The 53,434-nt window shown below is 31.5% G+C and carries 49 protein-coding genes, 2 tRNA genes and 1 riboswitch; of the genes, 22 read left to right on the top strand and 29 right to left on the bottom strand.

Going from position 1 to position 53,434, the window contains the following annotated elements:
- The first annotated feature begins 58 nt into the window (after nt 1-58).
- The 4 genes from IF125_RS10885 (at nt 59) to IF125_RS10870 (ending at nt 3,083) form a co-directional block, all read left to right on the top strand.
- Nucleotides 59-1,078, top strand: coding sequence for an ATP-dependent nuclease (locus IF125_RS10885; RefSeq protein ID WP_225542490.1), 1,020 nt, complete (start codon nt 59-61; stop codon nt 1,076-1,078).
- Between the two features lie 179 nt (nt 1,079-1,257).
- On the top strand, nt 1,258-2,097 hold the full coding sequence (locus tag IF125_RS10880) for a hypothetical protein (protein ID WP_225542489.1): 840 nt from the start codon (nt 1,258-1,260) through the stop codon (nt 2,095-2,097).
- Between the two features lie 41 nt (nt 2,098-2,138).
- Nucleotides 2,139-2,459: an STAS-like domain-containing protein gene (locus IF125_RS10875; RefSeq protein WP_225542488.1), complete on the top strand. Its 321-nt coding sequence runs from the start codon at nt 2,139-2,141 to the stop codon at nt 2,457-2,459.
- Between the two features lie 18 nt (nt 2,460-2,477).
- Nucleotides 2,478-3,083: a PIN domain-containing protein gene (locus IF125_RS10870; protein WP_225542487.1), complete on the top strand. Its 606-nt coding sequence runs from the start codon at nt 2,478-2,480 to the stop codon at nt 3,081-3,083.
- Between the two features lie 361 nt (nt 3,084-3,444).
- Here the strand turns inward: IF125_RS10870 and IF125_RS10865 are convergent, their stop codons facing one another.
- Nucleotides 3,445-3,990, bottom strand: coding sequence for an FISUMP domain-containing protein (locus IF125_RS10865; RefSeq protein WP_225542491.1), 546 nt, complete (start codon nt 3,988-3,990; stop codon nt 3,445-3,447).
- Between the two features lie 521 nt (nt 3,991-4,511).
- Here IF125_RS10865 and IF125_RS10860 point away from each other — a divergent pair.
- The 3 genes from IF125_RS10860 (at nt 4,512) to IF125_RS10850 (ending at nt 6,879) form a co-directional block, all read left to right on the top strand.
- Nucleotides 4,512-4,946 (top strand): JAB domain-containing protein, encoded by a 435-nt coding sequence (locus tag IF125_RS10860; RefSeq protein WP_225542486.1) that lies wholly within the window; start codon nt 4,512-4,514, stop codon nt 4,944-4,946.
- 429 nt (nt 4,947-5,375) lie between these two features.
- Nucleotides 5,376-6,491: a Fic family protein gene (locus IF125_RS10855; RefSeq protein WP_225542485.1), complete on the top strand. Its 1,116-nt coding sequence runs from the start codon at nt 5,376-5,378 to the stop codon at nt 6,489-6,491.
- Nucleotides 6,492-6,519: 28 nt separating this feature from the next.
- Nucleotides 6,520-6,879 carry a hypothetical protein gene (locus IF125_RS10850; RefSeq protein WP_225542484.1) on the top strand — a complete coding sequence of 120 codons (360 nt, stop codon included), beginning with the start codon at nt 6,520-6,522 and terminating at the stop codon, nt 6,877-6,879.
- A gap of 332 nt (nt 6,880-7,211) precedes the next feature.
- Here IF125_RS10850 and IF125_RS14260 read toward each other — a convergent pair whose 3' ends face one another.
- Together IF125_RS14260 and IF125_RS10845 are read right to left on the bottom strand one after the other, a co-directional pair.
- Nucleotides 7,212-7,346 (bottom strand): hypothetical protein, encoded by a 135-nt coding sequence (locus tag IF125_RS14260; RefSeq protein ID WP_262903674.1) that lies wholly within the window; start codon nt 7,344-7,346, stop codon nt 7,212-7,214.
- A 321-nt stretch (nt 7,347-7,667) separates the two neighbouring features.
- Nucleotides 7,668-8,735, bottom strand: coding sequence for an ABC transporter substrate-binding protein (locus tag IF125_RS10845; protein WP_225542483.1), 1,068 nt, complete (start codon nt 8,733-8,735; stop codon nt 7,668-7,670).
- 189 nt (nt 8,736-8,924) lie between these two features.
- Between IF125_RS10845 and IF125_RS10840 the strand changes: the two genes are divergently transcribed.
- Nucleotides 8,925-8,998: transfer RNA gene (locus tag IF125_RS10840), tRNA-Arg, on the top strand.
- A gap of 108 nt (nt 8,999-9,106) precedes the next feature.
- On the opposite strand, the gene der is transcribed toward IF125_RS10840, so the two are convergent.
- The 4 genes from der to IF125_RS10820 form a co-directional block, all read right to left on the bottom strand.
- Complete coding sequence (gene der, locus IF125_RS10835; RefSeq protein ID WP_171623781.1) at nt 9,107-10,414, bottom strand: ribosome biogenesis GTPase Der; 1,308 nt, start codon at nt 10,412-10,414, stop codon at nt 9,107-9,109.
- Nucleotides 10,415-10,518: 104 nt separating this feature from the next.
- Nucleotides 10,519-10,947: an adenylyltransferase/cytidyltransferase family protein gene (locus tag IF125_RS10830; RefSeq protein WP_171623780.1), complete on the bottom strand. Its 429-nt coding sequence runs from the start codon at nt 10,945-10,947 to the stop codon at nt 10,519-10,521.
- Between the two features lie 34 nt (nt 10,948-10,981).
- Entirely contained in the window at nt 10,982-11,332 is a 351-nt protein-coding gene (locus IF125_RS10825) for a phosphomannose isomerase type II C-terminal cupin domain (protein ID WP_171623779.1), read from the bottom strand.
- A gap of 112 nt (nt 11,333-11,444) precedes the next feature.
- A tRNA-Phe gene (locus IF125_RS10820) sits at nt 11,445-11,517 on the bottom strand.
- A gap of 134 nt (nt 11,518-11,651) precedes the next feature.
- Between IF125_RS10820 and cls the strand changes: the two genes are divergently transcribed.
- Nucleotides 11,652-13,148 carry a cardiolipin synthase gene (gene cls / locus IF125_RS10815; protein WP_225542482.1) on the top strand — a complete coding sequence of 499 codons (1,497 nt, stop codon included), beginning with the start codon at nt 11,652-11,654 and terminating at the stop codon, nt 13,146-13,148.
- 38 nt (nt 13,149-13,186) lie between these two features.
- The gene (locus IF125_RS14255; RefSeq protein WP_262903673.1) at nt 13,187-13,315 is read left to right on the top strand and encodes a hypothetical protein; all 129 of its coding nucleotides are present in this window, start codon (nt 13,187-13,189) and stop codon (nt 13,313-13,315) included.
- A 51-nt stretch (nt 13,316-13,366) separates the two neighbouring features.
- Here IF125_RS14255 and IF125_RS10810 read toward each other — a convergent pair whose 3' ends face one another.
- Entirely contained in the window at nt 13,367-14,005 is a 639-nt protein-coding gene (locus IF125_RS10810) for an HdeD family acid-resistance protein (RefSeq protein WP_225542481.1), read from the bottom strand.
- 173 nt (nt 14,006-14,178) lie between these two features.
- Here IF125_RS10810 and IF125_RS10805 point away from each other — a divergent pair, with 173 nt between their 5' ends.
- The gene (locus tag IF125_RS10805; RefSeq protein ID WP_225542480.1) at nt 14,179-15,504 is read left to right on the top strand and encodes a hydroxymethylglutaryl-CoA synthase family protein; all 1,326 of its coding nucleotides are present in this window, start codon (nt 14,179-14,181) and stop codon (nt 15,502-15,504) included.
- Between the two features lie 37 nt (nt 15,505-15,541).
- Here IF125_RS10805 and IF125_RS10800 read toward each other — a convergent pair whose 3' ends face one another.
- Nucleotides 15,542-16,966 (bottom strand): MATE family efflux transporter, encoded by a 1,425-nt coding sequence (locus tag IF125_RS10800; RefSeq protein WP_225542479.1) that lies wholly within the window; start codon nt 16,964-16,966, stop codon nt 15,542-15,544.
- 199 nt (nt 16,967-17,165) lie between these two features.
- Here IF125_RS10800 and IF125_RS10795 point away from each other — a divergent pair, with 199 nt between their 5' ends.
- From IF125_RS10795 to IF125_RS10785, 3 genes are all read left to right on the top strand, one after another.
- Entirely contained in the window at nt 17,166-19,280 is a 2,115-nt protein-coding gene (locus tag IF125_RS10795; protein WP_225542478.1) for a prolyl oligopeptidase family serine peptidase, read from the top strand.
- A gap of 76 nt (nt 19,281-19,356) precedes the next feature.
- Entirely contained in the window at nt 19,357-20,280 is a 924-nt protein-coding gene (locus IF125_RS10790; protein WP_225542477.1) for a hypothetical protein, read from the top strand.
- A 10-nt stretch (nt 20,281-20,290) separates the two neighbouring features.
- Nucleotides 20,291-21,340: an NAD(P)-dependent alcohol dehydrogenase gene (locus IF125_RS10785; protein ID WP_171623975.1), complete on the top strand. Its 1,050-nt coding sequence runs from the start codon at nt 20,291-20,293 to the stop codon at nt 21,338-21,340.
- Between the two features lie 65 nt (nt 21,341-21,405).
- Here the strand turns inward: IF125_RS10785 and IF125_RS10780 are convergent, their stop codons facing one another.
- The gene (locus tag IF125_RS10780) at nt 21,406-21,618 is read right to left on the bottom strand and encodes a hypothetical protein (RefSeq protein ID WP_225542476.1); all 213 of its coding nucleotides are present in this window, start codon (nt 21,616-21,618) and stop codon (nt 21,406-21,408) included.
- Nucleotides 21,619-21,646: 28 nt separating this feature from the next.
- Nucleotides 21,647-21,883, bottom strand: coding sequence for a hypothetical protein (locus IF125_RS10775; protein WP_171623906.1), 237 nt, complete (start codon nt 21,881-21,883; stop codon nt 21,647-21,649).
- Between the two features lie 309 nt (nt 21,884-22,192).
- Between IF125_RS10775 and IF125_RS10770 the strand changes: the two genes are divergently transcribed.
- Together IF125_RS10770 and IF125_RS10765 are read left to right on the top strand one after the other, a co-directional pair.
- Nucleotides 22,193-23,269, top strand: coding sequence for a flagellar basal body-associated FliL family protein (locus IF125_RS10770; protein ID WP_225542475.1), 1,077 nt, complete (start codon nt 22,193-22,195; stop codon nt 23,267-23,269).
- Entirely contained in the window at nt 23,253-23,882 is a 630-nt protein-coding gene (locus IF125_RS10765; protein ID WP_225542474.1) for a hypothetical protein, read from the top strand. Before IF125_RS10770 ends, IF125_RS10765 begins: the two co-directional genes overlap by 17 nt.
- On the opposite strand, the gene IF125_RS10760 is transcribed toward IF125_RS10765, so the two are convergent.
- The 5 genes from IF125_RS10760 to IF125_RS10740 form a co-directional block, all read right to left on the bottom strand.
- Nucleotides 23,822-24,379, bottom strand: coding sequence for a 5-formyltetrahydrofolate cyclo-ligase (locus IF125_RS10760; protein ID WP_225542473.1), 558 nt, complete (start codon nt 24,377-24,379; stop codon nt 23,822-23,824). The two genes, IF125_RS10765 and IF125_RS10760, sit on opposite strands and share 61 nt — an antisense overlap.
- Before the next feature lie 348 nt (nt 24,380-24,727).
- Nucleotides 24,728-25,558, bottom strand: coding sequence for a hypothetical protein (locus IF125_RS10755; protein WP_225542472.1), 831 nt, complete (start codon nt 25,556-25,558; stop codon nt 24,728-24,730).
- A gap of 113 nt (nt 25,559-25,671) precedes the next feature.
- A complete protein-coding gene (locus tag IF125_RS10750; protein ID WP_225542471.1) occupies nt 25,672-26,145 on the bottom strand; it encodes a ribonuclease H family protein in 474 nt (157 codons plus the stop codon).
- Between the two features lie 3 nt (nt 26,146-26,148).
- Nucleotides 26,149-27,999: a M1 family metallopeptidase gene (locus IF125_RS10745; protein WP_225542469.1), complete on the bottom strand. Its 1,851-nt coding sequence runs from the start codon at nt 27,997-27,999 to the stop codon at nt 26,149-26,151.
- On the bottom strand, nt 27,987-28,742 hold the full coding sequence (locus tag IF125_RS10740; protein ID WP_225532423.1) for a lysophospholipid acyltransferase family protein: 756 nt from the start codon (nt 28,740-28,742) through the stop codon (nt 27,987-27,989). The genes IF125_RS10745 and IF125_RS10740 overlap by 13 nt, the downstream gene beginning before the upstream one ends.
- Before the next feature lie 180 nt (nt 28,743-28,922).
- On the opposite strand from IF125_RS10740, the gene pgi reads away from it, so the two are divergent.
- Nucleotides 28,923-30,575, top strand: coding sequence for a glucose-6-phosphate isomerase (pgi, locus tag IF125_RS10735; RefSeq protein WP_225542468.1), 1,653 nt, complete (start codon nt 28,923-28,925; stop codon nt 30,573-30,575).
- A gap of 142 nt (nt 30,576-30,717) precedes the next feature.
- Here the strand turns inward: pgi and IF125_RS10730 are convergent, their stop codons facing one another.
- From IF125_RS10730 to IF125_RS10700, 7 genes are all read right to left on the bottom strand, one after another.
- Nucleotides 30,718-31,242: a plastocyanin/azurin family copper-binding protein gene (locus IF125_RS10730; RefSeq protein WP_171623899.1), complete on the bottom strand. Its 525-nt coding sequence runs from the start codon at nt 31,240-31,242 to the stop codon at nt 30,718-30,720.
- Between the two features lie 95 nt (nt 31,243-31,337).
- Nucleotides 31,338-31,985, bottom strand: coding sequence for a 7-carboxy-7-deazaguanine synthase QueE (locus IF125_RS10725; RefSeq protein ID WP_225542467.1), 648 nt, complete (start codon nt 31,983-31,985; stop codon nt 31,338-31,340).
- A gap of 4 nt (nt 31,986-31,989) precedes the next feature.
- Nucleotides 31,990-32,865: a bifunctional 5,10-methylenetetrahydrofolate dehydrogenase/5,10-methenyltetrahydrofolate cyclohydrolase gene (locus IF125_RS10720; protein ID WP_225542466.1), complete on the bottom strand. Its 876-nt coding sequence runs from the start codon at nt 32,863-32,865 to the stop codon at nt 31,990-31,992.
- A 126-nt stretch (nt 32,866-32,991) separates the two neighbouring features.
- The gene (locus IF125_RS10715; RefSeq protein WP_225542465.1) at nt 32,992-33,966 is read right to left on the bottom strand and encodes an SPFH domain-containing protein; all 975 of its coding nucleotides are present in this window, start codon (nt 33,964-33,966) and stop codon (nt 32,992-32,994) included.
- Nucleotides 33,967-34,078: 112 nt separating this feature from the next.
- Nucleotides 34,079-34,405, bottom strand: a complete 327-nt coding sequence (locus IF125_RS10710) for an iron-sulfur cluster assembly protein (RefSeq protein ID WP_171623559.1) — start codon at nt 34,403-34,405, stop codon at nt 34,079-34,081.
- A gap of 198 nt (nt 34,406-34,603) precedes the next feature.
- Nucleotides 34,604-35,803: a hypothetical protein gene (locus IF125_RS10705; RefSeq protein WP_225542464.1), complete on the bottom strand. Its 1,200-nt coding sequence runs from the start codon at nt 35,801-35,803 to the stop codon at nt 34,604-34,606.
- A gap of 31 nt (nt 35,804-35,834) precedes the next feature.
- On the bottom strand, nt 35,835-38,621 hold the full coding sequence (locus tag IF125_RS10700) for a TonB-dependent receptor domain-containing protein (protein ID WP_225542463.1): 2,787 nt from the start codon (nt 38,619-38,621) through the stop codon (nt 35,835-35,837).
- A gap of 158 nt (nt 38,622-38,779) precedes the next feature.
- On the opposite strand from IF125_RS10700, the gene IF125_RS10695 reads away from it, so the two are divergent.
- Both IF125_RS10695 and IF125_RS10690 read left to right on the top strand, forming a co-directional pair.
- A complete protein-coding gene (locus tag IF125_RS10695; RefSeq protein ID WP_171623557.1) occupies nt 38,780-39,460 on the top strand; it encodes a response regulator transcription factor in 681 nt (226 codons plus the stop codon).
- 9 nt (nt 39,461-39,469) lie between these two features.
- The gene (locus tag IF125_RS10690; protein ID WP_225542462.1) at nt 39,470-40,498 is read left to right on the top strand and encodes a sensor histidine kinase; all 1,029 of its coding nucleotides are present in this window, start codon (nt 39,470-39,472) and stop codon (nt 40,496-40,498) included.
- Here IF125_RS10690 and IF125_RS10685 read toward each other — a convergent pair.
- Nucleotides 40,495-40,905, bottom strand: coding sequence for a hypothetical protein (locus IF125_RS10685; protein ID WP_225542461.1), 411 nt, complete (start codon nt 40,903-40,905; stop codon nt 40,495-40,497). The two genes, IF125_RS10690 and IF125_RS10685, sit on opposite strands and share 4 nt — an antisense overlap.
- A 110-nt stretch (nt 40,906-41,015) precedes the next feature.
- On the opposite strand from IF125_RS10685, the gene leuS reads away from it, so the two are divergent.
- Both leuS and IF125_RS10675 read left to right on the top strand, forming a co-directional pair.
- Nucleotides 41,016-43,871 carry a leucine--tRNA ligase gene (gene leuS / locus IF125_RS10680; RefSeq protein ID WP_225542460.1) on the top strand — a complete coding sequence of 952 codons (2,856 nt, stop codon included), beginning with the start codon at nt 41,016-41,018 and terminating at the stop codon, nt 43,869-43,871.
- Between the two features lie 242 nt (nt 43,872-44,113).
- Nucleotides 44,114-44,656, top strand: coding sequence for a GNAT family N-acetyltransferase (locus IF125_RS10675; protein ID WP_225542459.1), 543 nt, complete (start codon nt 44,114-44,116; stop codon nt 44,654-44,656).
- 70 nt (nt 44,657-44,726) lie between these two features.
- On the opposite strand, the gene IF125_RS10670 is transcribed toward IF125_RS10675, so the two are convergent.
- Nucleotides 44,727-45,803 carry a baeRF3 domain-containing protein gene (locus tag IF125_RS10670; protein ID WP_225542458.1) on the bottom strand — a complete coding sequence of 359 codons (1,077 nt, stop codon included), beginning with the start codon at nt 45,801-45,803 and terminating at the stop codon, nt 44,727-44,729.
- Nucleotides 45,804-45,970: 167 nt separating this feature from the next.
- Here IF125_RS10670 and IF125_RS10665 point away from each other — a divergent pair, with 167 nt between their 5' ends.
- Nucleotides 45,971-46,912 (top strand): hypothetical protein, encoded by a 942-nt coding sequence (locus tag IF125_RS10665; protein WP_225542457.1) that lies wholly within the window; start codon nt 45,971-45,973, stop codon nt 46,910-46,912.
- A gap of 51 nt (nt 46,913-46,963) precedes the next feature.
- Here the strand turns inward: IF125_RS10665 and IF125_RS10660 are convergent, their stop codons facing one another.
- From IF125_RS10660 to IF125_RS10645, 4 genes are all read right to left on the bottom strand, one after another.
- On the bottom strand, nt 46,964-48,538 hold the full coding sequence (locus IF125_RS10660; protein WP_225542456.1) for a DUF5074 domain-containing protein: 1,575 nt from the start codon (nt 48,536-48,538) through the stop codon (nt 46,964-46,966).
- Between the two features lie 76 nt (nt 48,539-48,614).
- On the bottom strand, nt 48,615-49,754 hold the full coding sequence (locus tag IF125_RS10655) for a PKD-like domain-containing protein (RefSeq protein WP_225542455.1): 1,140 nt from the start codon (nt 49,752-49,754) through the stop codon (nt 48,615-48,617).
- A gap of 9 nt (nt 49,755-49,763) precedes the next feature.
- A complete protein-coding gene (locus IF125_RS10650) occupies nt 49,764-50,900 on the bottom strand; it encodes a YncE family protein (protein WP_225542454.1) in 1,137 nt (378 codons plus the stop codon).
- A complete protein-coding gene (locus IF125_RS10645; protein WP_225542453.1) occupies nt 50,897-52,894 on the bottom strand; it encodes a TonB-dependent receptor in 1,998 nt (665 codons plus the stop codon). Before IF125_RS10645 ends, IF125_RS10650 begins: the two co-directional genes overlap by 4 nt.
- A 96-nt stretch (nt 52,895-52,990) precedes the next feature.
- Nucleotides 52,991-53,180: riboswitch (cobalamin riboswitch) on the bottom strand.
- Nucleotides 53,181-53,434: the final 254 nt, after the last annotated feature.

Genomic DNA, 53,434 nt, shown 5'->3' with positions numbered 1-53,434 from the left:
TTAAAGTTAATGATTTTTAAAACACTACCTTAAATTTTAGGTCTTAGATGTCCACTTTTTGCTGACGATTTACAATGCCAAGGATGTAAGTTCACTAGGTCACGGAGCTCAAAGATCTATCCAAATGACATTAATTCGTCATTTAGCTGATTTAAAACTAAATCAACAAGAAAATGCTACTACAACATTGTTATTAATTGATGAACCAGAATTGTATTTACATCCTCAAGCAATAGAAATATTAAGAAAGTCATTAAATATTCTTGCTGAACAAGGTTATCAAGTTATTTTCACTACTCATTCACCATTTATGATAACTCATAAAGATGTAGGTAATGCAGTACTTGTTAGAAAAAATAATATACAAGGAACTTTTAAAAGAGTAACTTTAAGAAGTGCCGTACCTACAATTGAAACAGAAGCAGAATCTCAACTTACTATATTATATTCTTTAAGTAATTCAAGTAATATTTTATTTTCGGAAAGAGTAATACTAACTGAAGGTAAAACAGAAAATGTTTTAATTCCATTTCTTATTGAAAACATTACCAATAAAGCTATATTACATCATAAAGCTGCTTTAGTAAAATTAGATGGTTCTGGGAGTACAAAAAAAGCAATGCAAGTATTAGATGTTATGGATTTACCTACTAAAGCTATTGTAGACTTAGATTATGCTTTAAAATATGGTATAAAGAATGGCTATCTAGTTGAAGGTGATTTAGATATTCAGGCTTGTTTAAATTGTTTAACAAATATTGCTGATACTGAAAATATATCATTAGCTCCAGATGGTTGGCCACAAAAGGGAAATTCTAAAACAGCAGCAGAAGGATTCGCTATACTTGCAAAATATGAATCTGTTAAAGATAATATTGTAAATATATGTGAGAAAATGAAAGAACATAATATTTGGGTATGGAAAAAAGGGACTATTGAAGATCATTTGCATTTAAATGGGAAGAGTAACCAAATATGGGCATCATTTTGTGCTAGTTTAGATAGCAGTGATTTAGAAACTTTATTGCCTGATGATTATGAAGAAATTCAAAACTGTATTAATTGGATCTTATCTTAAATATTCTTATAATTTACTTTAATATACTATTATCCCCTCTATTTAGTTGGGAATTATTTTCATAAATAGGCAGAGATAACATATTTAATTTGTGTTAATTAACAACCTGTTAATAACCTTTTTATAAATTACCAAACAAAATTATAGCAGAAATAGGGGAAAACATAGATTTGCAAAATATGGAGAATACGATAGTTGTTAAAATTGGAGGTGATCTAACTACAAATTTTGTAGGTATCAATGAATTATTTAAATTTTATAATGAAGCGAAAGATTATTTTGATTGTATAATATCTATCGATTTCTATCATCTAAGATGGTTTGATGCGAATTTAAGCGCCATATTTGGAGCGATGATTCAATTATTAATAGATAATAATAATCTAAAGTTTACTACAGATTTAGCATTTTTAGAAAATAGATTTGATGTACTCTTTCGTAATGGATTTTTAAATTCAGAGAATTATAAATCGGACGAAAGAAATTCTACAATCGCTTTCCAAAATTTTGATCAGAAAGATAAAGAGGGTTTCAATCATTATATAGAAAATAATTTGATGCAACATAGAGGTATGCCGAATTTATCTGATGAACAGAGTGATTGTATACTAGATGCATTAAATGAAATTTTTTGTAATATCCAACTTCATGCTCAAACCGAAAACGATTTCTTTGTATGTGGTCAATATTACCCTAGACAATCTAAACTTATTTTTACGATGGTAGATTTAGGGATAGGTTTTCTTCCTGCAATCGCTGAAAAAACAAAGAATGAAGTACAGTCAAACTATCAAGCAATCAAGTGGGCATTAGAAAAAAGAAATACAACTAAAAAAAATACACCAGGTGGGCTTGGTTTATATGATTTAAATAATTATTTTAGTTCAAGTAATGGAGATTTTCAAATTATAACAGGTGATACATTTTGGAGTAAAAATCTTGAAAATTCTCCTTTGAAAAAACAGATTTTTAATAAACCATTCATAGGTACAATAGTAAATTTGGTATTTGAAATTTAGTGTTGTACCTTTGCAAACACAAACCGTTTAAAAGCAAAATTATGAAAATCAATATTTTAGATATTATAAATTCTAATTTAGCTACAAATATTGAAGATGGTATTAATGTTTTTAATGCAATTAAAGAGATTAATCCTGATTCTTTAATTCTTTCATTTGAAGGGATTAAGCGTATTTCTACAGCTTTTTTAAATGAATCAATAGGGCAATATGCTTTAATTTATAACAATGTGAATACTAATAACTTTGTATTTCCAGAAGATAAACCAATGTTTAAATTCAAAGTTGAAGACATCATTGAAAACGCTCTTTTAGGAGACCAATACGATGAATTAGTAGATAATATGATTGTTTCTTTATAAAAAAAGAAAAGGTTAATTATGCCTTATAAATATTCAAAAACGCAAAATGCACGTCCAAAAGATGGTGCATTTTATTTTTTAGATGCTAACATTTGGATTAAAATTCTAGCTCCTAAATCTAAACCTTCTTTCAAGGACAAAAATTACATCACATTTGTAGAGAAAATTCAAGATAATAGTAAATGTAAAATTGTTGTTACTGCATTAGTTTTATCAGAAGTAATTAATCGTATTCTTAGAGATGTACACATGGAAAAGTTTTTATTAAAAATGCAAAAACAAGATCCTAATTACACACCTCCTAAAGATTTTTATAAAGCTGTTTTTAGAAAATCAAATGATTTTAAAATTGCATATACATTACTATGCGATGAAATCAGAGACATGCATGATACTTTACACTTAGTATCAGATGAATTAGGAGAAAAATTTAAATTAAAACATATTCTTAAAGATTTACCGATTCATTTAGATTTTAATGATCATTACTATTACCAGATCTGTAAAGCAAATAATTATATATTAGTTACAGATGATAAAGATTTTTGGGTAGAGGATGTAGAGGTTATGACAGAAAGCGATACATTGTTTAATAGATTCTTACAACTAAATATTCCTAAATAATTTAATAATGTAGTTATTTAAATAGATAAAAATAATAAATGCGAGATTCCACCAGATTCTCGCATATTTGTTATATCCTATTTATAAAAACTATTAACGAAAAGTCAATATATTCACCGCTCCAGTCACCCTGAATTCATTTCAGGGGCACATTTCGCTTATTCCAATCGCCAACAAAAGCAAAATCACTCAAAACTCATCACTCAAAACCCACAACTCGAAGCCTAGCTAAGTTACATAACGTGGCATTATAGTCGCCTACGGGCTATCGCGGACAAGCCCACTATAACCAAATTATATTAAATATATTTTTGTTTTATTTAATAATTATACTAATCTGAATTTAAATACAAAATTACTATTAATTTTTATCTTTTACGCATCTTATACAATGACCAAAAGAACGTAAACCACTTAAACGTATAACACCTCTTTCTTCAACAATCATATAGCGAGCGTCTTTTAAATCTTGAAAATGCGATTCACTGCTCCAATAAGCACCAATTTTATCTTTAAAATAATAAACTCCATTAGATGAAATCATACCTGTAGTAGGCAAAAATATTTGGTTACCTTTTTTTCCAAAATAATAACCTGATTTACCATTCAATTTACCGTATGTGCTTTTAGAAGATATTAATGATTCAAATTCATCAGTACTTGGAACATGCCATCCAACAGGACATACGTTATTACTCCAAAAATTCAAAGAAATAAAAGGTGATGAGCCTATCCACTTACCATTCTTTATTGAATCCCAATCTTTTATTGAATCGTTATTATTTAAATTCAAAACTTCAAACCCCTCTATACTATTCCACTGGTATAACATACCAATATCTTCTGGACTCTTAGTAAATGTACCATTATAACCCACATTGGAAATAGCCCATGTTACTCCATTAATAGTAACACCTAGTTCTTTTTCGTTGTCAACTTTAGAAGTTACTTTTGTAAAGTATACTACACCTATACATTAAAATAAAAAATATATTTTTATATTTCATATTGAATTAGTTAATTTAAATACGCAATATAGCAATTTCGACATGAATGTTTACATCATTATAAATATTTGTAAAACATGGTATAAAATATCTCTTTTGTATCTTTCTGAAAGTTGAAAACTTCAAAGGAAAAAAATGTAAATAGTATTCCCTCAATTATTACAAACCTTACAATTCTTACAAAAAAAAATTTATAAAATTTTCGAATACGTAAACTACCTTCAAATAACCCCCGTCTATTTTTGGAGAATTTAGAATCCCCCGTACCTCTTTATTGAAATACGGTTTTTTCTGGTGGAATTATTCATCCTCCTGTGATTCTAAATTAATGTTTAACAACGTAGAGGTAAACGAAAAAGCTTGTTTTGAGCACGAAATCAGTACACAATTTTATCTCTACACTAAAATAATATAGCCAAAAATGAAGGTATCAGAAATTAAAATCTCATATACTAATGAAGTTGATGAGGTAATCAAAGTATTGGGAAGTAGTGAAGTTTACCAAGTCTTAAAATCGAATTGGGATATGGATACAATAGAGCTACAAGAAGAATTCAAGTTGTTGCTTTTAAATCAAGCAAATCAAGTATTGGGTATAAAAAGCCTATTCAAAGGAGGGGTAATTAATTGTAGTGTTGATGTTATATTAATTATGAGTTTGGTGCTTAAAACGAATGCTTCTGGACTTATTATATCCCACAACCATCCAAGTGGTAATCTAAAAGCAAGCGAAAGTGACAAACGCATAACCTCTAAAATAAAAGAATGTTGCGAGTTATTTGATGTTAGATTATTAGACCATATTATTATGGCTAAAAATTCTTACCTTAGTTTTGCAGACGAAGGAATTCTTTGATTTAGAGAAAATATACGAGTAGAATTAGAGATTAGATTTGAAAGAATCATCCCCGATTTCATCCCCTCATATATCAGCTTTATCGTTTAGCACCTTTCCATTCAGACGAAGAGCGATTAGAATATCTGTTCAAACTCTATGACGAAATGACAACAAAAGAAACGTTGTTTGCGAAAGAGAAAAAAGGGAAGAAGAAATAATTTATTTTATTTACAAAATGAGTCGCATTTTTGTAAATAAAATATTTTGATAACAGAAATTGTAAGCTAAATTTGTTGTTTACATTTTCTAAGCAAAAGTTGTAAGCAAACTTTTTTGTTTACAACTTTTGTAATCAAATCTATTTGATTGTTGTTTTTTGCTGTTTTTTGTAATCAAACACACTTGTTTACATAATTTTATTTATATTTGGATACAATATAATGTGAAATGGATTTTAATATAGATAATGCTGTAAAATATCACTACAATAATTTTCCTCCTCAAAATATTAACTACGCAGATTTTATTCAGGAACTTGTGAAAGCAACGGACGCTCTTGCACGATTTGATCAAATGCTAAAAAATTTACATAACACAGAAATTCTTTTAGCTCCATTAAGAAATCAAGAAGCCGTAATTTCATCTCGTATAGAGGGAACTATTAGTACAATGGACGAGATTATGTTATATGAAGCTGATAATGAAGGTCAAGATAATCCTAATGCTAAAGCTGATGTTATAGAGACTATTTTATATCAACGTGCTTTAAAGAATGCGCAAAATGCTTTAGAAAGCGGTTATGGCTTTTCAATAAGTTTTATTAAACAAATGCATCAACAACTTCTGTACTTAGGAAGAGGAGCAAACAAATCACCTGGTGAATTTAAAAAAGAGCAAAATTATTTAGCTGATACCCGTAAAAAAGAAATTCAGTTTATACCAATTAATCCAGAAAACTTAGATCAAGGTTTAGAAAATCTTTTTGATTATATCAAATCTTGCGATTTACCGCCTTTAATTAAAACAGCAATCATGCATTTAGAGTTTGAGGCATTACATCCATTTAAAGATGGAAATGGTCGAATTGGTCGTATGTTAATAACACTTAATTTATGGCAAGAAAAAATTCTTTCTCAACCTCATTTTTATATCAGTGGATATTTCGAAGAAAATAAAGACGAATACATCGAGCAAATGAGAGAGGTTTCACGTTCTAATGATTGGAACCAATGGATAAAATTTTTCTTGAAAGCAGTAGAAAGTCAAGCAATACGTAATTTAGAAATTGCAGAAAATATCAAAAACTTATACGAAACAACAAAAACAGAATTTTCAGATATATTGTCTTCCAAATGGAATATGGAAATTTTAGATTTTATTTTTACTTATCCTGTATTTAGAAATAATAAGTTTGTGAATACAACGAAAATCCCAAATGCTACTGCTGTTCTGATTATTAAAAAATTAGAAGAAAATGGATATTTGGTTTTAAGAGAAAAAGCAGCTGGTAGAAGAGCAGCCCTTTATTCTTTCGAACCTTTAATGCAATTAGTACGCGTGTAAAACAAAATAATAACTCTATTCAATAAACATGAAAACCAATACAACAAACGACTATAAACAACCAATTAATCTGGTTAATGTAAATTATAAACAGACTGGACAAAGTAAATCTACAAATGAATATGGAATACGTGAAATGCAAGAAAAAGCATTTGAAGCGCGTTCTGCACAATATTTATTATTAAAAGCTCCTCCAGCTTCGGGAAAATCAAGAGCTTTAATGTTTTTAGCCTTAGACAAATTAATTAATCAAGGAATAAAAAAAGTAATAGTCGCTGTTCCTGAAAATTCCATCAACCTACCGTTTATCAAGGAACTATTAGTATCATTAGGAATATCTATAGCTACTATTCGAAATTTGTCAGGACCAAGCGCTATCCCATTATAGGCAGGCAGATTATTAATATAAAATTTTTCTTTCACGTAGACATCACCTTTATTTACTTCAAGCATTTGAACAGGATTAGGAACACCAATACCCATTTGAGCATATACGGTGCTATAAACTGTTAATAACAACAGTATAAATGATAGATTGTATTTCATAGAAAAGTTTAGGTTGGTTAATAATTAATTACAGCAGCAGTTGCAGAAGAGGTAGATTTGTTGTTCATCTTTATATCTTGTAAAGGAAATATTTTAGCATAATTTTTAGGATACACAACACATGTTATATGCCAAGTACCGTTGTTTTCAGAAGCACTGCAGAATAATCTGCTTCTAAATGCCAAGTTCCATTTCTTTCGTTCTGGCCACTGGTGGTGCTCGATTATTTCCTAATAAATTTTGATCAAACCATGCCGATAAAATTACCAAAGCATAATCTGTAGAATTAATTTTAGTATTAAAATCCAAAACCCAATCTTTATTTATATTTTTTAATTGATAAGTTAAAATATAAAACCCCAAATCAATAAGACACTCAATAAAGGGGGACAAGTTGAGGACAAATTGCAAAATGCTAATTTTAAATACAATTATTAAACAGATAACTAATTAATAATTCATTATTTAAATTCTAAAATTTCAATCTATATCAAATTTATAACAATACACTTTACATTTCGACAAATAAACGCCTAATCTACTTGAATTAGGTTAACGTTAAGCTCAAAGAACACATAAAAAAAGGAAGAAATTAGTATTTCTTCCTTTTTTTGATTGAATATATAACGTCTATTTTAATTGTTGATAAAAGTATAAATCATAGGTAGGAAATAAATTTGGATAGAAAATTTTACCCAAGTCATTTAGAATTATATCGGGACGAACAATTCCTTGTTCAAAATAATCGTTTGAACCTTTTTCGTTCATACGTTTATTGTAAGCATATACATTTCCTTTATTAAATGCATCAAACCAAGTATAATTCGGATAAGATGCTTTCATTTCTGCCAAGGAATTAACATTTGTCACATTAATCCAATAAGTTGCCGATTTACCTTTGGTATAGACTTCTTCAAAGGTTAAACTCAAACTATTTTCTCCAATTTTATCATCAAAAATATAATTACCTTTTGCATCATCAATCAATTTTGCTTGCAACAAATCTCTCGTTGGCAAATACCAAACATCACCATACATCGTATTTACAATTGTCGAAATATTTCCATTTGCTTTGGTTTGAATGATATTTTTAATCGAATCGTAATTATTTTTAACTGTTTCTATACGTTTTTCGGCATCTATTTCTTTTCCTACAAGCTTTCCGAAAATCTTCAAATATTCAACCTGTCCTAATGGATTTTGTTCTTTATATTCATCTAAATACAAGATTTTTATTCCATTTTGTTCCAATTGTTGATGAAATTTTGCCAAAACAGGATTAGAACTAGCAATAATTAATTGAGGTTTATTTTTGAGAATAATTTCTGTGAACAATTCATTGGTGTTACCGACTTTCAAGATCGTCTTATTTGATATTCCTTCACCAATTTTCGGATTAAAGATAAAATCGGCATCGCAAACACCTTTTATTATATCAATACTTCCTAATTCATCTAAAAATGTAACTGCAGCCGATGTTTCGACCATTACAGATTTGATTGGTAACTCTTTTTTATCAAAGGAGACGAAATTACCCGAAGACTTAATTGTGATTGTTTCATCACTTTCTTCTATTGAAATATTTTTTGCAAACTGAAATTTCTGTTGGTTTTGATGAGATTGAACTACTTCTTTTGGTTGTTTACAACTGCTAATGGCAAGAAGTATGAATGAACTTAGAATTATTTTTTTTAGCATTTCTTTTCAAAATTGAAGGAGCAAGTTAAGAAATATGACAAAATCATAAAAAATATTTTTGTAAGCAATTGATTCGTTGCAGATTAAATTATAGTTAAAATTTTTTGTCTAAAACCTTAGGTTTTTCTAATAAAAGTGCTGTATATTTGCAATCGAAAATAAGGGAAATTAGTTTTCAATATTTCAAATGGCCGAGTGGCGCAACTGAATAGCGCACTTGATTACGGCTCAAGAGGTTACAGGTTTGAATCCTGTCTCGGTCACAAAAATGCTCAGCGGCAAACGTTGAGCTTTTTTTATGAATGTTAAATTCTATTGTTATCAATAAGAAAGTCCATTTACAAATTGTAAATGGACTTTTTGGATTTTTATTATTTCTTTCTGAAGTAAACTTCGATCGGAACACCTTCAAAATTAAATTCTCTTCTCAATTGATTTTCGATAAATCGTTTGTAAGGATCTCTAATATATTGTGGCAAGTTACAGAAAAACGCAAATTGAGGCGTTTTTGTAGGCAATTGCGTTACATATTTAATTTTGATGTATTTTCCTTTTACTGCAGGTGGAGGTGTAATCTCGATAATCGGTAACAATGTTTCGTTTAACTTACTTGTTTTAATACGGCGACTACGGTTCTCATAAACTTCGACAAATGTATCTACAGCTTTTAAAACACGTTGCTTTGTTAAAGCTGAGATAAACAATACAGGAACATCTGTAAATGGTGCAATACGTCTTAGAATAGCTTCTTTGTATTCTTTCATGGTATTGGTTTCTTTTTCTAACAAATCCCATTTGTTAATCAAAATAACGACACCTTTTCTATTACGTTCTGCTAAATAAAGAATATTTAAATCTTGTGCTTCAATCCCACGTTCTGCATCAATTACTAATACACAAACATCACATTCTTCGATTGCACGAACCGAACGCATCACAGAATAAAATTCTAAATCTTCGCTAACTTTTCCTTTTTTACGCATCCCTGCAGTATCCACCAAAACAAATTCATGTCCAAATTTATTGTACAATGTTTCGATAGAATCACGTGTTGTTCCTGCGATATCAGTTACAATATTACGTTCTTCACCTAATAATGCATTGATTAATGTAGATTTCCCAGCATTTGGACGACCTACGATTGTAATTTTAGGTAAACCTTCAAATGGATCTACGTGTACTTCTTCTTTAAAAGTATCCACTACATCATCTAACAATTCACCTGTTCCACTACCAGTCATGGCAGCGATTGTGTACATTTTTTCGAATCCTAAGTTATAAAACTCATAAGAATCGTCTAAATTTTTGTTGGTATCGACCTTATTCACAACTAAGAATGTAGGCTTCTTAGTGCGTCTTAAAAGGTTGCCAACTTCCTTATCCATATCCGTTAATCCAACTTGATTGTCTACCATGAACAAAATTACATTTGCTTCATCAATAGCTAATTCAACTTGCTTGCGGATCTCTTCTTCAAAGGTATCATCCGAACCAACGACATACCCTCCGGTATCGATTACGGTAAACTCTTTCCCATTCCAATCCGATTTTCCATAATGACGATCACGAGTAACACCAGAAGTGTCATCCACGATAGCTTGTCTTTTTTGGATCAATCGATTGAAGAATGTAGATTTACCAACGTTTGGTCTTCCTACAATTGCAACTATATTTGACATTCTGCAAAGGTATAATTTTTCATTTTATTTTTTGTATTAATTTTTTGATTGATAAAGTTTTGTACAAAAAAAAGGTTAGATAAACTCTAACCCTACTAATTTTCTTACTTTACAACTTTTAAAAGCTCTTTTTCCGCCACTACTTTTCTTAATCCAGAACTTGAGAAACGGTGATCTCTTGAGTTATAATACAATTCAATTCCTTTTTCTTCACAATATTTTCTTCCTGTGAAGTTTTTATCTTGATACTCTACTCCCAAAATACGAACATCAATCTTGAAAGAACGTAAAACATCTTCCAAATCTTGTTCTGTCGCATAAGGCACAATTTCATCTACGAATTTGCATCCTTTTAATTGAATGTAGCGTTCTACAACAGTTTGTGTTGGTTTGTTTTTTTCAGGACGATCCAATGTCGGATCCGTCTGTAAACCTACAATCAAATAATCACAATGTTGTTTTGCATCTTCTAACATTTTGATATGCCCAGCATGGAGCAAATCAAATGCGCTAAATGTAATTCCTATTTTCATAGTATGTTTTTAGTTTAGTTTCTTAAGTTATTGTTTAGTCTTCGCTGGAACGATTATAATCATCTTCAATTCGAATTATGTCCTCTTCACCAAAATATGTACCATGTTGTACTTCGATGAAAATCAAGACCTCATTTCCGATGTTTTGAATACGATGCTTTGCTTTCAATGGAATAACCACCACTTCGCCAGCATTATATTCATATTCTTTATCATCAAGTGTCACCAAAGCTTTTCCTTGAACAATTGTCCAAACTTCGGCACGATGATTATGGTATTGGTAAGACAAACGTCCACCAACATTTACTTCTATGCGTTTTAATTTATATATCTCGGTATCTTCTAATACATAGTAAGTACCCCAAGGTCTTTTTCCTATTTCCATCTTTTATGCAATTTACTGAATATTTCGATATACATATTCAAAATATTCCATTAATAAATTGTTTCCTTTGTCAAAAAAAAAACCCCAAACATACGCTTGAGGTTTTAAAATGTGGTGCCTCCAGGAATCGAACCAGGGACACAAGGATTTTCAGTCCTTTGCTCTACCAACTGAGCTAAGGCACCGCTCATTTTGGAATGCAAATATAAGAAGGTTTATTTCTTATTTCCAAAATAAATTTATTTATTTTTTTAAATTTATTCAAAACAATTGATTTTTATTGAGTTATTTTTATAAAAAATTTCTAACTGCTAATAAAATGGATTGGTCAACAACTCTTTTTCAAGTTTGGAGCTTTATCAAAGATTGGTATTGGATTCCATTATCTTTTTTATATGTCATAGTTATTATTACCATTTTAATTGAAAACAGAAATCCAACAAAAACAATTGCTTGGATATTAGTGATTGTTTTTCTTCCCGTAATTGGATTCATCATTTACTTTTTCTTTGGTCAAAAATTTAAAAAAGATTTATATTTTAAACGTATAGATAAAAGTCATCAAAAAATTATTGGGGAAAAATGGCAAGAAATGGATAAAATTATCCAAGAAGATTTGATACGAGTTAAAGACAAAATAGGTTCTCTTTCTCAGGTTTATCGTTATCTAAACAATGCGCGAGTTGCTCCTCCATCAACCAAAAATAAAGTGAAATTATTGATAAACGGAGAAGAAAAATTTCCTTTATTTATTGAAGCACTAAAATCTGCAAAGCATCATATTCATCTCGAATATTATATTTTTGATGAAGATAAAATTGGTAATGAAATTATCTCCATTTTAGAAAAAAAAGCAAAAGAAGGTGTTGAAATACGTCTAACGACAGATGATTTTGGTTCTCCAAAATTAAATAAACATCAAAAAAGATTTGAAGGAACTGGAATTGAATATCAAACGTTTCTTCCTGTTCGTTTTTCGTCTTTAGCCAATTCAAACTATCGTAATCATAGAAAAATTTTGATTGTAGATGGTCAAAAAGCGTTTGTTGGAGGCATTAATATTAGTGATAAATACATCAATCAGGATGGAGAAAAAAGTCCGAATAACGAAGTTTATTGGCGTGACACATCCGTTATGATAGAAGGTGAAGCGATTAATAATTTGCAATTGCATTTTTACTTAAATTGGATGATGACAGAAGGAAATAAATTTAATATTTCTGACCCCAATTATTTTTTCGATTCAAAAAACACGAATTTTAACAATATGGCGACCGTAAGTTATGGTCTTTCTTCGCCAGGTAGTGATGTACATTCGGCAATGGAAGCCATGATTTTGGCGATTACCTTAGCACAAAAGAAAGTACAATTGTGCACGCCTTATTTTATTCCAAGCGATGAATTTAAAACAGCCTTGATGATTGCGGTTTCTGCTGGTGTAGAAGTCGAATTGATTATTCCTAAAAAAGGCGATTCTATCATCGTACAACAAGCTTCATTGTCGTTCCTAAAACCTCTAATGAAGAGAGGTGTAAAAGTTTATCTTTATGAAAAAGGGTTTATTCACTCAAAAACGATTACTGTTGATGATAAATTGGCTTTTATTGGAACTGTAAATTTAGATTTTAGAAGTTTTATGATCAACTTTGAAATTACTTCAGTTATTGAGAACGATATTTTATTGAATGAAATGAATACGAATTTTGAAATAGATCGAAATAATTCAGAATTATTAAACATCGAAAAATGGGAAAACAAACCATGGTATAATCGTGCATTTGCTTCGGTTTGTAGGTTATTAGCACCGATATTGTAATCGTTTATTATATTTACTTTAATAAGAAAAAAAATGCTTTGCTATCAATAGGAAAAATTGCTTTAGGATTTATTTTATCCTCTATTTTGATTAATCTTTTTGATCATTCTGATCTGATAATAGAATCGTTCAAAACAGGATTTATAGAAGGATTCAGAGGAAAATAAAAAAACTCCACTTAAAAAAGTGGAGTTTTTTTATTTTCGTAAGTTTCGATTTTAATGATTTCTGAAATCTTCGATTTCCTTTCTGATATCTTCATATCGTCTTCTCAAATCATCTGAAATTGTATTTGGTAAATTTTTAACTCTTTTCAATTGAAATGAAATAAAAATTGCAAATATACCTGATGAAATGATAGCTAAACCAAGCCACATAACAGCTGTTAATCCTGCTAATTGTGGATTTGAAATTAATATAATCGAAATAATTAATCCAATAATTGCGAAAAATAAAGAGAATCCCCAATCTTTAACACCATAGTTTTTAAGTTCAAAAGCATAACTAATTCCCGAAATTGAACGGAATAGCACTAAGAATCCAACATAAAATGCAAAAACTTCTAAACTTAGAATAGGATTAATCACTAACATAAATCCTATAATAGCAGTGATAATTCCAAAAGCTAATGTCCAACCCCAACTATCTATTTCATCCTTATTAGAAAGTGAAAAAACAATTTCAGAAATTCCAGAGAATAAAAATGATACAGCAAAAAACACTGAAAGTGCAACATAAGAAGCTACAGGAGAGACAAAAGTGTAAATTCCTAATCCAACAAATAATAATCCTATGATTAATAAAATCCACCAATATTTGACAGAATTTTTGATTGATTTGTAAAAAGTACGAGCCATTTTGAAAAAAAATATTTAAAATTATAGACTTAAAATTAAGAAATATTCTAATTAAACCTCTATTTTTTTGTTTTTTTATAATGATTATTGATTTCTTAAAATTCAGGATTTATTTCATGCTTACTAAAAATTAAATACTCTTAACTTTGAAGTTCGCTTAAAAATCAACGAAAATGAAGTATGGAATAGAGGCGGCTTCTATCTACGTTCCGCATATATATTTACCAATAAAAGATTTAGCAATTCAACGCAATATTGATCCTGATAAACTTGAAATAGGATTAGGATTAAAAAAAATGTCTGTTTTAGATGTTCATGAAGATACAGCAACTATCGCTGCGAATGCTTTGTTGAAATTAATCACAGATTTTGATATAAATCCAACTGAAATCGGACGAATTTATTTAGGAACAGAAAGCGCTTTAGATGGCGCAAAACCAACGGCAACTTACGCGGTTCAGTTAGTGGAATCTGTTTTGGCAAATCAATTTGGAGAACGACCTTTTAAACACACAGATGTTGTGGATATGACGTTTGCGTGTGTGGGTGGAGTAGATGCGATGCACAATTCTATTGATTATGTTCGTGTAAATCCAGCTAAAAAGGCGATTGTAATTGCAGCAGATTATGCAAAATATGGTTTAGAATCGACGGGAGAATATACGCAAGGAGCTGGTGCAGTAGCGATGTTAATCTCGAATCAACCAGATTTGATTGCGTTTGATAATAATTGGGGAATTGGAATGGAATCTGTTTTTGATTTCTTTAAACCACATCAATCAACTTCTGATGAAGCGATTTTGAATGCTTTAGGAACAACAAAATCTGAAATCGAAATTTTTTCAGATGAACCAGTTTTCGAAGGGCAATATTCTAACGAATGTTATAAGAATAGAGTAAGAGAAGCTTATTTTAATTTTAAAGAAAAAGCAGGTGTTGAAGGAAAATTGTACGAAAATTGGCGATATATTGCTTTTCACTTACCTTATGCATTTCAAGGAAAAAGAATGTTTTCGGATGTTTTTGCGTTAGAAAATGGTCAAGATAATTCGAATGATAACTTGAAAGTTGTTGCGAAATCGGATGAATATAAAGCGTTAATCAAAGAAAAAGTAGAACCAACTCAACGTGCTTCTTCTGAGATCGGAAATATGTATACTGCTTCAATTTTCACTGCATTTTTATCGGCTTTACAAGTAAGTGCAGATAGCAATGAAGAATTAAATGGAAAAACAGTTGGTTTTATTGCGTATGGTTCTGGATCTAAATCGAAAGTTTTTCAAGGACAAATTGGTGAAGGTTGGAAGAATGTGATGAATAAAATGGATTTGTTCAATTATTTGAATCAAAGAGAAGCAATTTCTTTTGAACAATACCAAGATTTACACAATAAAAATCTGAAAACATCTATTAATGATTCGAAAGGTTTTGCCTTAGATCGCATTGAAACTGAAAATCCAGATTTGAAAGGTGCTAGATATTATACTTTTAAAGGATAAAACATATAAAAAAATCGCTCATATGAGCGATTTTTTTTTATACTATTTTCAATTTCCATTTCCCTCGTTTAAAAAGTATAAATGCTAAAATTGCAATAAATGTTTCAGCAACAGGAATTGCTATAAAAACACCTTCTTCTCTCAATTCGAAATGGTAAGACAATATATACGCTAATGGAATTTGAAACAACCAAAATCCAACAAAATTAATAATGGTTGGCGTCATCGTATCACCAGCACCGTTAAACGCATTCATCATCACCATTCCAATTCCATACAAAAGAAAACCACTTGCCAAAATATACATTCCTTCCTTTGCAACAAGTTTAATAGACTCTTCTGTTGTAAATATTGAAACTAAATAATTGCTCAAACCATAAAAAACTATGCTTATTATTAGCATATAAATAATATTAAATTTCATAGTCATTAAAACCGATTTTTCTGCTTTTTCGGGGTCTCTATTTCCTAAATTTTGTCCTACCAACGTTGCTGCTGCATTACTTAATCCCCAAGCAGGCAACATAAAAAACATCATTAATCGCAATGCAGTTTGATAACCTGACGAAGCTATTTCTCCTCCTGTTTGTGCAACAATCCGTGCTAAAATTATCCAACTACAACTTGCTATAACATATTGAACAATTGCAGGAATAGCAATTCGTAAAATATTGAGAATTAAATTAGATTTTGGCACAAAATAAGACCATTTGATTTGAATTAATGAGTCTTTTTTCTTTAAATAATACAGTTGATAGACAACCCCACAACTTCTACCGATTGCTGTTGATAATGCTGCTCCTTCTAATCCCATTTCTGGAAAAAAGAACCAACCACGAACAAGAATTGGACACAAAATAATATTGATCCCGTTTGCTAACCATAAACTTTTCATGGCAATTGCGGCATTTCCTGCACCACGAAAAATTCCATTTATTAAGAATAGAAGGACAATACTTAAACAACTCACCATCATAATCTTGGTAAAGTTTTTACCATATTCGGCTGCTTCTTCAGAAGAGCCCATCCAAATCAATAAATCTTTAGAATAAATAAATCCGAAAACACTTAATAAAATGGTAATCAATATGGATAATAAAATTGCTTGCGAAGCACTTTCAGATGCTTTTGTAGGATTTTTCTCGCCAATTCTCCGTGCAATAATAGCGGTTGCAGCCATGCTTATTCCAATCGAAATCGAATAAACTATTGTTAATAAAGATTCGGTTAGTCCTACTGTTTGTATCGCAAAAGCGCTTTCTTTTAAATGACCTACAAAATATAAATCAACCAAGGCAAAAACAGATTCCATCACCATTTCGAACATCATCGGAATAGCCAATAAGAATACAGATCTACGAATTGGAATTGCAGTTAAATCTAAATTTTCGCTTGAAAAAGATTGCTTAATCAACAAGAAAACGGACCTAATTTTAGCTGTTAAAGACTTTTCTAAAGTCATTTTTTAGGTTTTATGAATGAAAAATAATTGATAAAAAATTAAATCAAAATGAATTTAATGTAAAGTTGCCGCGAAGAGTTAAGTATCCATTTAAATTTAAAATTGGTAAGGATTTTGCACAAATTTAAATCATTTTTTTCAATACCAATTTATCTTTTTGGTTTTATTATCTTTACCAAAACAGCTATTATATAGAGAAATGAAAAAAACTGCTTTTATTTTATTTAATGTTGCCCTTATGGTAGGAGTGAATGCACAGAGTTACAAAAAAAAATACCCAGACACGAAAAAAATTAATCATGTTGACACGTATTTTGGAGAAGAAGTACAAGATCCATATCGTTGGTTAGAAGATGATTTGTCTGATGACACAAAAAAATGGGTGATTGAACAAAATAAAGCGACTTATGCTTATTTGAATGAGATTCCGTTACGCACGCAATTGAAAAAATCGTTGACAGATATCTGGAATTACGAAAAAATATCTACGCCTTTCAAAGAAGGTGATTATACCTACTATTATAAAAATGATGGTTTGCAACAGCATTCTGTTTTGTACCGTAAATTAGGAGAAAATGGAGCAGAAGAAGTTTTCTTAGATCCAAATAAATTCTCAAAAGATGGTTCTGTTTCTTTAGCAGATGTAAGTTTTTCGAAAGACGGAAGCTTAGTTGCCTATTCTATTTCAGAAGGTGGATCGGATTGGAGAAAAGTGATTGTTTTAAATGCGAAAGATAAAACACAAGTTGGAGAAACTTTGATTGATGTTAAATTCTCTGGTACAGCTTGGAAAGGAAACGAAGGTTTCTATTATTCTTCTTATGATAAACCAAAAGGATCTGAATTATCAGAAAAAACAGATCAGCATAAATTATATTACCACAAATTAGGAACAGCTCAGAAAAAAGATCAATTAATTTTTGGAGGAGCAGAAATGCCTCGTCGTTACGTTGGTGCTTATTTGACTGATGATGAACGCTACTTAATCATTACAGCTGCAAACTCGACAACAGGAAATGAGTTGTACTATCAAGATTTATCAACAACCAATTCTCCAATTGTAAACATTGTAAATAATTTTGAGACAAATACTTCTGTAATCGACAATGATGGAGAAACGTTCTATTTATTTACAAATAATAAAGCACCTAACAACAAGGTTGTAAAAGCTACAATCTCAGATTTGAGTGAGCCTGCTTGGCAAACGGTTATTCCCGAAACAGAAAATGTATTATCCGTTTCTACAGGAGGAGGGTATTTATTTGCGAAATACTTAAAAGATGCTATTTCTGTTGTTGAACAATATAAATATGATGGAACCAAAGTTCGTCAAATTACATTACCTGGAGTTGGTACTGCATCAGGATTTGGAGGAAAAAAATCAGAGAAAGAAATTTATTTCGGTTTCTCAAATTATATCACACCATCAACAAGTTATAAATTTAATGTAGAAACAGGTTCTTCTGATGTTTACATCAAACCAAATGTAAAATTTAATTCGGATGATTATATTTCTGAACAAGTATTCTATGCGTCAAAAGATGGCACAAAAGTTCCGATGATTATTACATACAAGAAAGGATTAAAGAAAAATGGTAAAAACCCAACAATCGTTTATGGATATGGTGGCTTCAATATTAGTTTAACACCTGGTTTTAGTCCTGCAACTGCTGCTTGGATTGAAAATGGCGGTATTTATGCTGTTCCAAATTTACGCGGAGGTGGAGAATATGGTAAAAAATGGCACGATGGTGGACGTCAGTTCAATAAATTGAATGTTTTTAACGATTTTATCGCTGCTGCCGAATATTTACAAACAAACAATTATACGTCGCCAGATTACACTGCATTATCAGGGGGATCTAACGGAGGTTTATTGGTTGGAGCTACAGAAACCATAAATCCTAAAATTGCTAAAGTTGCTTTGCCTGCTGTTGGAGTTTTAGACATGTTGCGTTACCACACATTTACTGCTGGAGCAGGTTGGGGATATGATTACGGAACTGCTGATGATAGCAAAGAGATGTTTGATTATCTGAAAGCATATTCACCTGTTCACAATGTTAAAGAAGGAACATGTTATCCCGCAACTCTGGTTACGACTGGAGATCACGATGACCGTGTAGTTCCTGCGCATTCATATAAATTTGCAGCAGAATTACAAAAGAAACAAGCTTGTGATAATCCTGTATTAATCAGAATTGAAACTAAAGCTGGTCACGGAGCAGGTCGTTCGACAGAAGTTGTAATTAACGAAACAGCTGATAAATATGCATTCACATTGTGGAACATGGGAATCAAAAAATTGAAGTAATAAAATCAATTTAATAACTCAAAAATCCATCTGATTATTCAGGTGGATTTTTTAATTTTATCCAAAATATAATCGAATGAAAAAATTATTTACTCTACTTATCTTATGTTCAACCTTTTCTTTTGGACAATATATTTCTAAAGCGAAAATAATTTCAAATCAAACGAATAATACTTTTGAAATTAGGGACGTAAGCTATATTAATGATGGAAAAGGAATTCAATTTAAAACAGATTTATCTAAAAATACGTTCGCAATTGTTCGACTAAAAGATTTTAAATTAATCTTTGATAATGAAGATTACTCAAAGAATATTCCGCAAATTAAAGGCGTTTTTAACCAAAAAGAATTCTCTTATCCCGATGGTTTATATTTAACAAAGGATGATTTTATTTCGAAAAAGACAGAAGATAGATTATTTGAGATGAAACCTAATCTTTATGCTGATTTATTTGAACAGTCAGCAGATTTAGTAAACTTTTATGATAAAAACGGGAAATTTCCTGAATATCAACAACGAGATTATTTCGCAATTGTTAAAAATGGGGATATTTATTTTAACGTAAAAGAAATTAAAAAGATAGCTAAGGAGAAAAAGATTTTGTTGGCAAAAGAAATTCCTAATTTTGCTTATGTAAGAGTAAAAGCAGGTTCAGATCATCATTTATATATGGAATTACCAAGATCTCAACAGAATAATGGTTATTTAATGATGTTTGGAATGGCAGGAGCAATTGCTTCGACCATCATTAATACAACTGATTCTAAAGAAGAATATTCCGAAAATTATATAAATCTTGTAAAGGAAGGAATTATCACCCTTAATCCTAACGATTATAAAGGAATTATATTCAATACTAAAAATAAAGAATTTGAAATACTATCGAATTGTTCTGATTTGAGTAATTATTCAACTCGATATAATAATTCAATGCTTAATTTAGATTGTAAATCACATTATTCTATAGATGAACAAAGAGAAATATTAAATAACCTTTAATAAGTACAAAATGAACACAAAAGCATACGCAGCATTTAACGAAACAGATGCATTAGGACCACACACAATAGAACGTCGCACATTATCTCCAAAAGATGTTTTTATAGATATTGATTATTGTGGTGTTTGTCACAGCGATATTCATACGGTAAAAGGGGATTGGGGAAAACCAAATTATCCCGTTGTTCCTGGTCACGAAATTATTGGTCGTGTCAAAGAAATCGGTTCTGAAGTAACCAAATTCAAAGTTGGAGATTTAGTTGGAGTTGGTTGTATGGTTGAATCTTGTCAACATTGTCATCCTTGTGACGAAGGTTTAGAACAATATTGTGAAAGTGGATCAACAGGTACATACAATTCTAAAAATTCTAAACATGGTGGAATTACCTACGGAGGTTATTCAGAAAACATTGTGGTAGAAGAAAACTTTGTTCTTCATGTCCCAGAAAATATTGATGTAAAAGCTGCTGCACCATTATTGTGTGCTGGTATTACAACTTGGTCGCCTTTGCGTCATTGGAATGTAAAAGCTGGCGATAAAGTTGGTGTAGTTGGACTTGGAGGTTTAGGCCACATGGGGGTTAAATTTGCTAAAGCAATGGGTGCTCATGTAGTGATGATTACCACTTCTGAATCAAAAGGGGAAGATGCAAAAAAATTAGGCGCAGATGAAGTTCTTATTTCAAAAGATGCTGACCAAATGAAAGCACAACGAAATACCTTTGATTTCTTATTGAATACAATACCGGTGAAACATGATGTCAATCCATATTTAGCTTTACTTAAGCTTGACAAAACAATGTGTATGGTAGGTGCGATAGAACCTTTGGATGCAATTCATGGTGGATTATTGATTTTGAAACGTCGTAATTTAACGGGTTCATTAATTGGCGGAATCAAAGAAACACAAGAAATGTTAGATTTTTGCGGTGAACATAACATTGTTTCGGATGTAGAAATGATCGATATTCAAAATATTAATACCGCTTACGAACGTATGATGAAGTCTGATGTCAAATATCGCTTTGTGATTGACATTAAATCATTAAAAAACTCTTAGAATTCTAACGTTATAAAAAAAATCCGCTCAATGTAGCGGATTTTTTTTTATTAAGTCTACGAGTTTCACTTCAAGACAGAATCTTTAGAAACTTCTGTTTTATTCACAGTTTTTGAAGAATCTACAGTAACTCCTTCTACAGAATCGGCAGACGGAACTTCGATTATTGATGAATCTACATTTTCTGGTGTAGTAACTTCTGGCTGAAAAGCTTCTTTTTTACAAGAAATTGCAGTAAAAGTGAATGCTGCAAACGCAAATAACGCTAATTTTTTCATTTGATTTTTATTTAATTTATTCTGCAAATTATTTTTTCTCAGTTGTTGTAGTTGTAGTTGTTTCAACTTTTATAGAATCATTAATCACAACTGAATCTTTTCCAATTGTATCAACTTTAATTGAATCTTCTAATGTTGTAATGGTATCATTTTTCACATCAGTTTCTGTTTTTATTTCTTTCGATCCAAACAAATGACAAGAAGATAAACCCACCGCAGTCCCGAATACTCCTAATACAATTACGTTTAATGCTAATTTTTTCATAACTTTAATTTTTTAAATGTTTTAATTGATTTTAGATTGAAATGATATGTTGTATCATTTTGTTGAACCAAAGTTAATCTCACATCAACGTTTTTTTCATGCAAGATGCTTGTAAGACAATTGTAATCGATCAAATGAAAATTCAACAAATGTTTTACAATAGAAAAAATTATTTAACAAGTCATTAATAAAGAAATTCGACGAATCATATCAAAAAAATTATTTTATTTGTACTTGTATTAAAACAAGATTTGTAAAATATATTTTATTTTACAAGTTGCTAAAAAACAATCTTTTAAATTTTAATTTTTGAGCAAATTTACAGATATAGAAATTTTCGAAATTCTAAAAAAAACGATTGCAACTCGATTTTTAGAAGATAATTCTGCTCAATCCGAAAATATCTCTGATTGGAAAGGACAAGAAATTACGACTTTCCAAGATGACTTATTCAATAAAACCCGATCAACTGTAAGTGAAAAGTGGTTTTATACTTATTTTAAGTCAGATTTCAAGAAGCTTCCACGTATTGATATGCTCAATCTTTTGGCGCAATATTGTGGATTCAAGAATTGGGCGCATTTTGTTCAAATTCAAAAGAACGAACATTTTGGAACTCATAAAACAGAGGAAATACTGATTGATACAGAAGAAATCGAAAATTTATCCCAAGAAAATATTCCTTCGGACGAAGTAGAAAAAGATACACAACAACAGGTTAAACAACAAACTGAAAAAGAATTAAGTCCAATACAAGCTATTGAGAAGAAACCAAAACTAAAACTGATTTCAATTATAGCTTCTGTAATTCTTTTGTTATGTGGTATTGGTGTGGCTGTTTATTATTCATTTTTTGGACAACGCGAATATGAATTTTGTTTTGTTGATTCGGATAGGCAAACAACCATTAATAACTCTGTCGAAGTGACAATTATAAGAGAAGGATTTACGCCCTTGTATCTATCAACAAAAACAGGTTGTATTAAATTCGAATCTCAAAAAAATACAATCAAAATGTTTGTGACTTCACCTTATTATAAACAAGATACGTTTAAGGTTAATTTACATCAATATAATCAACCCGAAAAGTTATTATTAGAACCTGATGATTATAAAATTATGCTGTATTATTATTCGAATTCAGCAAAAGATTTAAAACAGCGAATTTCTAAATTAAACCAGATGATTTCAGATGATGCGTTGATTTATCAAGTATATGATAATGATTTTTTCGGTGTAGAAATTCTTTCGAAACAACAGTATATCAATTTGGTTACAATGCCTACGACTTCGTTAAAGAACTTTTCTTTAATCGAATCAGAAAGTAAAAAAGGTAAAATTGTTAAATTAAAATTTAAAATCCAGCAAGATGAGAACGATAAGTAAAGTAGTTCATTTTAGCATTATTTTGCTAATGAGTGTTTGGATTATATTTTCGTGTAAAGACGATAAATATAAAGGTGATTACAACCCAGAAGCGATAAAAGGTTACAAAAACGAAGCTTCTACTGTGAGTAGTAAAATGGATTCTGTTGAAGCTGTAAATTTTATTGCAAAACAGAAATTACGTGAGTTTTACGAACTTTCGGCACTAGCATCTAATACAAGCGACACCGTTGTTGACAGTTTGTTAAGAGATCAATTATTGTCTTATTTCCCAAAAAAAGATACAACAGAAATTTATGCATTACTAAGAGATTTAGCCGATAAAAAAGTAACGATAACTTCTGTTTCTAAGTTTGCAATTCTACCTCAAGACTCTGTTACGCCAGATTCTGTGAAAAGAATTGCTTATTCTGTGAATTATTTTAACTCGAACAAAAAATTAATCGAAACCAATAATCGTACAGGAATTTTTGTGATAAAACAGAAGCCTATCCAATTTAAACGAGAATTTAAATTCTATTTTAGAACTTTAAATGATAAAAAAGACTCGATTCAGAAAGATTCAATTCCTTCGGGAGTAATACAAAAATCAAGTGGAAAATCTCCAGAATAAGCGTCTTCAATAATTTCAATAGGTCTAAAATAAGTTAGGCCTATTTTTTTGGAATCAGGTCTACATCTTGCTAAGAACTTATCGTAATATCCTCCTCCATATCCAACTCGATTCCCATTTTTATCTGCAACAAACATTGGAATAAAAACGACATCAATCGTAAAAGCATCGACTTCTGTATATTGAACTGGTTCTGGAATTTGAAGTGAGTTTAATTTAGTTTCAACATCTTTTTCAACCTTACAATTCAACATATCATCACCAACAACCAAAGGTAAAATTACATCTTTATCCTGCTGAAATAACCAATCAATAATTGGATAAGTATTGATTTCGTTGTTTTTTTCGATGGGTAAAAAAAGATGAAACGACTTAGATCCAGAAAAATCGAAGGTTTTGATATACTCAAAAATTTGTTCGCTCAACTTATTTACTTCTTCTTTTGAGAAAGATTTTCTCAACGATCGATAGTGTTTTCTTGCTTCAGCTTTTGTCATTTTTAGGCCTATTTCAGACGAAGTTAAGAAATAATTGATAGGTTAAAAAAGTTGAGAGTTTTAAAAAGTTTCAACTATTTAAAAAATACTAAAACAATACTAAAACATACAATTGCTATAAAAAGCAATAAATTAATAGGTTTTATTTTCATTTTGCTAAACACTGACTTTTTGTAAGTCTTATGAATCCTCTTAGGCTTTGACATTATTTGTTAGATTTGTTATATAAAATATGTAGAAAAGGTTGCTTTATAAAATGAGGGAAACCGTAAATCAATTGTAAAGCACTATATATCAAAACAATAAAATACGTTTATTTTTTTTTTTGAAAGCAATTATTAAAACTTTTTAACTAATTTTTTTCATACGTTTTGAAGCTTCATCTAACCAAGGTTGATAGTTACAATGTTTTTTTATTGCCTGATAAATTGCTTCGCTATTCGGATCATTTGGGTCAAGTTCGTAGATTAATGAATTAATAAATCCTTTTTTGATGGATGGACTTTTTATGTTTTCTAACAAACTATCTGCAGAAAATCCTTGATACAGTTTTTCTTGTAAACTCGTCAAAACAATGTTGCGATAACTCTGATAAGTTTTATAATCTTCGTCATTATCCAAATCAATCTTCTCTAATTCGGACAAAAAATTAACGGGTAATTGCTCCGATGCTGGATTGTAGTACGTATAAGAATCCTTGTACATATACAATAAATTGATAAAATCGTAATTCAGATTTGTTTTCTCAGTTCTAATAAATGACGAGTTCACCTTCAATTTTTCTAAATCTTCAAACACTTTTTGATGAAAATTTTTGATTTGATTTTTAAAATATGGAGGGGTTAATTGAAACAATTCTATATTATCAGTCAAAAACTTATCCGTTTTAAAACTTTTTTCAATTAAATAATTGTTTCGATTTTTTCCTTTTCCTGAGAATTTAAAGTGATTCTCAATTTGATTCAAATCTGCATCTAAAATCAGACTATCTCCCGGAACTAAGTAAATTGTAAACTCTTCTCGATCAATTGAAAGTATTTTATAGCCTTCATCTACCAATTGAAGTGTATCCGAAAAATTTCCATCATAATCTAATGCAAATGCTTTTTCGCGATTATTCAATAAAAGGTAAATACTATCCGTTTGTGCATTGGCAATTCGCCCACTAAAGTGGATCATTTCACCATTTTCTTTTTGAGGTGAACAACTATAAACTGTTATTAAAAGTAGCAGAAAAAATCTCCACAACATCTTCATTTTCATCTTTCTCTCTGTCTTACAAAAGTAGAAAATTATTCTTCGTTTTGATGAATTTCAAAGAAAGAATCTACCTTAAAATTGGCTGAATCATTTGCCGCAGCAACAGCCAATTTATCTGCTTCCTCGTTCCAATGATGTCCAGCATGACCTTTTATCCATTGAAATTTGACACGATGAATTTTGTACACATCCAAAAAACGTAGCCACAAATCTGAATTCTTTTTTCCTTTAAAATTCTTTTGTACCCAACCAAAAACCCAACGTTTTTCTACTGCATCAACGACATATTTAGAATCGGTTATAATCGTAATCTCCGTATTGGTAAATTTTAAAGTTTCTAAAGCCGTAATCACAGCTAATAATTCCATTCGATTATTTGTCGTTAATCGAAAACCTTGAGAAATTTCTTTTTTAACTTTTTTCTCAGTTTCTAATAAAATACAACCAAATCCTCCTGGGCCTGGATTTCCCAACGAAGAACCATCTGTATATGCTACAATTGCCATAGTTTATGGTTTGTAGTTTAACATTGTATCAATCGTTTGACGCGCAACGAAATGGTAATTAGTACGTGCATCTTTGTAAATATTTTTCGCAAAATCTGTTTGATTAGATTCTTTAAGAGCTAAATACAAAGGTTCTAAGAATTTACGTCTTCCCACATTTACCAAGAAATCTTTCGCATTGGCATTCACTTTATCGTAATGCAACAAAAACGCTTTTTCATACCAAGCGGTTTGAATTTCAGGATTTTTAGAAGCTGTAAAATTATATATCTCATCCAAATAAGCTAAATCTTCTTTTGTATTTTTAGCTGTATCGATTTGACGAATAAAATGTACCCATTCGTTTGTTGATTTTGTAGAAATCTCAACTTTTTTAGGTGCTACTTTATTTCTTCCGTTAGTGATATCTTGTTGTAATTGTGCTTCAGCTAAATCAAATAGTTTTGAAGTCGGTTTTTTCAAATCTTTCGGCCAACCTGTATTGTAAATCCATTCTTGAACAAAAGAATCTTCGCCATTTGTTAAATTAGCTTTCAAATAATCGACAAATTTTTCTGTTGTCATGGTTTGGAAAGCATGCGAAGAAAAATATTGATTCAAGAATTGATCAAATTTTTCGCGTCCATATTTATCTTCTAACATTTTTAAGAACAAATAACCTTTATCGTACGGAACATCAGAAAAAGCATCATCAGGGTTTGCTCCCGTCATGTTCACTTTTAAAGAAGTATATTTTTCTGGGATATTTTTCATAGAAGTTTCTAAATCTTGAAACCCGATTACCGAAATCATATCTGCATAATCTTTTCCTTCTAATTCTTCCATAATTCGACGTTCAAAATAAACCGTAAATCCTTCATTTACCCAGAAATCATCCCAAGTAGAATTTGTTACCAAATTTCCTGACCAAGAATGTGCCAATTCGTGTGCAATTAAATTCGTCATCGAGCGATCTCCTACAATTGCAGTTGGCGTTGCAAACGTTAAACGTGGATTTTCCATTCCTCCAAAAGGAAACGATGGTGGTAAAACCAATACGTCAAACTGTTCCCACGGATATTTTCCGTACAATTTTTCGGCAGCCGTAACCATATTTCCCATTTCAGCAAATTCCCAAGCAGCCGCTTTCAATAATCCTGGTTCTGCATAAACACCTGTTCTGTTATCAATTGGTTGATATTGCACATCTCCAACAGCTAAAGCAATCAAATAAGGTGCAATTGGCTGTGGCATTTTGAAGGTATAAACTCCTTCCGCATTTTTTTCTTTTGGATTAATTGCACTCATTAAAGGCAATAAATCTTTTGGCGTTTTTACCTTTGCATCATAGGTAAGACGAACACTTGGCGTATCTTGAATAGGAATCCAAGAACGTGTTAAAATGGCTTGACCTTGCGACAATAAAAAAGGATGTTTTTTATCGTGTGTTTGTTGCGGACTTAACCATTGTAATGCATTTGCATCAGGTGATGTTTTATAAAAAACTTGTACAATCGTATCATTTGGTGAGACATCAATAAGTAATGCTTGACCTTTGATCGAATCTTTTTCGCCTAATTTATACGTTGTTTTTTGTCCATTTGCTAATAAAACAGAATCAATTGTCAACTTTTCAGTATCCAAAATCAATTGTTTAGCTTTATTATTTACAAACGTATATGCAGCCGAACCTTTTATTTGATGGGTATTAAAATCAGTTTCGATATCTAAACTCAAATGTTTAATTCGCGCTTGATCTAAATCTGCAAAAGTCTGATTGTCTTTAGCTTCAATGCCTTTTGTTGATGTAATTTGTTTGCTACAAGCTGTCGCAATTAAGGTTGTACCAAGTGCGATATAAACTAATTTTTGCATTCTTCTAAATCTTTTAATATTGTGTTGAAAGCCGCTGCTTTTAAAGCTGCTTTGTCATTTTTAACGTCTAAATTTTCGGTATCGAAAGTAGCCAATAATCGAACTTTTATTTTTCCTGGATAGCCTCTAAACCAATTGAATGGAAACATCTTATTCAATCCATGTATAGAAAAAACAGCCAACGGAGTTTTAGTTTCAATGGCAATATTAAATGCACCATCTTTGAAAGGATCCAAATAAATCTTAAATTCCTTATCGTTTGTTACTCCTCCTTCTGGGAAAATAAAAATACTCAAATTTTTATCTAATTTCTTTTTTGCTTCCGGATAAACGTTTGCTTTACTTCGCACACTTTTTCGATTAACTGGAATACAAATTCGTTCGAATATTCGCCCAAAGATAGGGATTTTAAGTAATTCTGCCTTACCAACAAATACGATTGGATGATGTTTTAGTATGGTTAACATCAGCATAATATCCATTACCGAAGTATGATTAGCTATAAAAATATAATTTTCGTCCGGATCAAGTGGAACACGTTTTTTATAATCGATTCTAAATCCTGTTCCATACAAAACAAATTTCCCCCAATACCTAATCAGTGGATAAATATAAGGAAAGGTTCTGTCAAAACTTGCTAATGGTAAAACGATAAATACCCCTATTGTTAAAATATAAACTGTGGCTAACAAAATCATCCAAATGCGCCAAATAAGAACAAAAAAACCTGTAATGTATTTCATTGAGTTAGTTTAGTTGGGTAAAGATATGGAGAAAATTAGTTGATTGAAAAATAAATCATTTTCCTCGTTTTGTTGAAAAAAGTCTTAAATAAAATTGCTAAAACGATATCATCCAAAACTTCATTTTGCAACCAATTTGAAATGATTAAATTTGTTTTGGGAAAGAATACTAAAAATATTATGGCTTTAAATACAATCAATCCAACAACTACGAATGCTTGGAATGCATTAGAAAAACATTTTCAAAATATTCAGCACACTTCCATTAAGGAATTATTTGCTCAAAACACAAAGCGTTTCGAAGAATTTTCGATTCAATATCCATCATTATTAGTGGATTATTCGAAGAATAGAATTAATGCAGAAACCATTCAACTTTTAGTAGATTTAGCAAAAGAAATGAATCTTGATCAGGCTATTCAACAAATGTTTGATGGTGACATAATCAATGTGACAGAAAAGCGTGCAGTTTTGCATACGGCTTTACGTAATCGCTCTAACGAAGAAGTTTTGGTAGATGGAAAAGATGTGATGCCTCAAATTAATGAAGTGTTAGAACAAATGAAATCTTTTTCGGAAAAAGTAATTTCGGGCGAATGGAAAGGATTTTCAGGAAAAGAAATCACAGATGTTGTTAACATTGGAATTGGAGGTTCTGACCTTGGTCCTGTGATGGCAACAGAAGCCTTGAAACACTATAAAACTCGTTTAAATCTTCATTTTGTTTCGAATATTGATGGAACACATTTGGTTGAAACATTCAAAAAAATTAATCCAGAAACGACTTTATTTATTGTTGCTTCAAAAACATTTACAACTCAAGAAACCATGACGAATGCTTTTTCGGCGAAAGAATGGTTTTTGAATTCGGATGCGCAAGAAGAAGATGTTGCGAAACATTTTGTGGCATTATCAACAAATGCAGAAGGTGTTGCAAATTTTGGAATCGACACAGCAAATATGTTCCAGTTTTGGGATTGGGTTGGTGGTCGTTATTCGTTGTGGAGTGCAATTGGTTTGAGCATTGCTTTGGCAGTTGGTTTTGACAATTTCGAAGAATTATTAGAGGGTGCACATGAAATGGATATCCATTTCAAAACAGAAACTTTAGATCAAAATATTCCCGTTGTTTTAGCGCTTTTGGGAATTTGGTACAACAATTTCTTTGGAGCTAATTCTGTTGCTTTGTTGCCCTACGAGCAATATTTATCACGTTTCGCAGCTTATTTTCAACAAGGAGATATGGAATCGAATGGGAAATATGTTGGTCGAGATGGGAAGAGAGTGGATTACGAAACAGGACCTATTATTTGGGGTGAACCAGGAACAAATGGTCAACATGCTTTTTATCAGCTAATTCATCAAGGAACAAAATTAATTCCAGCAGATTTTATTGCAGGAGCTAATTCCTTGAATAATTTAGGGGATCATCATGCAAAATTATTATCAAACTTTTTTGCACAAACAGAAGCTTTAGCTTTTGGAAAAGATGAAGAAACGGTTGTTGCTGAATTAGAAAAAGCGGGTAAATCGAAAGAAGAAATTGATTTCTTAAAAGCATTTAAAATATTTGAAGGAAATCGTCCAACAAATTCTATTTTGTACGAAGTTTTAACACCAAAAGTTTTAGGAAATTTAATTGCGATGTACGAACACAAAATTTTTGTTCAAGGTGTAATTTGGAATATTTTCTCTTTCGATCAATGGGGAGTTGAATTAGGAAAACAATTGGCAAATGTTATTTTACCAGAGTTAGAAAATGATGAGCAAATAACTTCACATGATGCTTCTACAAACGGTTTGATAAATACATACAAATTCTGGAGAAAATAAATTCAGCTATTTTAAATAAAAAAAGCCTGTTGAAAAACAGGCTTAAAATTAACACATGAGGACAAAATTTACTCTACTAAATCTTATACACCCATGCTTATTTCAATATTTGTGCCAAAAGTAAATTTGACATAATCAATTATTATTTAACGGCTTTAATTTTTCCGTTCATTGTAGCAAAGTGTCCAGGGAAAGAACATAAGAAATCATACGTGCCTTCGTCTACCGTAAATTTGATTTGATCATTTTCTCTGCCTCCTAATAATTTTGTGTGTGCAATGATTTCTGATTGTAAATCAGTTGGAATATAATCTGTCGCTTTGGCAGAAGCTGCTTTATTTGCAAATGCAGAAGCATCAGAACCTGGTTTTAATAAAATAAAATTATGTCCCATCGCTTCTTTAGACATTTCACCTGTATTCATCAAAATTAACGTAACCTCTTCTCCTGCCTTTACTGTAAACTCTGTTTTATCAAAGCGCATGTCATCACTCGCCTTTAAAACAATATGATTATTTGTTGCTGGTGTTGAAGCTACTGTAGTTTCTGAATCCTCTTGCGGAGCAGTGCTGTAGTCTATTTCTGGTTGAGCAGATTCTTCATTTTTAGAACCACCGCAGCTCATCATAAAGACTGCTGCGAAACTCATTAAAACTATTTTTTTCATGATTCAATATTTTTGTTTGATATAAAAATAGTGAAATTCAGTTACTTAAAAAAGTTTATTGATTAATAAATAATCTGATTTAAAGCAGAGACTTGTTAAGGAATATCTAAATACTTGTGTGTCTGTAAAGAATATCTCCATTTTGGATTCTCTTTTACATAATCAATAATTAAAGGAAGGTTTTTGTCGCGTTTGCTCCATTCGGTTTGTAAAAAGAGTGTACAATCCTTTCCAACTCGTGCTGCTTGTTCTTCCGCAAATTTAAAATCATGATTATTAAAAACAATACATTTTAATTCATTTGCAGCTTCGCAAACCTCATCCAATGGCAGCATTAATTTTTTGGGAGAAAGACAAATCCAATCAATTTCTCCACTTAACGGATAAGCACCCGAAGTTTCGATATGAATACGGGCACCTTTTTCATGTAGTTTTTTTGTCAAATAAGTCAAATCCCACATCAAAGGTTCTCCTCCTGTAATGATGATAGTTTTGGCTTGTGAAGTTGCCAAGTCTACCAATTCATCAACATTAGTTAAGGGATGCTTTTCAGCATCCCAACTATCTTTAACATCGCACCAATGACAACCTACATCACAACCTCCTAATCGAATAAAATAGGATGCCACTCCAGTATACATTCCTTCCCCTTGAATTGTGTAGAAATGCTCCATAACAGGCAATAATTTACCTTCTTCTATCAATAGTTGTTCTTCTGCAGTTGTTGATGCAATATGTATCATAATTTTATTTTTTGTTGTTGTAAGCCAACAATGTGTTTTTTAATAACATTGCACGTGTCATTGGCCCTACTCCACCAGGAACAGGTGTAATCCACGATGCTTTTTCTTTTACATTATCAAAATCTACATCACCAGCCAATCTAAATCCTCGAGGATTAGTTTCGTCGTCAACACGTGTAATTCCAACGTCAACTATGACCGCTCCCTCTTTTACCATATCAGCTTTTAAGAAATCAGGAACACCCAAAGCAGTGATCACAATATCAGCTTCTTTTGTAAATTGTTCTAAATTTTGAGTTTTGGAGTGAGTTAAGGTTACCGTACTGTTTCCAGGGTTCCCATTTTTACTCATCAAAATACTCATTGGGCGACCAACGATGCGAGAACGTCCGATTACAACAGTGTGTTTACCTGTTGTATCAATGTTATAACGCTCTAACATTTCCATAATTCCATAAGGAGTTGCTGGTAAAAATGTTTCCATTTCTAATGCCATTTTTCCGAAATTCATTGGATGAAATCCATCTACATCTTTCTTTGGATCAATCGCATTAATTACTGCTTCTTGATCGATATGTTTTGGCAATGGTAATTGAACGATAAATCCGTCCAATGTATCATCATTGTTCCATTTTTCAATCTCTGTAATTAAATCTTCTTGTGAAATTGTATCTGGCAAACGTAATTCAGACGATTCGAAACCTACGAAATGACAATCCTTTATTTTATTGTCAACATACGTTTGCGAAGCGCCATTACTTCCTACTAAAATTGCCCCCAAATGTGGTACACGAACTCCTTGGTCCTTGTAATTCTGTACCAGCTCCTTGATCTCTTGTTTGATCTCTTTTGCCAGTTTAATACCGTCTAAAATTTGCATTGTTTTGTTGTGTTTGCGCAAAGATACGGACAAATTAGAAAATAAATAAAGATGTTGTGATGATGATTTTTGATTCAATAGAAAAACCACTTCTTTTTATGAAGTGGTTTTTGGTTGATAATAATTTTATGCTTGCTCTGGTAAAGTAAACGAATCGTCTTGATTCGGTTTATTTTTTCGGTGAGTTGATGGCTCGTCTTTTATGATTTGATCTTCATTTAACTGATGTGCCGCTGTAAAAGAAGTCACCATTGTATTCAACATTTCCGATGCTGCTGTTGGCGAATTAGGTAATAGCACTAACTTGCTTCCAGATTTTTCTCCAATTGCTTGCAAGGTATCATAATGTTGTGTAACTACAATTAAAGCAGAAGCTTCTTGAGACGTAATTCCTGCCCCATTTAATACATCTACAGATTCTAATAAACCTTTTGCAATTTCGCGTCGTTGATCGGCTATACCTTGTCCTTGCAAACGTTTTGACTCGGCTTCGGCTCTTGCTTTTTCAACAATTAAAATACGTGCCGCATCACCTTCGTATTGCGCAGCCAATTTTTCGCGTTCGGCAGCATTGATACGATTCATCGCATGTTTTACTTGTTCATCAGGATCGATATCGGTTACCAAGGTTTTGACAATTTCGTAACCATACGAGTTCATTGCTTCTTGTAACTCTCCCTTTACAGCAACTGCTATATCATCTTTCTTCTCGAAAACATCATCCAAACGAAGTTTAGGAACTTCAGCACGAACAACGTCAAATACGAAAGATGTAATTTGCGTATATGGATTATCTAATTTGTAAAATGCATCATAAACTTGTGTTTTGATGACTTGATATTGAACCGAAACTTTTAATCGTACGAATACATCATCTTTTGTTTTTGTTTCAACGACAACATCTAATTGTTGAATTTTGAGTGACATTTTTCCTGCGATTTTATCAACAACTGGAATTTTGAATTGTAATCCAGGGTTACGAATACTGTTAAATTTTCCGAATCGTTCTATGATAACTGCAGTTTGCTGTTTTACGGTAAAAAAGAATAAAAAGAATACAATTATACCTGCAAATAATATAATTCCTAATGTAGGTCCCATAGTTTTAGTGCTTAAAAATAATAATGGAATTAAGATAAGTATTTATTTTCAGAAAATATTCAGAATGAATTGATAATTGATTTTTAGACCAAAAAAAATTAGGAATGTTAACTTATAACATTCCTAATTCGAATTTTGCTTCTTCGCTCATCATATCTCTATCCCAAGGTGGTTCGAAGGTAATTTCTACGTAACATTTTGATACGTATTCTATTTCTTCTACGCGCTGCTCTACCTCTAAAGGCAAACTTTCAGCTACTGGACAGTTTGGAGATGTAAGGGTCATGGTAACTTTTACTTCACCATCTGCATTCACCTGTGCATCATAAACCAATCCCAATTCGTATATATCAACGGGAATCTCTGGATCGAAAACTGTTTTGAATTTTTCAACCAATTTTTCTCCAATCGAATCTAATTGTTGTTCTGTTAATGCCATTGTTATCAATTGTTATTGTTCTGCAAATGTACGAATAGTTTAGGTTACGTGGAATTTTTCTAAATAACTATTTTTAATGAGTTAAAATAAAATCTTTATAATGATAGAAAATCGCTTCTTTGGAGAACCCAAAAAAGCGATTTACAAACACGAAGAACTTTTTTAGATAAAAAGTTTTATCATTATATGGATTGATTATTATAAACCTAAAGTCCAGCCTTTTGCCCAATCTGGTGTAGCTGTTCCATTTCCAGCACCATTAGCGGTAGAACTTTCTGTATAAACAGCAGAAACATCTACTGTTTCATTCTTAGTATTTTTTCCAACAGATTTTGTAGTTACATTATCAAATTTAACATTAGTAGCTTTTAATTTTCCTGTAGTAATTGCTGCAATTGACTCATCTTGTTGAATATCAAAACCTACATTCCAGTTACTTAAAACTATGTTATCAAATGTACCTTGAGAACCTACTCGTAGCTTTATCCCTTGAGGTTCTGCTCCTTCTTTTCCTGCACCGATTAATGTCATATTTTTTATAGTAGGACTAGAGATTGGAGTTGCTAATGGATTATTAGAGTTGTTATCAGCTTCTATACCTCTATTTCCTGCATTTGTCTTTTTACCATACCAATTTTGTCCCGTTCCATTCCATCCTTCAGTCCAATCAAACATGTCATCCCCAACATCTTTATGGGTATTAACAACGACTAAATTACTCGCGTCTACTGTTCCACCAAACCACTCAAATCCATCATCTGAACTTTCGTATGCTTGTACATTTTTTATAACTGTTCCTTTTCCAACTCCAAATAAAGATAAGCCATTAAACTCTTTATCTGCATTGTAAGCAAAACCAGAATACTCTATTCTTAAATATTGAATTGATCCAGAATTATCGTTGACATCACTTCCTCCATAAGCCAATTCCCCACCTACTTCTGTTGTCGCTGTTGTTCCTTTGTTTATAGGAGCTTTACCAGCTAATACTAGTCCTCCCCATTTACCAGGAGCTTTGTTTGTAGCCGTCATAATAACTGGATTGCTTTCTGTTCCTTCTACAAATATTTTTGCTCCTTGAGCAATAGAAATAAATCTTACTTCTTCGTATGCTGTAGCAGAACTAGGATTTGTAGCTTCTATAACAACTCCTGGTTTGATTCTTAAAATTGCTCCTTCTCTTACAATTAAACGTCCTGTTAATTTGTAAGTTCCTGACTCCAATACGACCTCTCCTTTTGTTATTTCTCCTTTTAAGTTATTTCTATCTACAACGAAAGTAGATGGATCAGTTATTTCAGAAGAAGAATCATCATCGCTAGAACAAGATATAAATGTTGTTGAAACTGTTCCTACAAATAATGCTAATGTTAAAAGTTTAAAAAAAGATTTTTTCATGTTATTTGTTTTTGTTTTGTTTTGTTTTGTTTTAAAAATTATAATTTACAGAAAGACCAAAGTTTGCCCCTCTTTTATATGAAACAGCTGTTACGTTACCTGTTGCGTTTTCTTGTACACGTTTAAATTCTGGATTAAGAATATTTCTTGCAGCAATGTTTATTCCTATGTTTTTATTTAACTTAGTTCGTAATATAAAGTCTAAAGATCCTATCCCTTTATCAATTAAGTTTCCTCTATTCTCATTGTTCAATGCATAAATTCGATCCGAGTAATAAGCATAAGAAAGTGTAGCCATAACTTCAGCTCCTCTCTTCCAAGATTTTACATAAGATACATCCGCATTAAGTAAAAAATCAGATGCTCCTGTCAAAGCAGCTTTAGGTGTAGTTAAATTTAAATTATACATCCCTTTTGTTTCTTTTCGTACCTTTTCAGCATCTATTTCTTGGTCAGTTTTCATGTAACTGGCATTTAAACCTGCTGACAATGTATTTTTGCCTTCTTGTCCAAAATTGAATATATTTTTTCTGATTTCTAACTCTGCTCCAACGACATAACCATAATCTCCATTAACCCAAGAAATATCATTTGTAGATGAAGCAATGACAACCTCATTAATTGGATTCTGAATATATTTTCCGAAACCTGCAATAGAAATTAATTCTCCATGAGATGGAAAAATCTCCCATTTTAAATCTACATTATAGTTATCTGATGCATAAAGAAAAGGATTTCCATATTTTGTTTCATTTACATCTTCATATAAAAACAATGCTTTTTCTTTAAATTGAGGAAGTGTATAGGTTTTCGATGCTCCGAAACGTAAGTTTTGTTTATTGTTGATAGCATATTTTACAATAAGACTCGGTAAGAAGTAGTTTTCGTCTAACATGTTAGAATTTAAGTCAGAACTTAACTGTGTTCTCCACGATATTTCTTGCAATATATTTTCGTAACGTAAACCAAGAACTGCACTTAATTTATCTGTTAAGTTATATTCCAAATTTGCATATCCGGCATGTATAGTTTGATCTCCATTATAAACCTGAGGAGCTAAAGTACCGCTATATGTCGTTGTACTAAAATATCCGTTATTATAGTTCGTTTCATTAAAAAAAGCATCCAAATTATTCGGGTCTACGACTTGTGAGTTGTTTAATCTGAAATTAAATTGTCTTGCTTCAAAATCACGATTCACAGAACGACCGTTATATCCCACTTTTACAAAACCTCTAGCTAATCCATTTGCAGATTCATTCAAACGATAGCTTAATCCTACATTTGCAGCATAACTCTTTTCTATTAAATTATGAAAATAACGATGATTATCGGTTGTAGAGTTTTGAGCAAGCTGGTATTCATTTGTCGTTTTATTAAGTCGTAATGTGTTTTGTGTACGATCTGGCACATCACTTTCTATTTTATTAAAAGCTAATCCCCAATTCAGATCCAATTTATCTGTCAACTTATGATCTCCCAAAAGTTGGTTTACCATTAATTGGTTTTGTATATAAGTATTACGCTGGATTAATCCATTATCATCCTCAGCAATATCACGAATAAAACCATAGTATAAATCTCTTGATTGCTCAGAAGAATTAATAAATAAGAAATTATATTTGATACTATGATTTTTATTTATTTTATAATTCGCATTAAACATTCCTGTAGAATTTGTTTCATAAGAATATTTTTGATGAGGTACAAAAGATCTTAATCTTCCTCCTAATCCTCCTAAAGCATTAACTGTTTGATTTATACCTTCACGATAATCATAGTTGCTATTAAAACTCGCACTAGCAAACACTCCTAGTTTTCCTTCATCTCCAATTCTAAAAGTTTTACCAGCTTTCAATCCAAAATTTGGCGCAATTGTACTCGACGTTGTTGGATTTAACTTCGTCTTAAATTGGTATGAATTCAAAGGGTTATTAGGAACATTTATTTTAGAAAAACCTGTCTTACTTGGTCCATCTTGTAACATAAAGTTACTCTCACCTATAGCATTTGTATTAACAGAAGTTCCTACAGAAATCTGAAATAGTCCTTTATCTTGGAAATCCTTTGATACTATATCTACAGCTGCCCCAGAAAAATCCCCCAACAGTTTAGGAGAATAAACTTTATCAACTGAGATATATTCTATAATGTCAGTATTAAAAAGACTTAAATCAATATTTTTATATTCTGGATCGTTAGATGGTAATGGTAAATTATTTAATGTTGTAGATATATAACGATCACCTAATCCTCTTACAAAAATAGAATTTGTACCTTCAAGCTTAGAAATTCCAGCTATTTTAGTCATAGCTGTTGCTGCATCACTTACTCCTTTTCGCTCTAGCTCCGCAGAACCAATATTCGTTACTATATTTACAGATCTTTTTTGCAAGTTCAAAAGATTTGCCTCTGCAGCTTTACTTCTTACACCTGTAATAACAGCCGTTGATAAATCAATTTTACTATCTTTGAAATCTTCTGGTTGCAAATACATATTTAATGTATTCGAATCTGTTAAATTCTGAGTGATCGTTTGATAACCATCGACTTTCATTTCCAATTGATACGTATCATCTGGAACAGAAATTTCGTAACGACCGTTTTCATCTGTTTTAGCTTGAATATCCAAGCCTTCTACTGTAAATGATTTTCCAGAAAGCGGTTGATTGGTTCTTTGATCAAATAGAGTTCCTTCTAATTTAATACTGGTCTGTGCAAATAATGCGGCTGACCCTAATAATAAAAGTAAAGTTAAATTGCGTTTCATTGCGATTGATAATTCGTGTTTGTTGATTGCAAAGTTGTTGGTTTTCAATGAAAAACATTTTTACAAATTGTAAAGCTTTTGTTAGGTAATTGTTATCAAATTATTGTAATTTTAAATGAATGTTAAGAAATATTTTTAAGTGATTTCTCCTAAAATTTAAGCTTAATTTTACATCGACTAATTTTATTTAGTTATTACAAACAATTATGAAGAACATTAAAATTTTATTAGTTGACGACGAACCAGATATCTTAGAATTTATTGGTTACAACTTAAAAAAAGAAGGATTTGAAGTAGAAACTGCTCAAAATGGAATTGAAGGCCTTAAACAAGCCAAAATTTTTCGTCCAGATTTAATTCTACTTGATGTCATGATGCCACAAATGGATGGAATGGAAATGTGTGCCGAATTAAGAAAACTTGACTCTTTTAAGGATACTCTAGTTGTATTTCTTTCTGCTCGCGCCGAAGATTTTTCTCAATTAGCAGGTTATGATGCTGGTGCAAATGACTACATTCTGAAACCAATCAAACCAAAAGTTTTAGTCAGTAAATTAAACGCTTTATTAAAGCTAAAACAACCTAATGAAGCCCCTAAAGATGAATACATCAAATTAAATAACTTCGAGATTAATCGCGAAACCTACAAAGTAAACTTTCAAGGAGTAGATTTTTTATTACCAAGAAAAGAATTCGAATTGATTGCTTTATTAGCCTCAAACCCCGAACGTGTTTTTAAACGCGAAGAAATTTTAGAAAAAGTTTGGGGGAACGAAGTTGTGGTTGGTGGACGCACAATTGACGTGCATATGCGAAAATTACGCGAAAAATTTGGGAACGATCGCTTCTCTACAATCAAAGGAATTGGATACAAAATAAATGACTAAAAGCTCGTAATGGCTTCAACTTTCAAAGTTCAAAACATCCTTTTATATGCCTTTATCAGTACATTATTTTTGGCTTTAGGATTTGTTTTGTTCTCATTTTTATGGTTTGGAAATATTCAATTTATTCTCCAAGAAAAATTATTTTTCATCAGTTTGATGATGCTTTTGTTGATTGGATTATCAATATTTTATTGGTTTTCTTTAAAAAATCAACGCAAAAAAGATTTTACCGAAATCTCTAAAAACATTCCTCAATTTCAATCTAATCATGTTGATTTTGAAGAACTTTCTCATAAAATTTCAACAATAACAGAAGATCAATCGAAAGAAATTGACGTGTTGAATGAGCGCGAAAATTACCGAAGAGATTTTCTTGGAAATATTTCGCATGAATTAAAAACGCCCCTTTTTTCAGTTCAGGGATATTTATTAACCTTGATTGAAGGTGGAGTTGAGGACGAATCGATTCGAGATAAATATTTAAACCGAATCAATAAATCAGTTGATCGATTAATTTATTTGGTCAAAGATTTAGATATGATTGCTGAATTGGAACGTGGACGAATCAACATCGAGTTTTCGGTGTTTAATTTGACTGCACTTGTACAAGATGTGATTGATTTATTAGAAATTAAAGCAGAAAAAAATAACATCAAAATTTCGCTTAATTACCCTATTCATCAGCCGATAAAAGTGGTAGGTGATATTCAGAAAATACAACAAGTGTTGATTAATTTGATTGTAAATGCCATTAATTATTCGAATCCAAATACAGAAGTTTCAATTGATTTTGAGGAATATGATGATAAAATTCAAATTTCAATAAAAGATCAAGGTGTTGGAATAAAGCAAGAAGACATTGATCGAATTTTTGAGCGTTTTTATCGTGTTGATAAATCTAGAAACCGTAATAATGGAGGATCTGGATTGGGGCTTGCTATTGTAAAACATATCTTAGAAGCCCATCATCAAAAAATTTATGTGACAAGTAAAACAGGAAAAGGATCTACATTTTCGTTCTATTTGCAAAAAGCTTAATACGTTTCTTTTTTCTTCGTAAATTTTAAAGTGACATTATTCTTAAAGACTTTCAGCGTATCATTTTTAGCTTCTTTCCATAAAAAATAAGGAGGATGAATATTCAACACATTTCCTTTTGTTGCCAACGAATCATCGAACATTTCGGCATATAAAATTGTATCTTTTGATAAGAACAATTTATCTTGATTTTTAACCAAATAATATTCGTTTCTCAAATACATAGGATCTTTTACACGCAAAGTAGAATCTCTTGGATCTAAGTTCCATTTAATATGAATTGGATTAAAACCATCTTCATAGCCCACAAAAACACGTGTCGTATTTACAATATGTCGAATAGAAAAAATTAGAATAGAAAAAAATACAAGTATACCGATATAGTAAAATATCAATTCTTTTTTCATTGGTTTGGTTTAGGTGTTGATTATTAAGTTACAAATATCGTCTTTCTATCTCAAAAGATACATAAAAAATGTAAATTTGCACTAATTTAATTTTAATATAACTTCCAATAATGCAATATAATCCGAATGAAATCGAACCAAAATGGCAAAAGTTTTGGATTGAAGACAAGACGTTCAAATCTGATAATCAATCAGAAAAACCTAAATTTTATGTATTAGACATGTTTCCTTATCCGTCTGGTGCTGGCTTACACGTTGGTCATCCACTTGGATACATTGCATCTGATATTTATTCCCGATACAAAAAATTAAAAGGATTCAACGTTTTACACCCTATGGGTTACGATTCTTTCGGTTTGCCTGCAGAACAATATGCGATACAAACAGGTCAACATCCAGCTGTTACAACAAAAATGAATATCGAAGGTGGTGTTGATAAACAAGGAAATGTAATTGCAGGATACGAAAACCAAATGAAAAAAATTGGTTTAGGATACGATTGGGATCGTGAAATTAGAACTTCAGAACCTGAATATTATAAATGGACACAATGGATTTTTAATCAATTATTTGATTCATATTATGATCTTTCAACAAATAAAGCAGAACCCATTTCATCGTTAATTGAAACATTCAAAACTAAAGGAAACACAACGGTGAATGCTGTAAGTGATGAAGATACAGAACGCTTTACAGCAGAACAATGGAATGCATTTTCTGAAAAAGAACAACAAGCTATTTTATTAAAATATCGTTTAACATTCTTAGCAGAAGCCGAGGTAAACTGGTGTCCAGATTTAGGAACTGTTTTAGCGAACGATGAAGTAATAAATGGTTTATCAGAACGTGGTGGATTTCCTGTTGTGCGCAAAAAAATGACACAATGGATGATGCGTATCACGGCTTATGCAGATCGTTTATTAACGGATTTAGATAAAATTGATTGGCCAGAACCAATCAAAGATTCTCAACGCAATTGGATTGGTAAATCTAAAGGAGCGTCGATTTTCTTCGGAATTGAAGGTCATGATGATAAAATTGAAGTTTTCACAACTCGTCCTGACACTGTTTTTGGGGTTTCTTATGTTACATTAGCACCAGAACATCCTTTGGTTTCTCAGATAACAACTGCTGAATACAAAGCGAAAGTTGACGCTTATGTAGATTATACGTCTAAACGTTCGGAGCGTGATCGATTAGCTGATGCTAAAAATATTACAGGTGAATTTACGGGAGCTTTTGCTATACATCCATTTACAGGAAAACAAATTCCTATCTGGATTGGTGATTATGTATTAGCATCGTATGGAACAGGTGCTGTAATGGCAGTTCCTTCTGGTGATGAACGAGATTTTGCTTTTGCAAATCATTTCAATTTACCTATTATTAATATTTTCAAAGGACAAGATATTTCTGAAGCTGCTTTTACAGAAAAAGGTGGATTCGAATTACAAGATTCTGATTTCTTAAATGGATTAGGTTATCAACAAGCTGTTGAAAAAGCAATTGAAGCCTTAGAAAAAAAAGGATTTGGAAAAGGAAAAACAAACTTCCGTTTACGTGAAGCTGTTTTCTCTCGCCAACGCTATTGGGGAGAACCAGTTCCTGTTTATTTCAAAGACGGAATGCCTTACACGATTCCTACAGAAGCCTTACCAATAATTTTACCAGAAGTGGACGAATATTTGCCAACTGCAGAAGGTGAACCACCATTAGGACGTGCAACAAAATGGGCATTTAACACAACTACAAACGAAGTAGTGGACAATAGTTTAATCAACAACGAAACTATTTTCCCTATCGAATTGAATACAATGCCTGGTTGGGCAGGTTCTTCTTGGTATTGGTTACGTTACATGGATGCTAAGAATGATAACGAATTTGTATCAAAACAAGCCGTTGATTATTGGCAAAATGTAGATTTGTACATGGGAGGTTCTGAACACGCAACTGGACACTTATTGTATTCTCGTTTTTGGCAAAAATTCTTATTTGACAAAGGTTTTGCTCCAACGGAAGAATATGCAGCGAAATTAATCAACCAAGGAATGATTTTGGGAATGAGTGCTTTTGCTTACCGTATCAATGGAACAAATACATTTGTTTCGAAAGGTTTAAAAGATCAACACGAAACCACTCCAATCCATGTTGACGTAAATATGTTGAAAGATGGAGGGGATGAATTAGATACAGAAAAATTCAAAGCGTGGCGAGAAGATTTTGCAAACGCTGAATTTATTTTAGAAGACGAAAAATACATCACAGGTCGTGAAGTTGAAAAAATGTCAAAATCTAAGTTTAATGTAATTTCTCCAGATACTATTTGTGACGAATATGGTGCTGATGCGCTACGTTTGTATGAAATGTTTTTAGGTCCGTTAGAACAAACTAAACCATGGAATACACAAGGTATCTCTGGTGTTTCTTCATTCCTTAAAAAATTATGGAAATTGTACCATAATGGCGAAAACGAGAGTTTCTTCGTTTCTGATGACGAACCAACAAAAGAAGAAATGAAAGTTCTTCATCAATCAATCAAAAAAGTAGACGAAGATGTGAATAATTTCTCGTTCAATACATCGGTTTCTACCTTTATGATTGCAGTGAACGAATTAGGAAAATTAAAATCAAATAAACGCGCAATTTTAGAGCCTTTAGCAATTATTATTTCGCCTTATGCACCACATTTTGCAGAAGAATTATGGTCTAAATTAGGTCACGAAACTTCTGTCGCAAAAGCTGACTTCCCTATTTTTGAAGAAAAATGGTTGATTGCAGATGCAAAAGAATATCCAGTTTCATTTAATGGTAAAATGAAATTCTTGTTAGAATTGCCTTTAACCTTATCAAAAGATGAAATTCAGGAAATTGTCATGAAAGACGAACGTACCATCAAACAATTGGGAGATCGTACTCCAAAGAACATTATTATTGTTCCTGGAAAAATTATCAACATCGTTGGATAAAAAAAATTTTAGATACTAGATTTTAGTATTGAGAATATAGATAAAAGCCTCGCAAATGCGAGGCTTTTATATTGGAAAGATTTTTCGACAAACTCAGAAAGACAAGACTTAGAATAAAATTAAAAACCGCGTTAGGGATTGCAGTGGAAATCCTTTGCTGAATAGCAAAGATTGGAACAAAAAGCCCGCCCGAAGGGAACGCCCAAAAAAAATTAATATCTTAGTACAAATAAATACGCAACATGAAATATTTACCAACGTTAGAGACGGAGCGATTGATTATACGCCCAATTACGATGGATGATTTGCACGATTTTTATGAAATGGATTCTCAACCCGAAGTGCACGTTTACCTAAAGGCTGAACCTGTAAAGACTATTGAGCAAACTCGCCAAATTATTGAAGATTTACAGCGTCAATACGATGAGTTGGGACATGGACGATTGGCAGTTGTGGTGAAAGAAACTGGTAAAATGATTGGTTGGACTGGTTTTAAATATATTATTGAAGAAGAGGCTATGAACAATCGCTTTGACTTTATTGATATCGGATATCGTTACCGAAAAGAAGCATGGGGAAAAGGTTATGCAACCGAAGCTGCGGAGGCTTGTATGGATTATTACAAAAAAAATATGTCGCATATTCAACTAAACGCGATAACACATGTTGACAACGAAGGTTCACGAAAGGTATTAGAAAAAATTGGTTTTGAAGTAACCGAAACTTTTCATTTTGATATTTGGGAGTTGGATTGTTACTGGTATGAGTTGAAACAAGGTGAGTAAAAATTCCATCTTAATTGTTATTTAACAAAAAATAACAATTAAGATGGAGAATAAATTTTAGCGCAAAGAATTAATACCTCGTTTTCAAAACAATATTACCTAGTTCTTTTATTTCCTCTTGACTAGTAAAAATTGTATTCCCTTTTTTTGCAATCACTTCCCATGCAATAGTACTTACGACATCGTCCAAAACACCTGGTTCTGTAGCGTCGGAAACAATTTCAAATGTACGATCGTCCTTCATACGAACTGGCTGTTGGTAATCTTGGTGCACAATTAACAAATCTCCTCGACCATCAATAGCAGCTTGATAAATTTCTTGTAAATCTGTTAAGACTTGCCCTTTACTTACGGCTTCACTCATTTCTTCGATCGATTTTTTTCGATTTTGGTGTTGATAATTTTTAATAAATTCACCTGCAATTTCCATGTAGTCGTTTTGTTGCGTTGGTGAATTAAAATCGGTAGAAATATTTCCTAAGTATATACTAGGCGTATCTGCTTCGGCAATAAATTCACCATAATTATCATCCGTAGAAATGACCAAGCAACGTAAATTACCTTCCGGGTTTACACGCTGAACTGATTTATCTATCTGATTAAAGAAGTCTTTGATTTTGTTTTTCTGCTCGTCTGTTTTGCTAAATAAACTACTTAGGTTATAGTTATTTTCTGTAAATGGAAAATCATCATTTTCAATTTCTTGAACAATCGAATCATTGATGGCTTGATACAAGTGTACCCCTTTTTTTGTTAGGTACAGCACCAAATATTCAGTAACACGATTCATAACTTTAATAAGAGGTCTGATATGAAACGTTTCATCAATCCAAACACCTTCATGAGTTATTGGAATATCAGTACGTATAAATTCGAACGTGTCCTTTGAAATATAAATGTGTAAACTTTCTAAATTCTTATGTACTTCTAATTCTTCAGCTATATTTTCTAATTTTTCTAATATATCTGGAATTTCTCGTTTGGAGTGAATTTCCAATAATCTATCTTCCGCTTCTTTCGCTAAATTTTTTAGTTTGATTGCGTCTTGTTGGTTGTCTGGGCTCGTACGATGTGTATTGAATGCAATCGTAATACAAGGAGAGTTTTTTTCTGTTGCTAGCGTTAAAAGTTGTTCTTTAATACTCATAAATATTATTTTTATAAATGTTTATTATTCTATTAAGATATCTATAAATTTCTCAACAACAATTAATAACCAACACTTTAACAAAAAAAATAACATTTTCAAAAATATGTATCTTTATTAAAGATAAATGTTGGGTATTAACAAACTTCCTTGGCAAACCATTTTATATGAAAAAATTAATTTTAACAACTCTTTGTTTAGTTTTATCACAAGTCAATTTTGCTCAAAAAATTTCGACGAATGACTATGAAGTTAAAACGACTTTAGCTGATTTTAATCTAAAAGGAAAGGTTGAAAAAGTTGTTTCAACAGCTACAGATGCGAACGGAAATTCGACTACTTTACCATTTTTGGAAAATGAATTTTATAATCAGATTTCGTTAGAATTTAATTCGAAAGGTTTGTTAAAAAAACGGACCAATTATTTGGATTATCGAGGGAAATTAGCTGTTTATAACTATGTTAATAACGACTACAATAACTCGAATTTAATTGATAAACAAACGAATACAGTTATTAACAATAATGAAGATCCAAAACGAATTGCAGCAGACAAAACATTTGTTTATGACCATAAAAATCGCTTGATAAATTTGATTGAAAAAAATGAAGGAAAAACATCTAAATCAAGTTATGAAACAGTTTTTAATTATTCGAATAGGTTAGATAAAATCACAACAAAAGTAGAAGGTGCTACGATTTCTGAAAACAATTTGACTTATAATAAAAAAGGGCAACTGGTGTTGGAGGAGATGACTTCTTTTGATGGAAAAAAAGGGCGAAAAATATACTATATCTACGACAAAGACACAGCTGTTTTTCAGGAAGAAGTTGCTGGAAACTCAAGCAAAATAATGTTTTTTGATCATGGAAATATTTCAAAACTACAATCATTTGATCACAATAAAATGTTGGTTTATCAGGCTGATTTTGATTCGAAAAATGAGATTGTCAACTTCAAGAAACAATCATTTCGAAATGGACAAAACTTCTTAACATCGTATCAAGTTTCGTATGAATATGATTCGAAAAATAATTGGATAAAAGCTTCTATTTCAACAGATGGTGAATTAAAATATAATGTAAAACGCACAATTAATTATTATTAAACAAAAAAGGTTGAGCCTTGCTCAACCTTCTTTCCACAAATAAATAACACACTACTTTTTGATTACTTTGAAAGTAGAGTTGTTAACTTTTATGATATAAACACCTTTCAATAAAGAAGAAACATCCAATTGATTCTTCCCTTTTTGAAGTGTTTTCTTCGTAATTTTAGTTCCTGTAAGTGCAAAGATTTCTGCCTTAGATTCTTCTTTTGTTTCGATGAACAAGATATTATTCACAGGATTTGGGTAAACATTTATCAATGATTTCGTCAAATCATTTGTTCCTAAAACAGCTGTTGAAATTGAAATCGTTTGTGCGACTACTTTTCCATTCGAATTAAAAGAAAGTTTAATTTTAGCTGTTCCGTTTTTTAAAGGATTGATGACTAACTCATCTTTTTCATTGATAGAAATTTCCGCCACATTATCATTTTCGAGAATTTCTAAATCTTTAACAATTGCAATTGCCAAATTATCTTCATCGGAAACTTTATCCTTTAAGTCAATTACTGTTGGAGAATTGATGTGATATGTTGTTTCTAACTCATTTATCTTCGGTGCAGCGTTATCTGGAAAAACGGGCAATGATTGAAACCAATAATAATCTTCTAATTGAATTGTATTAGTTAAATTTCCTTTGTTGTCAAATTTGTGAATCCAGTTTTTTTGATAATGACTTCCAAAACCACTTTCTGTTGTTGTTACAATTAACTCATCTGTAACAGGATCAACACGTAAACCTGCTCCATAAATAGCTTGTTTATATTGTTCATCTTGACCAGGAATCGTAGCAAAATTTTCGTTAAACTCGTTTTTATCCACATCATATTTCACCATTGTTGGACTAATAGACCAACCAGCACCAGGGAAAAAGTAAATTGCATTCTCTTGGGATGAAGCACTAAAACTACCTGCGTTCCACGCTCCCCATGTGTTTGGGATGGTTTTCGTAGGAATCGCAACTTCGGATGTTGCTAAACTAACAGGGTCTATTTTAACTAACTTATTCGCCAAAGCTCCCCAAACATTCCCATCTTTTGTTTGCACAACAGAAATAAAATTTCCTGCTATCGTTTGCTTTATTGTATGCGTTTTAGGATCGATAACTAAGATTCCACCTTTTTGAGTAACAGCAAAAACATAAGTCGATGTACGAATCATATTCGCCAACGCACCAACTTTATCAGTACCTTCGATTAATGCTCCTTGCACCATGTTTTCTATATCAAATAAATATAGTCCGCTCGTAGTTCCAATATATCCTGTTTTAGTATCTACACCCACAAAACTTCTTCCATCTCCACCAATGTTAGTAAAGCTCGCTTTTTGTTCTAAATTTTTAGCATCTGCGACAACCAAACGCTTTCCTTGTTTTGAAACAATATAAAAATTGTCACCATAAATTGTTGCAAAAGGAGGCGTGACACCTAATTCTTCGTTTGGATTAGCCGTTTTGTAAATGTTATAATCAACTGTATGATCTTGATTCAAAAAATTGATTGTTCCATTTGAATGACCAAACCAATCTTCGTTCAAGATAAAAACACCGTTTGTGTATTCCTTTGTTTGTGCAAAACTTGTTTGTATTGCTACGATCGAAATAATTGAAAGTAAAAGTTTTTTCATGTGTTGTTTATAAGATATCCGAAACCATTATCAATTGATTCATGGCTTCGGATGAAAAATATTTAAAAATGTTATGTTATAAATGTAAATCGTAAGCTCCAGTTACTTCAGTCGAGATTTCGCCTAACCACCCCGCTTCCTGATTAGTTCCTGTGTAAATTTTGATAAAATCTATTCCCATTAATTTGACAGGGTTTCCATTTTTATCGACAGCCCAATCAATGTCAATGTTTGAATCCTCCGAATCATTTTGAGCATTATCTGCATAACCATATGCATATTGTTTTCCTGTCCAAATTCCATTGTTTTCGGTATAATTATTAGGTAAAAGTGTTCCCGAAAATTTCAGTTCATTTTGCTTATACCATAATGGATAATAGGATTGTTTATGATAAATATTTTTGGTTTTAAACCCTGAATTTCCTTGATTATCGGTCCATTTTATATATTCAGGATTTGGAACTACATCTTCAACAGTTGGTTTTTGGAAAACAATCGAATAATTTTTGATCGTGTTCGGATTTTTATACTCGCTTCCTGCAATTTCGTACCATTCATCTTCATCTGGTTTTCCATTTTTGTTTTTATCATAAGCAACCATGATAATTCCTGGTTCAGAAGATCCTGCAAAACCATTTCCTAAAACTTTGAAATCGCGTTTATTCGCGTGATTCATAATTGTATGATCAAAACCAAAAACAACATAGCCACCAAATCCACCTAAAGTAATCATTCCGCCTTCTTTTCCTATCAACTCTTTTCCTGCTTTAGCTGTCATTTCAGCTTGCTTATCTCCATCTACAAAAGTTGGAAGTTTGTTTACAAACTGTCCAATTGATGGCAAATAATCAAAAACTTGTGCGATATATTTAGTGTATGTCGTTGTTTCTTGTTGGACATTAATTTTAGTTTGTAACGTTTTAATATCGGTTAACGATTTTATTTCTAATGTCAAATCATAAGCACCTACTTTATCCGAAACAAAACCTAATGTTTTTTCATTTCCGATAATTTCATTCCCTAATTTCCATGTATAGGTTGCATTTGCTAAACCAGAAATTGTTGGTTCAATTGGAATGATTTTTAATCGAGTTGCTTCATAAGAAGATTGTAAAGTAGCGTTATCAGGATTAACCGAGATAATATTTTCATCATCACTACAGCTTTGTATTAAAGCAAAACTAAGTGCAGTTAATAAGATTTTTGAATAATTCATATGTAAATTTTATTTGTAAACAAAAGCAAAATGAGCGGGAATATTTCCGGCTCCAGTTTTCCATTTAAAGACTCCATTTTTATCAAAACAATACACATAACCCATCGAAACATAGTTTCCAACATCGGTAATAAAAATGTCTTTTGTCTTTGGATTTATGGCGATTCCATAAGGTGTTTCGATAGTGTTAATCACAGGATCATTCACCAATGTATTGTTGATAACTTGTTCTGTTTTGGTATCAATTACACCATAAGATTTGGTGTATTCGAAAGTGGTGTAGCTAAATTCATTCGAATAATAATACAGCTTGTCATCATCAATCGTAAAGTTAGAAACTGGAATATCAAATTTCTTTTTGATTTGATGTGTCTTACTATCAATCACAAAAAGATTAGATGAAATATCTTTATAATTCCCACGAGAAGTAACATACAAATCTCCTTCAGAATCTTTCTTTATTCGATGAAGATTTACTTCAACATCTATTTTTTTTGTTTCTTTAAATGTTGATAAGTCAATCACCGAAATTGTTTTATCATAATCTGGAACTCTATACCCACCAGAATTTGCAACATATAAATTATTTCCAACCACTTCCAATTCATCTGGTTGATACCCAACAACGGCCTCTCTTGTCACAGACAAATTAATCGTATCAATCTCTACTACTTTTCCTAAAGGTGCTTTCGGGTCAAGCGTGACAGGACCTGCATACGAAGTAGCATACGCCTTTCCATTTGCAAATGTGATGTATCGACCATTCTCTAAAGGAATTGTTCCTAAATGCTTCGCAGTTTTAACATCCATTACTTCGATAAAATTGGACACATTGATTACCGCATATAGCTTGTTACCATAAATCTTAATATCATTTCCAACATCGCCCAATTCTTTTACTACTTCAGGGTTTGCTGAAGCATAAATGTTTCGATTATACACACCTGTTTTAAAATCCATATAATCTATTGTCGCCATATTGCTTCCCATATTTCCTTCGTTCAGTAAATAAAATCCAGCCACATCTGTTTCTTCTGGAGTTGTTACACCATCTACTTCACTTTCGATTAAATACGTATCTTGCTGACATGCATAAAAAGTGGTTGCTGTTAATAAACAGACGAATAATTGTTTAAAATATCTCATAAATTTGCGCTTAATATAAATTTGAATTGCCTCCCTGGCATTGGATAATTGTAAATCACATCGTATTGTTGATTCAAGACATTGTTTAATTCAAAAGAAATTTTGAACGAATTTTGATTTAATTTAAATTCTTTATGCACGCCCAAATCATTTGTAAACCAAGGATTAAGTCGATTATATTTATTATTATCTTGATGCACATTGTATCGTTCGCCCACATAAATAAAACTGTAATTGAAATTCCACGTTTTGTATGAAGCGCCTAAAACAAAGGATCCGCTATGCTTGGCTGTATATGGAATTTGATTTTTGTAGTAACTTTTTGTAGGACTTGAATAATCTAACGCTTCTAAAAAACCATAGTTCAACATTGGCGAAAACTCTATCTCACCAAAACTAAATGTTGATCGCAGTTTAATATCCAATCCTTTCATCCTTGTTTGACCAAGATTCATCATTGTAAATCGAAACAAACTGCCCGAAGGAACAGCTACAATTTTATCGGTAACTTCGTTGTAGTAAGCATCAGCTTGAATGGAAATATTTTTGAAGAAACGATGAAATGATTTAGAATAGGTAAATCCCACATTATATTGTGTAGAAAATTCTGGTCGAAGATTAGCATAACCAATACTCGTGTAATATAAATCGTTGAACGTTGGCATTCTAAAAATTCGCTTATAAAATGCTCTAATGTTAAAATCGTGTGATTTGAATGGTTGGTAATTTGCAATAATCGTTGGTGTCCAAATAGTTTTATCTTGTGCGCTTGTATTTTTTTCGACCGATTCTTTCACAAAAGTTCCCAATAAACTTCCTTGTAAACTCAAACGATTCATACGATAAGTTGAAGCAAAAGCAATCAAATTTGTGTGACGAGTTGGATATGAAAATTCTTTTAAATCAGCATCTAAATTGTTAAACTGATAGTCAATTGCAACGTTCACATCCCACTTATCGCTAATAGAATATAGATTTGCCCACGAAAAATAAAACTCCCGTTGAATGTATTTGTTTTCGTTTTTTACGGTAGAAACGGTATCTGTAAAATGTGTAAAATCGTATGCAAACTTTGCATTAATCTTGGACTGAAAATTTTTGAAACGTTTTTCGAATTTTCCCTGAACAAAATAATTTTTATCAACTAATGTTTGTCCGCGCCCATCAAATCGACCTCTTACAATTGCTGCTGGTATTCCCCTATCCGAATCAAACAAATAACCTTTTACATTCCAATTGGATTGATTTCCTTTTCCGAATAATCCCAATTCAACACGTTTCGCGTCAACTTGCCCATCTCGACGTCTCAAAACAGTATCATACGCTGTAGAACCATCCATATTTTTTCGTTGATAACGAAATTTATACACTCCATTCGTTTTGATATATTCAGCGCTTAAAACTGCTGATAAACGATCAGAAATCTTTTGTTCAATTCGTGTTGAAGGGTTAATTAATTGAATAGAGCCTAATTTATATCGAAGTGTAATATTAGTACTTTTGTTGTCTCTAAAAATAGGCTTCTTAGTTTCTAAATAAATTGCAGTAGCTGACGCATAATCTTTTGCTGATTGAAAAATATTACTTTTTTGACCATTGTATAAAGAAATAACTTCCATATCGTCCAACGAAAATTTTCCTAAATCTACAATTCCGTTTTGCGCATTTCCCAATTGAATACCATCATAAAACACCCCAACATGCTGAGAGCCCATTCCACGAACATCAATTGTTTTCAATCCACCTACCCCACCGTAATCTTTGATTTGTACACCAGAAAAGAAACGAACAGCGTCGGCAACAGAATGGCTATTCAAAGCCTGTAATTGCTCTCCCTTTAATTCTTGAACAGGAACTACAGTTTTAGTATTTGTCGTTGAAATATCAACCTGTTGAAGCTCTAAAATACTATCACGAAAAATTTGCGCATAGGCAATATTACATGAAAGTAAAATCAAGCTGCAACAATAAATTATAGTTTTTAGATTTCTCATTTAGCAATAATTAATTGTTGCTAACGAGAGTGTATGAAGTAAGTACATAGGTATTTACCTATCCCAAAATTGTTCTTCACGCTTCAGTCCCCGAAAGCATTAACATATCATTTTGGTAGGTCTTCTGACTTACTCCTTTTTTAGAAAATCCTTCCCATTCACAAAGAACAGTGGATAATTTATATTCTAAAAAATATGGAGCTTACAGCAGCGGGTCTGTTCAGGATTTTCACCTGATTCCCTGTTACCGAACTATTACGCTCGCACCAAATGTTAACCAAAAATAAAGTTATTATTTTGAATAAACAATTAAATTTTTATTCAAAATATAAATCAATTGCATATATTCTATAAAATTTCTTTCTGGGCGTTCCCTCGCTAACAAAATTATAATTAAATAGTAAAAAATTCCTACGCTCGGTCGGGCTATCCGCTGCAATCTTTTGTTTGGAGTATCATAGGTACCTAAAAACAAAATCCTTCGTCAAACAAAAGGATTTCCACTACTATCCCTAACGCGGGTTTTAAGTTATAACCATA

This window comes from Empedobacter stercoris, assembly GCF_020281205.1.
Taxonomy (GTDB): Bacteria; Bacteroidota; Bacteroidia; order Flavobacteriales; family Weeksellaceae; genus Empedobacter; species Empedobacter stercoris.
The sequence above is the reverse complement of the archived record's forward strand: the minus strand, read 5'-3'. Positions and strand labels throughout refer to the sequence as shown.

Bases quoted from the DNA above. Each gene is read 5' to 3' on its own strand.
- IF125_RS10880 (WP_225542489.1), top strand. From the start codon at position 1,258: ATGGAGAATACGATAGTTGTTAAAATTGGAGGTGATCTAACTACAAAT.
- IF125_RS10875 (WP_225542488.1), top strand. From the start codon at position 2,139: ATGAAAATCAATATTTTAGATATTATAAATTCTAATTTAGCTACAAAT.
- IF125_RS10870 (WP_225542487.1), top strand. From the start codon at position 2,478: ATGCCTTATAAATATTCAAAAACGCAAAATGCACGTCCAAAAGATGGT.
- IF125_RS10860 (WP_225542486.1), top strand. From the start codon at position 4,512: ATGAAGGTATCAGAAATTAAAATCTCATATACTAATGAAGTTGATGAG.
- IF125_RS10855 (WP_225542485.1), top strand. From the start codon at position 5,376: ATGGATTTTAATATAGATAATGCTGTAAAATATCACTACAATAATTTT.
- IF125_RS10850 (WP_225542484.1), top strand. From the start codon at position 6,520: ATGAAAACCAATACAACAAACGACTATAAACAACCAATTAATCTGGTT.
- IF125_RS10845 (WP_225542483.1), bottom strand. From the start codon at position 8,735: ATGCTAAAAAAAATAATTCTAAGTTCATTCATACTTCTTGCCATTAGC.
- der (WP_171623781.1), bottom strand. From the start codon at position 10,414: ATGTCAAATATAGTTGCAATTGTAGGAAGACCAAACGTTGGTAAATCT.
- IF125_RS10830 (WP_171623780.1), bottom strand. From the start codon at position 10,947: ATGAAAATAGGAATTACATTTAGCGCATTTGATTTGCTCCATGCTGGG.
- IF125_RS10825 (WP_171623779.1), bottom strand. From the start codon at position 11,332: ATGGAAATAGGAAAAAGACCTTGGGGTACTTACTATGTATTAGAAGAT.
- cls (WP_225542482.1), top strand. From the start codon at position 11,652: ATGGATTGGTCAACAACTCTTTTTCAAGTTTGGAGCTTTATCAAAGAT.
- IF125_RS10810 (WP_225542481.1), bottom strand. From the start codon at position 14,005: ATGGCTCGTACTTTTTACAAATCAATCAAAAATTCTGTCAAATATTGG.
- IF125_RS10805 (WP_225542480.1), top strand. From the start codon at position 14,179: ATGAAGTATGGAATAGAGGCGGCTTCTATCTACGTTCCGCATATATAT.
- IF125_RS10800 (WP_225542479.1), bottom strand. From the start codon at position 16,966: ATGACTTTAGAAAAGTCTTTAACAGCTAAAATTAGGTCCGTTTTCTTG.
- IF125_RS10795 (WP_225542478.1), top strand. From the start codon at position 17,166: ATGAAAAAAACTGCTTTTATTTTATTTAATGTTGCCCTTATGGTAGGA.
- IF125_RS10790 (WP_225542477.1), top strand. From the start codon at position 19,357: ATGAAAAAATTATTTACTCTACTTATCTTATGTTCAACCTTTTCTTTT.
- IF125_RS10785 (WP_171623975.1), top strand. From the start codon at position 20,291: ATGAACACAAAAGCATACGCAGCATTTAACGAAACAGATGCATTAGGA.
- IF125_RS10780 (WP_225542476.1), bottom strand. From the start codon at position 21,618: ATGAAAAAATTAGCGTTATTTGCGTTTGCAGCATTCACTTTTACTGCA.
- IF125_RS10775 (WP_171623906.1), bottom strand. From the start codon at position 21,883: ATGAAAAAATTAGCATTAAACGTAATTGTATTAGGAGTATTCGGGACT.
- IF125_RS10765 (WP_225542474.1), top strand. From the start codon at position 23,253: ATGAGAACGATAAGTAAAGTAGTTCATTTTAGCATTATTTTGCTAATG.
- IF125_RS10760 (WP_225542473.1), bottom strand. From the start codon at position 24,379: ATGACAAAAGCTGAAGCAAGAAAACACTATCGATCGTTGAGAAAATCT.
- IF125_RS10755 (WP_225542472.1), bottom strand. From the start codon at position 25,558: ATGATCCACTTTAGTGGGCGAATTGCCAATGCACAAACGGATAGTATT.
- IF125_RS10750 (WP_225542471.1), bottom strand. From the start codon at position 26,145: ATGGCAATTGTAGCATATACAGATGGTTCTTCGTTGGGAAATCCAGGC.
- IF125_RS10745 (WP_225542469.1), bottom strand. From the start codon at position 27,999: ATGCAAAAATTAGTTTATATCGCACTTGGTACAACCTTAATTGCGACA.
- IF125_RS10740 (WP_225532423.1), bottom strand. From the start codon at position 28,742: ATGAAATACATTACAGGTTTTTTTGTTCTTATTTGGCGCATTTGGATG.
- pgi (WP_225542468.1), top strand. From the start codon at position 28,923: ATGGCTTTAAATACAATCAATCCAACAACTACGAATGCTTGGAATGCA.
- IF125_RS10730 (WP_171623899.1), bottom strand. From the start codon at position 31,242: ATGAAAAAAATAGTTTTAATGAGTTTCGCAGCAGTCTTTATGATGAGC.
- IF125_RS10725 (WP_225542467.1), bottom strand. From the start codon at position 31,985: ATGATACATATTGCATCAACAACTGCAGAAGAACAACTATTGATAGAA.
- IF125_RS10720 (WP_225542466.1), bottom strand. From the start codon at position 32,865: ATGCAAATTTTAGACGGTATTAAACTGGCAAAAGAGATCAAACAAGAG.
- IF125_RS10715 (WP_225542465.1), bottom strand. From the start codon at position 33,966: ATGGGACCTACATTAGGAATTATATTATTTGCAGGTATAATTGTATTC.
- IF125_RS10710 (WP_171623559.1), bottom strand. From the start codon at position 34,405: ATGGCATTAACAGAACAACAATTAGATTCGATTGGAGAAAAATTGGTT.
- IF125_RS10705 (WP_225542464.1), bottom strand. From the start codon at position 35,803: ATGAAAAAATCTTTTTTTAAACTTTTAACATTAGCATTATTTGTAGGA.
- IF125_RS10695 (WP_171623557.1), top strand. From the start codon at position 38,780: ATGAAGAACATTAAAATTTTATTAGTTGACGACGAACCAGATATCTTA.
- IF125_RS10690 (WP_225542462.1), top strand. From the start codon at position 39,470: ATGGCTTCAACTTTCAAAGTTCAAAACATCCTTTTATATGCCTTTATC.
- IF125_RS10685 (WP_225542461.1), bottom strand. From the start codon at position 40,905: ATGAAAAAAGAATTGATATTTTACTATATCGGTATACTTGTATTTTTT.
- leuS (WP_225542460.1), top strand. From the start codon at position 41,016: ATGCAATATAATCCGAATGAAATCGAACCAAAATGGCAAAAGTTTTGG.
- IF125_RS10675 (WP_225542459.1), top strand. From the start codon at position 44,114: ATGAAATATTTACCAACGTTAGAGACGGAGCGATTGATTATACGCCCA.
- IF125_RS10670 (WP_225542458.1), bottom strand. From the start codon at position 45,803: ATGAGTATTAAAGAACAACTTTTAACGCTAGCAACAGAAAAAAACTCT.
- IF125_RS10665 (WP_225542457.1), top strand. From the start codon at position 45,971: ATGAAAAAATTAATTTTAACAACTCTTTGTTTAGTTTTATCACAAGTC.
- IF125_RS10660 (WP_225542456.1), bottom strand. From the start codon at position 48,538: ATGAAAAAACTTTTACTTTCAATTATTTCGATCGTAGCAATACAAACA.
- IF125_RS10655 (WP_225542455.1), bottom strand. From the start codon at position 49,754: ATGAATTATTCAAAAATCTTATTAACTGCACTTAGTTTTGCTTTAATA.
- IF125_RS10650 (WP_225542454.1), bottom strand. From the start codon at position 50,900: ATGAGATATTTTAAACAATTATTCGTCTGTTTATTAACAGCAACCACT.
- IF125_RS10645 (WP_225542453.1), bottom strand. From the start codon at position 52,894: ATGAGAAATCTAAAAACTATAATTTATTGTTGCAGCTTGATTTTACTT.